Below are 55,269 nucleotides of genomic sequence, written 5' to 3' on the forward strand. Positions count from 1 at the left end.
CCGCGGCGGCCACTGGGCCGCCCACGACGCCCCCGACCTGCTGCTGGACGACATCCGCGAGTTCTTCCGCGGCCTGCGCGGCCGGGCCATGCCGTGAGAAGATCGTTCTGTAGGGGACTCCCGTGAGGTTCGACGCCGGTGAGGCGGGACGGGTTTCCCGGGAAAAGGGTGAAGTCACCCACAAATCCGCAGGTCAAAAATACCTTGCTTGATTCGGCGAGATCACCGTACGCTCGTCGCGAGCAATCAACCGGCCGTCCGGTGTGGATCTTGAATCCGCCGGGTCCGGCCCGAGGAGCCAGAGAGGTGGTGTGCAGTCCGGTGAGCAACACGTTGATGAAATCCGCGTCGTCCTGGGCCGCCGCCGTCTCCGGCGCCTCGATGCCCCGTGCTTCGAAGCCCTGTGTCTCGGTGCGCGGCGGCGCGATGTCCGGCGTCTCCATGCCCGGCGCCTATCTCCAGGCGCCCGGCTGGCGACTGCGCGGACGACAGCGCGCCATGCTGCGCGATCTGCGCGGACTGCGCTTTGAGCAGCTGATCCAGGACGACCAGGGGCGGAGTGTCTTCGAACACCTTATCGAGGACACGAACGCTCCGGCTCCGGCCACGGCCCACGTGGGCGTCACCAAGGGTGGCGTGTCGGGTCCGTACCCCTGGAGGCGACCGGTCTAGCAAGACAACCGGCAAGCCCCCAGGCCGCGGATCCAGACCGGATCCGCGGCCTTCTCTTTTGCCCAGACAACCACCGAGACATCACGTTGAGATCCAACGAGAGGAACAAGGGTGACTGTGATGCAGGGGGCCTTCGCGATCAGCGAGGAGGACCTCACGCTTCCGTGCCGGACCGACCCGGAGCTGTTCTTCGCCGAGGCTCCCGCCGACGTCGAGCTCGCCAAGGCCCTGTGCCTGGAGTGCCCGCTCCGCCGGGAGTGCCTCGCCGGCGCTCTCGAGCGCAAGGAGCCCTGGGGCGTCTGGGGCGGCGAGCTCTTCGTCCGCGGTGTGATCGTTCCGCGCAAGCGGCCGCGCGGCCGCCCGCGCAAGCACCCGCGGCCGGACGAAGTGACCGTGTGAGGCAGTGATGCCCAGCACGCTCGACCGAATCGACCCCGGAGGCGTGGTTCCCACGCGGGGACCGCGCCTCCGGGCCGCCGGGGAGAACGAGATGACGTTGCTCAGCCAGGACCTGCCCAGAGAACGAAGACCGGCGACCGTGCCCGACGAGGTCGCCGCCCGCGTGCGCGCGCTGCGGCGCGCCCGGCGCGACGCCCGGACGAGGGCGTCCCGCGTCCGGCGCGTCCTGCTCGCCCCGACCGCACGGGGCGAGTCGTACACGCACGTCCCGCGGTCTCGCCACAGGGACTGACGGGCCGCAGAGGCCGCTCAACGGGGGCCGGCCTCTGCCCCTCGCGAACGAGTGCCCGCGCGGTCGAGGCCCCGTCCGTCCTTCTTGGATGGTTTGGCGGACGGGAGCGCCTCCCGGCGGGCGCGTGGAGCGCGTCCGATGGCCCCACTCCACCGGACGCGCGAACAGCGGAGCCCCGCGCACCCCATCAGTGCGCGGGGCTCCGCCATGTCCTCGGCGTGGCCGGGGGCGGTCAGCCGGTGACGAGCTCGCCGTCCTCGTCGTCGGCGAAGCCGGGCACCCACTTCAGCGACTCGGCGCGGGCCGGGATCTCGCATTCGAGCTGGCACAGCACGCCGGTGCCCGCCGACAGCACCCGGTGGATGATCACGTAATCGGGCGGCAGGTTCAGCTGCCGGACGACGTTCGACGGCCGCAGATCGGTGACCTGGACGGCCATGTCGCGCAGCCACTCCCGGCTGAACTTGAACGTGTCGGTGACGAACGGCTCCGTGACGGGGGCGAGGAACGCCTGCAGCGACTCGGCGTCGACCTCCACGCCCTCGCGGATGAAGTCCTCCCGGCGGAGGGCCTCCTCGATCTCGTCGATGCCGGCCATCGTGCCGATGCGCAGCAGCAGGCCGAGCCGCTTCTGGAAGCCGCCGGGGATGCGGTCGACGGCGCCGAAGTCGAGGACGCCGAGCCGCCCGTCCTCCAGCAGCCGGAAGTTGCCGGGGTGCGGGTCGCCGTGCAGCATCCCGGACCGCTTCGGCCCGGACAGCAGGAACCGGCAGTACAGCAGGGCCGCGTGGTCGCGGGTGTCCTGGTCGCCGTCACTGATGATCTTCGAGAGGAGGGTGCCGTCCATCCACTCGGTGATCAGGATGTTGCCGGACTGCGCGATGACCTCGGGGATGTAGAAGTCCGGGTCGTCGAGGTACGCCTCGCGGAACCGGGTCTGCGACTCCGCCTCGATCGTGTAGTCGAGCTCCTCGACCACCCGCTCCTTGAGCTCGGCGAGCATCGACTTGACGTCCAGCCCCGGCATCAGCACGCCGAACAGCCGGCCGAGCCGGGCGAGCTGGTTGAAGTCGCTGATCAGCGCCTTGCCGGCGCCCGGGTACTGCACCTTCACCGCGACGGCGCGGCCGTCGTGCCAGACGGCGCGGTGCACCTGCCCGATGGACGCGGCGGCGGCCGGCCGGTCGTCGAACGACTCGAAGTAGTCGCGCCAGTCCTCGCCGAGGAACTCCTCCAGCACCTTGTGGACGGTCGACGCCGGCAGCGGGGGAGCGGCCTCCTGGAGCTTGGTCAGCGTGGCCCGGTACGGGCCGGCGATCTCCGGCGGCAGCGCGGCCTCGAAGATCGACAGCATCTGGCCGAGCTTCATCGCCCCGCCCTTGAGCTCGCCGAGCACCTTGAACAGCTGCTCGGCGGTGCGCGTCTGGATCTCCATGGCGACGGCCTCGGCCGGCTTGCCGAAGGTCCGCTTCCCGACGCCGAGCGCCGTGCGTCCCGCGAAGCCGATGGGGAGGGACGCCAGCTTTGCTGACCGCGTCACCGCGCGGCGGGGAAGATCGCTCACGCCGTACATTGTCGGTGATCGGGTGTCGTTCACGCCACAACGATCCGCAAGTATCACCGGTGCCGAAACCGGCCCACCCTTGTGACCTGGCCGGATATGGTAAGTGTGCGCTTTCTCACGGCGCCGGGGGAGTGCCGGAGGCAACGCGCCGAGCACGGTTCGGTAGCGTGCGGTGCCATGTCCGCAGACTCCGCCGACCTCCTGCAGGTCGAACGCCGTCCCGACGGGGTCGCCGTCCTCACGCTGAACGACCCCGGCCGCCGCAACGCGATGTCGGACGAGATGACCGCCGCGTGGAAGGACGCGATCGCCGGCCTGCGCGCCGACGCCGGGCTGCGCTGCGTTGTGGTCACCGGCGCCGGCAGCGCGTTCAGCTCCGGCGGCGTCCTGTCCTGGCTGGCCGACACCAGCGAGGTCGCCGTCCCGCCGCTGCGCGACCGGATGCTGGGGTTCTACCGGACGTGGCTGGCGATCCGCGGCCTGGAGGTGCCGACGATCGCCGCCGTCAACGGGCACGCCGTCGGCGCCGGGCTGTGCCTCGCCCTCGCCTGCGACCTGCGCTACGCGGCGGACGACGCCAAGCTGCTCGCCCCGTTCACCGCCCTCGGGCTGCACCCCGGCATGGCCGCGACCTGGCTGTTCCCCGAGGTCGCGGGGCTGCCGCTGGCCCGCGAGATGCTGCTGGCCGGACGCGTCCTCAGCGGCGCCGAAGCGGCGGCGAACGGGCTGGTCAACCGGGCCTTCCCGCGCACGGACCTGCTGGACGAGGCGCTCGCCGTCGCCGCGCGGGTCGCCGCGCAGGCGCCGATCGCGACCCGGCTCACCAAGGTGGCGCTCTCCGGCGGCGGGCACGCCGACCTGGAGGCGGCGCTGCGCTGGGAGTCGCTCGCCCAGCCCGTCACGATGTCGTCCCGCGACATGCTCGAAGGACTGGCGGCGCAGCGGGAGAAGCGCAGCCCGGAATTCAGCGGCGAGTAAAGCCGCGCCCAACCCCGTCGGGCATTTACTTTCACCTCCCCGGGCATGGTCAAAACGTAGGGGCTGACCTGCGGCAACGTCAAACACCCCCTTTGGCGGAGGCAAATTTTCGAGTACGGTTCAGGCGTGCCCCCTAACGTTGAGGTCCGCCGCAGCGCCAGACGCAGGCGAACCGTGTCCGCCTACCGCGACGGGGACAAGGTGGTGGTGATGGTTCCGTCCAGGCTCAGCAAGGCCGAAGAGGAACAGTGGATCGCGACCATCCTGGAACGGCTCGCGGAGCGGGAACGCCGCCGGCGGCCCTCCGACGCCGACCTCCAGTCGCGCGCCCGCGAGTTGTCCCGCCGCTACCTGGACGGACGGGCCGACCCGGTCAGCGTCCGCTGGGTCGCCAACCAGCGCGCCCGGTGGGGCTCCTGCACCCCGGACGACGGCACGATCCGGCTCTCCACGCGGCTGCGCGGCATGCCCGGCTGGGTGGTCGACTACGTCCTCGTCCACGAGCTGGCGCACCTGCTCATCCCCGGGCACGGCGCCGACTTCTGGGAACTGGTGGGCAACTACCCGAAGGCCGACCGCGCCCGCGGCTACCTGGAGGGCGTCGCCGCCGCCGCGCACCTGCCGCTCGAAGCGGACGCCCCCGAGGACGACGTCACCGGCATCCACCACGGCGACGGCCTGCACCCCGGCGACCAGTTCCCGCACGAGGCCGCCGGGTGACCGACGCCCCCGACCGGACGCCCGGAACGGCCGGCCGCTTCGCCGCGGTGCTCGCCCTCCCCGCCCGGCACGAGGACGTCCCGCCCGGCATCGACCCCGGCGAGTTCCGCCTCGCCCTGCTCGAGGACACCTACGAGGTCGTCGCGGGCCTCGAACTGGTGACGCCGGCGCTCGTCCTCGACCCGCCCGACCAGCCGGACGCCGAGGCGGTCACCTGGCCCGGCACCCCGATCGTCCGGGAGGCGACGCTCACCGGCGCGTTCGCGGCCCTGCACGCGCTCGGCGCCGGCTCCGCCGCGCTCGTCGCGCCGGACGCCCCCGACCTGCCGCCGCTGCTGCTCGGCAAGCTGTTCCGCGCCCTCGGCGACGCCCCCTCCGCCGCCTGCCGGGCCCAGGACGGCGGCCTGGTCGCCCTCGCCGCCCGCCTCCCGCTGCCGGCCTGGCTCGCCGCCGCCCTGCGCGAGGTCGACCTCGACACCCCGGACGCCCTCGACCGGCTGCGCGCCGCCGCGCCGCGCCCCGGCCTCGTCCCCCAGGGCCCCGGCTGGCACCGCCTCCGCACCCCCGACGACCTGCGCCTGCTCGATCCCGGCCTGGAAGGCTGGGAGAACACCCGCGCCCTCTTGGAGGGCCACCCCCTCACGCGCTGACGAGGCGAGTCAGCCGCTCGCGGCCACCGCCCGTGCCACGAGGCGGTGGACGGCGTCGTCGGCCGAGGCGGGGAGATCGTCCACGGGGAACCAGGCGAGATCGTCCGACTCGTCCGAGACCGCGTGCCGGGCCCCTTCGGGGGCGATCGCCACGTACTGGACGTCGAGGTGCAGGCTTCCCCGCGGGTGGCAGCGGACGGCGTGCCGGTCAAGCTGGACGGGTTCGGGCAGCAGCCGAAGGCCCGCGATGCCCGACTCCTCCGTGGCCTCCCGCAGCGCCGCGCCGGAGAGGGTCGCGTCGCCGGGCTCGCAGTGCCCGCCGAGCTGGAGCCACGCCTTCACCTTCGCGTGCAGCGTCAGCAGCACCCGCGTGCGGGACGCGTCGAGCACGGCGGTGCTGGCCGTGAGGTGCCCCGCCGCGCACTCCCGCCACATCCCGGCGGCCGGATGCTCCGCCAGATGCCGCAGGAAATCCCGCCGCAGCCGCTCCTGCCCGGCGTCGGGCGCCCGCCACGACGACAACACCGCCACCGCGTCGTCATGCAGGACGCCCGGCGCCGCCGAACGCACGCTCACAGAACGCCCCCCGCGCCGCTCACGTGCGGCCGACACGCGGGTAGCGGGAGTTCGCGGGATGGAGGCGGCGGCGTTCCTGGTCGAGGGGACGCTGCCAGCACAGGCTCGCGCGCGCCACGCGGCGCCGGATCGCGTTCGCGGACGATCCGGGCTCGTAGCGGCAGCCGTGCACCCGGGACGGGCGCGCCCGGCTCATGCGCGCGGCCCGCCGTCGTCCGGGCCGGGCTCATCGCCCGGGCCCTTATCGTCGGGCTTCTCGTCCTCCGCCTTGGTCAGGTCGGACCAGTCCAGGTCGGACAGCCCCTCGATCTCGTCGCGCCCGTGGACGAACCCGTCCGGGTCCTCGAGGTCGTCGGCCGTCGGGAGCAGGTCGGGGTGGTCCCAGACGGCGTCCCGGCCCTGTGTGCCGCGCGCCTCGGTGAGCGTCCGCCACAGGACGGCGGCCTCGCGGAGGCGGCGGGGGCGCAGCTCCAGGCCGACCAGCGTCGCGAACGTGCGCTCCGCCGGGCCGCCGGTGGCGCGGCGCCGCCGCACCGCCTCGGCCAGCTTCACCGAGCCGGGCAGCCGGCCCTCGGCGGCCTCGTTCACGACCGTGTCGACCCAGCCCTCGACCAGCGCGAGCGCCGTCTCCAGGCGGGCCAGCGCCGCCTTCTGGCGCGGCGTCTCCTCGGGCTGGAGCTGGATCTCGCCGCCGAGCGCCTCCTGCAGCGCCTCCGGGTTGCTCAGATCGAGCCCCTGGACGGCCTGCTCGATGCCCGACAGGTCGACGGTGATGCCGCGCGCGTACTCCTCGACCGCGCCCAGCAGGTGCGCGCGCAGCCACGGGACGTGCGTGAACAGCCGCTGGTGGGCGGCCTCGCGCAGCGCCAGGTAGAGGCGGACCTCGTCGGCGGAGACCTCCAGGCCCGCACCGAACGCCTCGACGCCCGCGGGCACCAGCGCGCCGACGCCGTCCGGGGCGAGCGGGAGGCCCACGTCGGCCGAGCCGGTGACCTCGCGGGCCAGCCCGCCGAGCGCCTGCCCGGCCTGGCCGCCGACCATCGCCCCGGCCATCTGCTTGACCATGCCGATCAGCGGGCCGGCCATCGCCTGCATGTCGGCGGGGATCTCGCCGCCGCCGAGCGCCCCGCCCATCGACTCGACCATCCGGGTCGCGATCGGGTCGCACACCTTCGCCCACACCGGCAGCGTCTGCTCGATCCACTCGGACCGGCTCCACGCCTGCGGCGTCCGGATGCCGGCGGGCAGCGTGGTCTTCTCGTCCAGCCACAGGTCGGCCAGGCGAAGCGCCTCCTCGACCTGGCGCCGCTCGGCGTCGACGACCGACGGGTCGCCCTGCTCCACCACGGTGTGCCGCGCGATGTTCTTGGCCAGGTCCCAGTTGAGGGGGCCGCCGCCCCCGCCGCCCGCACCCTGCGCGCCGATCATGTCGGCGAACCGGTGCAGCATGTCGGCGAACTGCGCCATATCGCCGCCCATGCCCTTGAATGGATCCTGGGGCCGGTCGTCGTCGTCTCCGTCGCCGGGACGATTGAAGCCGAAGGGAGTGTTGCTCATCGGATCGCCCCTGGGATGCATGATGGGCTCATATCCGCAACGTTAGCCGGTCCTGGCAAGGTCGCGTACTCAAGGAAGGGGGCAGCCCCGTGGCAACGGGCAAGGTTCGCCCTCGGCGTAGCAAGGGCCCGGTCGTCGCCGTCACCGGCGCCGCCTCCGGCGCGGGACGGCTGCTGGCCGCCCGGCTCGCCGAACGGGAAGAGATCCGCAAGGTCGTCGCCATCGACGGGCAGCGGGGAGACGTGCCCGGGGTCGTCTGGCGGGTCACCGACATCCGGGATCCGCTCCTGTCGGGCCGCCTCTCCGACGTCGACGTCATCGTCAACCTGGACATCGAGCGGTCCCCGGACGCCGACCCCCGCGAGCGCCGCACCCACAACGTCCGCGGCGCCCAGACGGTCGTCACCGCCGCCGCGGCCGCCCGCGTCCGCCGGGTGGTCCTCGTCACGTCCGCGATGGTGTACGGGGCGGAGCCGGACAACGAGGTCCCGCTGCACGAGGACGCGCCGCTGCTCGCCGAGGCCAGCACCAGCATCGCCGGCGACTACCTGGAGATGGAGGAGCTGGCCGCGACCGCGCCCGTCACCCACCCGGGCCTGGACGTCACCGTCGTGCGCCCCGCCGCGGTCGTCGGCCCGGGAGTCGACACCGTCGTCACCCGCCACTTCGAGGCGCCCCGGCTGCTGACGGTCAAGGGCAGCACGCCCGGCTGGCAGTTCTGCCACGTCGAGGACCTCGCGTCCGCGCTGGAGGTCGTCGTCGCCGAGGACGTGCGCGGCCCCGTCGCCGTCGGCTGCGAGGGCTGGCTCGGCCCCGACGAGGTCACCGAGATCACCGGCAAGCGCACCTTCGAGCTGCCCGCCGCGCTCACCTTCGGCATGGCGCAGCGGCTGCACCGGCTCGGCATGACGCCGGCGCCCGCCACCGACCTGCACTACGTCGCCTACCCGTGGGTCGTCGACTGCGCTCGGCTGCGCGCCGCCGGCTGGAAGCCGCTGTACGACAACGCCGCCGCGCTCCGCGTCGTGATGGAGGAGACCGCGGGACGGCACGCCGTCGTCGGCCGCCGCGTCGGCGGCAAGGAGGCCACGGTGGCCACCGCCGCGGGCGCGACCGTCGCCGCGATCGGCGCCGCCGCCGCGATCCGCCGCGCCCGCAAGCGCCGCCGGTAGACGGCGCGGCCGGCGGCCGCGGTCAGACCGGGCACCGGCCGCCCGCGGTCGGGTCGACGGCGGACGGCGGTGCCGCGCTGCGGCCGGAGTCAGCTCGACGGCGGCGAGCCGCTCGGCGACGGCGACCCGGACGGGCTCGGTGACGGGCTCGGCGACGTCTTCGGCGCCGCCTGGCCCGCGGCGGCGAGCGCCGCCTGCGCGTCCTTGATCCGCTTCCAGGCGTCGCCCATGCCCGGGTAGTCGCCCTTCTTCTGCGCGTTCTCGTAGTCCGTCACGGCCTTGTTCAGGTCGCCGATCGCCTTCTGCGCGTCCGCGCTCAGCTCGGTGCCCGGCGTTTCGGACGGCGCGGGCGCCGAGCTCGTCCCGCCGAGAACCTGTTTCAGCGCCTCGTCGAACGTGTCGGCGGCGGCGATGCTCTCCCCGTACCGCACGAGGATCTTGCCGAGGATCGGATAGGGCTGCTGCTCGGCCCCGCCGGACGCCTTCGTGTACATCGGCTCGACGTACAGCAGGCCACCGCCGAACGGGATCGTCAGCAGGTTGCCGGCGACCGTCTTCGTGCCGCCCTGTCTCAGCGCGAACAGGTCGCCCTTCACCTTCGCGTCCGTCTCGAACGAGTTCTGCACCTGGCCGGGGCCCGCCGGCTGCGCGTTGCGCGGCATCTGCAGGATCTGGATCTGCCCGTAGTCGCGCCCTGGCGTCGACCCCACCGACATGAACGCGGCCAGCTGCGGGTTGTTGCGCGGATTGAACACCGTCGTCAGCGAGAACGACGGGGTGTCCTGGCCGGGCATCCGCAGGCTCTGGTAGTAGGGCGGCTGCCGCTTGCCCCTGACCGTCGGGTCCTGCGGGACCTCCCAGAAGCCCTCGCCGTTGTAGAACGCCGACGGGTCCGTCACGTGGTACTTGGTGAGGATCTTCCGCTGCACCTTGAACAGGTCCTGCGGGTAGCGGAAGTGGGCCTCCAGTTCGGGCGGGATCGACGAACGCGGCTGGACGGTGTCCTTGAAGACCTTCATCCACGTCTTCGTCACCGGGTCGTTCTCGTCCCACTGGTACAGGTGGACGCTGCCGTCGTAGGCGTCCACCGTGGCCTTCACGGAGTTCCGCATGTAGTTGATGTGGTCGTTCGCCTGCCGTGCCACCGCCGACCGGGTGTCGGTGATGGTGTCGCGGGTGGCCTCCCCGAGGCTCATCTCCTCCGAGTACGGGTAGCTGCTGGACGTCGTATAGCCGTCCACGATCCAGAGGATGCGGCCGTTCACCACGGTCGGGTACGGGTCGCCGTCCAGCGTCAGCCACGGCGCGGCCTTCTGCACCATGTCCCGCGGCGACCGGTCGTAGAGGATCTTGGCGTTCTTGTTGATGGCGCCCGACAGCAGGAGGTTCTTGTCCTGGAACTTGGCGGAGTACAGCAGCTTGCGGAAGAACGAGTCGATGCGGACCCCGCCCTGCCCGTCGTAGGTGCTGCTCTGCTGCCCCGACTCGCTGTTGTCGGGGTAGTTGAGCTCCTGCTGGCCGCGCCCGCCGGCCACCGAGTACGCCGGCGAGCGCTCACCGAAGTAGATCTCCGGCCGCGCCACCTTGATCTGCTGGTCCGGCGACGCCGGCATGTCGCGGTTGATGAAGTCGGGCTCCCGGGAGTCGAACCGGTCGCCGTAGGCCGACACGAACCCGTAGCCGTGCGTGTAGACCATGTGGTCCTTGATCCAGCTGCGCTGCCCCGCCGGCGCTCCGGACAGCTCCCGGAGCGCGACCACCGTGTCGACGGTCTTGCCGTCCACCGTGTAGCGGTCGACGTCGAGCGTGTCGGGGAACTGGTAGAACGGCCGGATGCGCTGAAGCTGCTGGAACGTCTCGCCCACCACGTTCGGGTCGAGGACGCGCATGCCGCCGTCGGTCAGCTTGTCGGCGTCGTCCTGGAGCTGCTTCTTGTCCGCCACCGGCTGCGACCCGTACGGGACGACCTTCGCGCCGTCCACCCCGTACGCCGCGCGGGTGAACTGGATGTTGCGCTGGATGAACTGGCGCTCCTTGGCCAGCTCGTCCGGCTTCACCTGGAACTGCTGGATGAGCAGCGGGTACACCCCGCCCAGCAGGATCGCCGACAGCACCAGCAGCGTGAACCCGACGCCGGGCAGCATCATGCCGCGCCGCAGCAGGTTGCTGAAGAACATGACGGCGCACAGCAGCGCGATGACGGCGAGGATCGTCTTCGCGGGCAGCAGCGCGTTGACGTCGGTGTAGGACGCGCCGGTCGTCACCCCGCGTTCCGAATGCACCAGGCCGTACCGGTCGAGCCAGTACGCGACCGCCTTCAGCAGGATGAACAGCCCGAACAGCACGGACAGGTGCGCCCGTGCGGACGGGCTCGCCTTGTCGCCCGGCCCCTGCAGCCGCAGCCCCCCGTACAGGTAGTGCACCATCACCGCGGCCAGGATCGAGAGGATCACCGTCGCGAAGACCACACCGATGACGAGCCGCAGGAAGGGGTACGTGAAGACATAGAACGACACGTCCTTGTGGAACTGCGGGTCCTCGACGTTGAACGGCGTCCGGTTCAGGAACGCCAGCCACACCGGCCACTGGCCCGCCACCGACGAACCCGTCAGCACCCCCAGCAGGCCCAGCAGCACCCCGGAGATCAGCCGGCGGCGCGGGTCGATCACCGCCCGGTACCGCTCCAGGCCCTGCTGCTCCACCGACAGCGGCCGGTACGCCGGACGCAGCCGGGAGGCGATCATCACGTTCGCGCCCACGACCAGCGCCATCAGCAGGCCCGCGCCGAAGAACAGGACGATCTTCGCCTGGAGCTGCGTCGTGTACACCGACGAGAACCCGATGGAGCGGTACCACAACAGGTTCGTGTAGGTCGTGGTGAAGACCATGAAGACGATCAGCAGCACGGCCAGCGTCACCAGGACCGGTAGCAGCAGCCGCGTCCGTCCGGTGCCGAGCCGGCGCCCGAAACCGGGAGTCCGGAAGGTCAAGTGGCCCCTCCGATCGAGATCTCGCCCACCGGCCGCCCGCCGGTGCTGTAGATGCAACTTACCGACTGACGCGGGGGTTCCCGCATTTCCGGGTCCCGATTGGGGGAAAGATGGGCCCGTGAGTCTTCTGGAAGAAGTCGTGCTCGACCTCGAACGTCATTCGGCCGAGAAGGGCTGGGACAGCGGGCCCAGCCTGTACGCCCTCGTCCGCAGCGCCGAACTGCGCCGCGCCGAGCCGGGGATCGCCGACCAGCTGCCCGCGGACGCCGACGCCCTCGTCCCCGTCGAGCAGGAACGCCTCCCGGACGGGGCCAGCATCGAGGAGGCGCTCGCCGGGATCGCCTGGCCCGACACCGTCGACGGCTGCGTCCTCGTGATCGAACGGGTCGTCCTCCCCTCCGACGTCGAGGCGGACATCCCCGACGACCAGGCCGCCGCGGCCGAGTTCGTCGGCAGCCACCCCGCCCGCGAGGAAGTCCGCATGGTCGTCGGCGTCCTGCGCGACGGCACCCGGCACGCCGCCCTCCGCATGCGCAGCCACGACACCGAGGACGAGGTCCTCCGCGGCCCCGACCTCGTGCCCGGCCTTCCCGACGCCCTCGTCGCCACCCTGGAACCCGACGAACCCGGCGCGCCCCGGAACGGATGACCGGGCCGTCCCGGGCAGCGGCGTCCCGGGGAGGAGCGGGGACCGCCCGGAGGGGTAGCCTGCGGAACGTGAGCCAAAGCGCTGCGGGCGAGGACGTCATCCGGCTGATCGGCGTCCGCGAGACGCCCCTGTCCATCGACGAGGTCTACAACGCCGTCGGCGCCCCCGGCGCCGGCGGCATCGCCGTCTTCGCCGGCACCGTCCGCGACAACGACCACGCCCGCGACGTCACCGGCCTGTCCTACAGCGCCCACCCCACCGTCGAACGGGAACTCCGCGCCGTCATGGAGAAGGTCGCCGCCGACCACCCCGTCCTCGGCCTCGCCGCCGTCCACCGCGTCGGCGACCTCCGGATCGGCGACATCGCCGTCGTCGTCGCCGCGTCCTGCCCCCACCGCGCCGAGGCGTTCGCCGCCTGCCGCCGCCTCATCGACGACCTCAAGGCCCGCGTCCCCATCTGGAAGCACCAGACCTTCGCCGACGGCGACGACGAATGGGTCGGAGCCTGCTGAGCGTGGGTCGGGGAGCCCCGGGCCCCCCGACCGCATAGAGTTTCCGGCATGTCTCGTCGTGCCACCACGCTCACCGTCGCGAGCGTGCTCGTCCTCGTGCTCGCCGTCATCGGCTCCTTCATGCGCGTCCCCTACGTCGCGCTGATGCCCGGCCCCACGAGCAACACCCTCGGCACGAACGACAAGGGCCAGCCCCTCATCCGGATCGACGGCCGCAAGACCTACCCCGACCAGGGGCACCTCAACTTCACCACCGTCACCTACCGCGGCGGGCCCGGCGGCCGCATCGACCTCTTCACCGCCCTGCGCGGCTGGCTCGACGGCGACACCGCCATCGTCCCCGAAGAGACGATCTTCCCCAAGGACGAGTCGCCGAAAGAGGTCGACCAGGAGAACACCCGGGCGATGCAGGACTCCCAGCAGAACGCCGAAGCCGCCGCCCTCCACGAACTCGGCATCCCCCTCACCACCCGCGTCGTCGTCGACGGCGTCCAGAAGGGACGGCCCGCCGACGGCGCCCTCAAGCCCGGCGACGAGATCACCGGACTCGACGGCGCCAAGGTCACCAGCGTCTCCCAGATCACCGGCGCCATGGCCAAGCTCAAGATCGGCGACAGCGTCATCCTGGCCTACAAGCGCGACGGGAAGGACGGCAAGGCCACCCTCAAGACCGTCGCCGACCCCGCCGGCGAACGCGCCGTCGTCGGCATCGTCCTCTCCGACCAGTACAAGTTCCCCTTCAAGATCGACATCAGCATCGGCGACATCGGCGGCCCCTCCGCCGGCCTCATGTTCTCCCTCGCCATCTACGACAAACTCACCCCCGGCCCCCTCACCCAGGGCAAATTCATCGCCGGCACCGGCACCATCACCCCCGAAGGCGAAGTCGGCCCCATCGGCGGCATCCAGCAGAAGATGATCGCCGCCCGCAAGGCCGGCGCCACCGCCTTCCTCACCCCCAAGGACAACTGCTCCGACGCCGTCGCCGCCCGCCCCGACGGCCTCCGCCTCATCCGCGCCGACACCCTCCACGGCAGCATCCAGGCCCTCAACGCCCTCACCACCGGCAAAGGCGACATCCCCGCCTGCACCCGATGACGCCACCGTACGAACCACCCCCCGCCATGCCATAGACTTAAGACATCACCGCGGGGTGGAGCAGTTCGGTAGCTCGCTGGGCTCATAACCCAGAGGTCGCAGGTTCAAATCCTGCCCCCGCTACTGGTCCTGGGGTCCGTGTGGTCGCCCGCCTTTGGCGGGCTTCCCTGCGGGCCCCGTCGCCTTTGCCTGGGGGGCGACCCCCCGGAGCCCCCCGGTTCCGCCGCCTCCCCCACCCGCCCGCCCCCGGGGCTTCGCCCCTGACCCCCGGCTCAGGGGCCTTCGGGCTTGGTGGGTGGTGTTCTCCTCCAGGAGTTGTCCGGGGTGTCCGGTGGTGCTCGTGCCGGTCAACTCATGCGCAGCGCCGACGGGATCGCCTAGAAGGACGGCTCGTTCACGGTGGAGTGGTCATGAGCCGACGCGGGAGCGACGAGACCCTGAGCCAACCGCTCGTCGAGGTAGGCCAGGGCGGCTTCACTCAGCGCGATACCGGAGACATCGCCGGCCCCCGCCGTGGTCGAGACATTGGACTGGTCTTCCTGTGAACCGTGCATGACACTCCCGTTCGTCGCAGTGGTCCTCCGCGACCGCAGTCATCTGCGCCGACTTATGCGAGTACAGACGCGGTCGTTGAATGCACGCCAGCAGAGTAACATTCTTCCATCGAAGGAAACAGGTAGGTACGGCATCGAAGGTGATCACCAAGGTGGTCTTGTGACACGGATGCCCTTGTGTTTCGCTAGAGGCGGCGACCCATTATCAAGATCGACGGAACTGCCATGCCTACCGCGAAGCGCAAACATTACTCGTTCCTTTGTCCGGTGTGCGTCAATGGGCTGGTGGGGGGGACCGCGTGATCAGGGGCGGCTCCGGTGCCGGTGCTCGGTAGCAGTGTCCGCGCGGTCCCGGCCGCGGAGACGGCCCGCCGAGCGTGGCCGGTGGCGCGCGGACTCGGCGTCACCCGCTGTGCCGAGACGACCCGGCTCGACCGCGTCGGCATCCCCGTACACTCCGCGACCAGGCCGGGCGCCGCCGTCGTCATCGTCACCGCGGGCAAGGGCGGGACCGCCGAGGAGTCGCGCGCCGGCGCCTTGATGGAGGCCATCGAGCAGGCGGTCGCGGAGAGATCGGCACCGTTCGCGGCCGAACGGGGGGATCTCCGGTGGGCGTCGCCGCGCGCTATCGCGAGCGCCGGCGGCCCGACGCTCGGCAGCCTGTGCCCGGTGTTGGGGCGGGGACTCGACGTGGACCGCAAGATGGCCTGGGTCCGAGCCGAAGAGTTGAATTCTGGGGAAGAGCTGCCGGTCCCCGCAGAACTCGTCTTTCATCCGTGTCCTGAGGAACTGCGTGTTGGAATCTGGGGTTCCACCACGACCGGTCTGGCATCCGGAAATGACTTCGACGAAGCGATGCTGCACGGGCTGTGCGAGGTCTTGGAGCGCGATGCGCTCTCGTTCGAGACACTGAGTTCCTCGTCGATTCTGGTGAAGGCCGAGCAGTTGCCGGCGGAACCGGCGGCGCTGGCCGGGAAGATCCGCGCAGCCGGCCTGCGGGTCTGGCTCCGCTGGATTCCGAGCGCCCTCGGCGCCTGTTTCTCCTGCCTGATCGTCGACGACGACCTGGCGTCCCCGCTGGCTTGCAGCGGGGGATACGGATTCCATCCGGTGGCGGCGATCGCCGCCGTCCGCGCGCTCAGCGAGGCCGCTCAATCGCGCCTGACCTACATCCAGGGCGCCCGCGACGACCTGGATGAGGCGACCGCCTTCATCGATTCCCTCGGCGCGGAGAGGGAAGCGCGCTATCGCGCCGAACTCGTCGCCGGCTTCGCCCGGGCCGCACCTGCCGTGTCTTTTTGCGACATTCCCACGTCCGAACCCGCCGGTCCCCGCGACATGCTCGGCAACCTGCTCGACCGCTGCCGACGCCACGGGTTCGAGCGTGTGGGGGCGTACCGCTATCCGCCGCTGGCGGAACCGTTCGCGGTGGTGCGCGTCTGCGTTCCGTTCGCAGAGCATTTCACGCAGACGACCCGCCGGGTCGGTCCCCGCCTCGCCGAGGAGGCTGAAAGGGCGGCACGCTCGTGAACTTCGGCACGTACGTATTCCTCGGCTCCACCGGACACGGCATGTCCCGCGACCTGTTCGGCGGCCCCGGCCTGACGGTCCTTCCACCGGCACGGCGCGGCGACATCGCCGCTCTGCTGGACGGGCCCGCGAGGCCGCCTGGAGAGATCGTCATCGTGGACGGCCGGTTCGGGGACGTCCTGGCCGTGGGACACCGGGAGATCATTGCCGCCCTCCGCGCCGGCTGGACGGTGTGGGGACTGTCGTCCATGGGAGCGATCCGCGCGGCGGAACTGCGCGATCATGGAATGCGAGGTTTCGGTAGGGTCTACCGGTCTTTTGCCGAACGGATGATCCCCGACGATGAAGTCGCCGTGCTGCACGGCCCGGCCCCCGAGTACCGGCCGCTCAGCGAAGCCCTCATCGATCTTCGACCGTTCCTCGGTCACCTGGCCGGCGTGGGGGTTCTTCAGCCCGCGCACGCGCGTGAGATCGCGGACGTTCTGGCGGCCGCCTGGTTCGCCGAACGGACCGTCAACGCCCTGGCCGTCCTATGCGGTGAGATCGCCGGGCCGGAGACCGTTCCACTTCTCAGGGCGGAGCTCCGGTCGCTGCCGAAGTACCGGCTGAAGAGCGCTGACCTTCGCGCCTTCTTCGCGACGCGCGGACGGTGGCTCGCTCGGTGAGACGAGCCGGGCAGGGCGATTCCAGCGGGTGGGGACGCCAAGGCCGCCGGATCGCCCTGTCCGGGCATCGAATGATGCCTACGGTTGCGCGCGGTGCTCAGTCCTCCGACATCCTCCGGCGGATCTCGCCCATCTTGGAGCGGAGTTCGGCCTCGCGGAAGAGCCCCCGGTCCATGAGGGTGTGCGCGACCGTCAACGCCGACCGCGTCTGGACGGGGAAGCGCGCATACGCGGTCTCCCCGAGTTCGTCCTCCAGGAGACGCCGCTCCAGGTTGTCGAGGGTGCCGCTCTGGGAAAGGCACTCGCACGTCACCTGCATCCTGGACTCCCAGACTTCGGGCTCGTGCTCGATGCACCGCAGCGAAGCGTCCGTGCGCTCCCCGATGTCGTCGAGCGTCTCCATGAGGACGCCGTACTCCTGCGCCGGTGAAGCGGTCACTTGTGGACTCCCCCGGCCGGGACGGGCACCCGCACGTCCGCGCTGGGCAGCGCGACACCGATCATGGTGTCGCGGGTGACGATCTCAGCGAGCTGCTGCTCGCTCCAGCCCTCGGTCCCCTCCGGCCGCATCGGCATGACCATGAAGCGGGACTTCTGGTTGGAGTCGTGCACCCGCACCTCGACGTCCTTCGGCAGGTGTAGGCCGAACTCCGCGAGCACCTCGCGGGGCCGGTTCACCATGCGGCGACGGTATGCGGGCGTCCTGTACCAGTCCGGCGACATGCCGAGGACCGGCCGCGGGTAGCAGGAGCACAGCGTGCACACGATCACGTTGTGCACCTGCGGCGTGTTCTCCAGGACGTAGAAGTAGGTGTAGTCGCTGGGCGTCCCCGTTCCGGTCGGATCCAGCCAGTCGATGCCCACCTCCTTGCACGCCTCGGTTCCGTTGCTGAGGAGCCTCTCTTTGAAGGCCGTGTCGGACCACGCCTTCGCGACCAGTTTGGAGCCGCCGTGCGGACCGACGCCGTCGGCCCATTCCGCGAACCGGCGGTGGTCCTCGGCCGAGAAGAGGCCCTTCTCGATGGCCAGTTCGCGGACCGCTAGTTCGAGGATCTCGAACTCACTGACCTTCGCGGACACCGGGAACGTGTTGTGCCCGTCGTGGCCGTCGTGCATTCCAGTCATTTCTTCCCCTCTACTGCGCCGGGGTCAGCCAGCGTTCCGAGAATTCGGACTCGAGCGTGTCGACGGGCTGGCCGGTGTAGCCGGGCCAGAGTTCGGTCTGCTTGAACCGGACGACGTAGAAGGGCTCCTTGCGGCCCGTCTCCATGCGGTCCCACGCCTCGTCCTCCGGGATCACCCACTCCGGGCGATGCTCGACGACGACGCCGGTGCGTCCGCGCGTGTACTTCTGCGTGCGGGTGTGGAACATCGTGGTCTGATCGCGGACGGTGACCTTGTCGCCGACCGAGAACCGCGGGTTCGCCATCAGTCCTTCGCCTCCATCCGGGTCCGGATCTCGTCGATCTTCTGACCCAGTTCGTCGGTGGTGATGAGGCCCTTCTGGACGAGGGTCTTGGCGGCGACGGTGATCCACCGGGCGTAGTAGGGAAGCCCGAAGTACTGCGTGGCGCCGAGATCGTTCTCGGCGCGCCGCCGCATCTCGGAGTTCCAGGCGCCGCGCCAGCCGAGGCACTCGCAGGTGATGTAGGTGTTCATCTCCCACTCCTCTTCCCCTTTTTCGAGGAATGGGGCCGGAGCGTCAGGCTGCCCGCCGACATCATGCAGTACCGACCGGAGCGCCGCGTACAGCTCGTTCGATATCGTGTAGGGCGAGTCGAGCACATTGCGTTCTTCGGGTGACAGATGCCTGACTCGCTCCATCAGGGTTGAATACTGCATCCTCGCACTCTCCTTATCAGCGGGAGAACATCGGACGCCTGAGACATGTCCAGCTAACTACCGTGCAACCAGCGACCTGTCACAAATTCCGGCAAAGAACACTTGACCTGGCGCCGCCTCTTGATCGTGATCGAACTCCTTGTCCAAAGGGTATGCGTCACCTGCCAGCGCCAGGTCGGAGGCTTGCCCGCCGGGGGATAGCCTTCCGAATCATTTCAGCTCTTGGATTTGCGGAGGCCGGTAATTGCGGGTGCGAGAAGGGCGGGGGCGGGAAGACCGGGAGAGGCCGGTATACGAGGGAGGCGGGGTGTCCGCGCGGGCGAAGGAACGGCCCCCGCCGCCGAGGCCCCGCTGCACGGTCACCCTGTGCAGGGGCTGCTGCTGCGGCACCGACCGCCGCAATCCCGACGTCGACCACGCGGCGCTGGAACGACGGCTCCGCCTCCAGTTGGCGCAAGACGTCCGTGTCCGCTACACCGACTGCCTCGGGCCCTGCTCGCAGGCGAACGTCGTCGTGATCAACCCCTCCGCCCTGGGACGGGCCGCCGGCGGCCGGACGACGTGGATCGGTCGAGTGCTCGACGAGGACGCTGTGGGCGACATCACCGAATGGGCGAACGCGGGCGGGCCCGGTATGGCCGATCCACCCGCGACGATCGGCCTCTACGTGTTCGCGCCGCCGAAGCACGGCCGCTGAGGCCGCGAGTACCCCTCCGAGCCGCAGGCGGAATTCGGTAAAGCCTCGGCAGTGGTTATAGGCGTCCGGAGGGCGGCGCACGCACGTGGTATGCGGTGGATAGGTCCCAGGGGAGCGGCGAGCTGTGGACGAATACGAGAACAGGCTGCACCGCATCGTCGACATCGAGGGCGGCATCGTGCGCGGCTATCTGGTCGAAGGGTGCGTTTTCGGCGGGTTCAACGAACACATCGCCTGCTTCCAGATCATTGAGTGGAGGGAGGCCGCGTCGCCTGTCAAGATCGCTTAATTCGTGCTTGACAGGATCAGAGTTGATCAGTGACTCCACCTTGTACGTGTGTTACCTTTCGCTCTAGAGCAGTCGGCCGCCTCCGCAATGAAGCAGATCGGAATGCCTGAGATGTGTGGCGGCCTGGCCCGATAGGAGGAAATCTATGGCCGGTCTGACAGCACCCGGGGCCTCCAGCCGCCCTGTCCCGGTCCCCGTTCGTCTGCCACTGCGGGAGATCGTTCCGTGGGCGGTCTTCGCCGCGGTGCTCGGGCTCGTGATCCTCTACTTCGTCGGGGCCGAGCAAGGAGCCATGTCGCTGTTCGGGGGCTCCGCGATACACGAGTTCATGCACGACGGCCGGCATCTGCTTGGTTCCCCCTGCCACTGACGCTCGGTGTGAGGAGCAGGGCATGATCAGGAGCGGGGCATGATCAGGGCACTTCTGGTCCGCGGCATGCTGGCCGGCTTGGCCGCGGGCCTCGCCGCCACCATGTTCGCCTGGTCGGCGGGGGAGCCGCAGATCCGCGACGCCATCGGCTTCGAGGAAGGGCACGGGGCGGGCGGCGGCCACGAGCATACGGCCGTCGCGGGGCAGCACAGCCACGAGACGGCCGAAGCGGTGGTCTCCCGCGGTGTGCAGGAGACGCTCGGACTGTCAGTCGCGCTCGCGCTCTTCGGCATCGCGATCGGCGGTATCTACGCGCTGGTCTTCGCCGGCTTCTACGGGCGCCTGGGTTCGCTCTCCGCCCGTCCGACCGCCGCCCTGCTGGCAGCGGCGGGGTTCGTCATCGTGAGCCTCATCCCTCTCCTGAAGTACCCCGCCAACCCTCCGGCGGTCGGCAGCGCGGACACCGTCGGCACTCGGACGGGTCTCTACCTGGCCATGATCGGAATCAGCGTCGTCGCGGCGATCGCCGCGGCGGGGACGGGGCGCCGGCTGGTCCACCGTCTGGGCGGCTGGAACGCCGCCCTGGTCGGCGGGGCGGTGTTCGTCGTTCTGGTGGGCATCGCCTACGCGGCGCTGCCCGGCGTCGACGAGGTGCCCGCAGGCTTCCCCGCCGAGCTGCTTTGGAAGTTCAGGCTCGCCTCGCTCGGCACGCAAGCGATTACCTGGACGGTGCTCGGGCTCGTCTTCGGCGCGCTCGCGACCCGCGAAATGAACGAGGAATCTGTCCGCCCCGGCAAGACGCCGACTGCGATCGGCACATGACCGGCACATTGATATATCGCCTTCTCTGAGGCGTGTCGCAGTGGAGCCGCCGAAAAGTCGGCCTCGTTTATTTTCGCGACACGCCAAGGGATGACTCCACAGCGCATGCCCGGCGGCCTGCGAGAATGCACGAGTGTCCCAAGTGCGAGACCATGGACCGCTGCCGCCCCTGCTCGTCCTCCTCACAGTGATGACCGGATTCGTCGACTCGGTCAGTTTTCTGGAACTCGGCAATGTCTTCGTCGCAAATATGACCGGCAACATCATCTTTCTCGGTCTCGGGCTCGGCGGCAGCGGCGGGGTGCCGGGCGATATCCTGCCGACCGCGCTGTCGACCGGGCTCTTCTGCGTCGGCGCCGCCGTCGGCGGGCATCTGGCATTCAACGGCATCACGCACCGCGGCAGGCTGCTGGGAGCGGCCACCGCCACACAGGCGTGCGCCGTCGTCGCCGCCGCGCTGATCGTGTCGAGCCTCGGCCATGTCCCCGGGTCCGGCCGCGAGGCGACGATCGCCGTCCTCGCCGTGTCCATGGGCTGGCAGTACGCGATGGTGCGCCGGCTGGAGGTGCCCGACTTCCGGACCATCGTGGTCACCACCACGCTGACCGCTCTGGTCGCCGACCGTGGTGAGGCGAAGGAACGGGTCGTCCGAAAGGCCCTGTCCATCGCCGCCCTGCTGCTGGGGGCCGCGATCGGCAGCGTGCTCATCCGGAAGGTCGCGGTTTCGGCCCCGCTGTGGTGCGCGGCCGTGGTACTCGTCGTGGTTGCCGCCGTGTCCTTTGTCACCGCAAGCCGGGAGGACGCCGAGAAGTGGGGCTGACCCTGCGCATGCCGAGAACCGTCCGTGTAGTCCAGGGGGCATGCTGGCCCTGGTTGGAGACTCCGCCCGGAACCGTGGCGCCGGAATCCCACCGTTCTGTCCTACCCTTTCCCGCCGTGACCACATGCTTCGTGCAGCGAGCCGTCAATGGGACGGGCGTGGCACCTGACGGAGTACCTCGCAGGTGACCCTCCGGCTGGTGCTGATCTCCCACGCGTCCACGGCGGCGACGCACGGGGCGCGTTTTCCCGATGACGAACCGCTCAACGACCGCGGGCTCGCTGCGGCGTCCGCCTGCCTCGGGGCACTGCGGCGCGTCGGCGCGGCCTATCGCGGTCTCGAACGACGCTGCCTGCAGACCGCCCAGGCCTTAGGGCTGGACGCGGAGCCGGAGCCGCTTCTGGCCGACATGGACGCCGGCATCTGGCGGGGGCGCCGGCTGGCCGACCTCGAAACCGAGAACCCGGCCGATCTGTACACGTGGATGACCGACCCTGTCGCCGCACCCCATGGCGGTGAACCGCTCGCCGGTGTCCTTGCGCGCATGGCGTCGTGGCTAGACCGGCTCCCCGGTGCCGCCTCCCCTGTCGTCGCCGTCACTCACCCCGCGCTGGTGCGAGCAGCCGTTCTGCACGCTCTGGGCGCTCCACCAAGTGCGTTCTGGCGCATGGACGTCCCGCCGCTGTCCCAGACCCGCTTGTCGTATAACGGCGGCCAGTGGCGCCTGCGCGAGTCCGGCCACCCGCTCGGCCCGGCGGATCAGGGGCCCCGTGAGGTCAGAGGACGGGGTTGAGGGCGGCGGCCAGGTCCGCGGTGAGGACGATCGGCGGTCGGCCGGCGCGGCGCCGGCCATGGGGCACGGTAGCGACCTTGGGCGCCCCGAACCCGGTCCGCCCAAGAGACGTCAGTCGAGGTGGGGGGACAACGTCAGGGCCAGGTGGAGGGTCAGGCGGTCCTGGCCGTCGGTGAGGGTCAGGGACGTCAGTTCCTCGATGCGGCGCAGGCGGTGGTAGAGGGTCTGGCGGTGGATGTTCAGGGTCTTCGCCGTCTTCTGGACGTTGCCCGCCAGGTCCAGGTAGGCGCGGGCCGTCTCGGCGAGGTCCGGGTGCTGGAGCAGGCGGGCGGTCCCCGGGGTCTGGGTCGTCTGGGTCAGGGCCTCGCCGCCGGCGGTGCGCAGGAGGCGGAGGACGCCCAGGGACGTCCAGTCGCGGGTTTCGCCGGGGGCCGCGGCGCGGGCCGCGACGCGGGCGCGGAGCCAGCCTTCGTGGACGTCCTCCAGGGTCGGGCAGGGGGAGAAGACGCCTGCCCGGACGGGCGCGTGGCGTTCCTCCAGAAGGCGCCGGGCCCTGTCGAGGGTGGTCGTGGTGGGGGTCGAGGCCGGGACGACCAGGACGTGGTCGCGCTGCCAGACCGTCGTCAGCACCGAGTGGGGGAGCTGCCAGGGGTTGAGCGGCTCCGGGGACGGTGTGCGCAGGACGGCCACGGTGAAGGGCGCTTCGGGGGCCGCGGCGTCCGTCAGGTCGTCCGCCGCCTGGGTGCGCGTGTCGGGGTGGGTGGCGAGGAGGTCGGCGACCTTCCAGCTCAGGTCGTCGCGCTCCCTGGCCTGGCGGGCCATGAGGAGCGCGGCCCGTTCGCACAGCGGCATGGCCTTGGCCGCCTGGGGGGTCGTGATGCGCTCCTGGTCGTCCAGGAGCCATAGGTAGCCGTAGGTCACGTTGTTCCAGCGGACGGGCAGGCAGAGGCGGCCGAGCTGGCCGAGGGACGCGTCGGCCGGGATGCGGACCGGGCTCGTGGCGCGGGCGATGCCGTGGCGTTCGAAACGGGCGCGGACGTCCTCGGTGGCGCGGCGGTGCAGGATCGACGCCGTGCGGACGGGGTCGATCGTGTCGCCGTGGGCGGCGTAGGCGACGAGGTGGAAGTCGCGGTCCTCCAGCGTGGCGGGGGCCCGGAGGAGGTCGGCGGCCTGATCCACGATGTCCTGGAGGTCGGGAGCCATGAGCCTTCCTTCATACGTTTGTATGAAGTCTAGCCGGAAAGAAAGTGACATCTGCCTATAGGGGGACGGGCACGGCGCTTCTACCGTTCGAGGTGTTCCTCGACGTTGGAGGCTCCCATGCTCAGTCCTCTCCTGCTTGCCGCGGCGCGCAGCGAACGCATGCGCGGGCTCGTCACCTCGATGCCCCTCACCAGGGGGGTCGTCGACCGGTTCGTCGCTGGGGACGATCTCGGGGCGGCGCTCGGCGCGGTGCGGGAGCTGGGCCGCGACGGCCTCGACGTCACCCTCGACCACCTGGGGGAGCACACCCGGGAGCCCGCCCAGGCCGCGGCGACCCGCGACGCCTATCTGCGCATGTTCGAGGCGCTGGACGCGGGCGGGCTCGCCGGTGGCGCCGACGCCTCGGTGAAGCTGTCCGCGCTCGGGCAGGCGCTGCCGGGAGAGCTCGCGCTCGACCACGCGAGGGACATCTGCGCCGCCGCCGGGCGGGCCGGAATGACCGTCACGCTCGACATGGAGGACCACACGACCGTCGACTCCACGCTGGAGACCCTCGGCAAGCTGCGGGCCGACTTCCCGTGGGTCGGCGTCGCCGTCCAGGCGATGCTGCGGCGCAGCGAGAGCGACCTGCGGGACCTGGCCGGGCACGGGTCGCGGGTCCGGCTCGTCAAGGGGGCCTACGCCGAGCCCGCCTCGGTCGCCTTCCAGGGGCGGCGCGAGGTCGACCGCGCCTACGTGCGGGGGCTGCGGCTGCTGATGCGGGGCGACGGATATCCGATGGTCGCGAGCCACGACCCGCGGATCATCGAGATCGCGTCGGCCCTCGCCGCCGGACGGCCCCCGGCGTCCTACGAGTTCCAGATGCTCTACGGGATCCGGGCCGCCGAGCAGCGGCGGCTCGCCGAGGCGCACCGGATGCGCGTCTACGTCCCGTACGGAGCCGACTGGTACGGCTACTTCATGAGGCGCCTGGCCGAGCGTCCCGCCAACCTCGTCTTCTTTCTCCGTTCGTTCGTCTCCCGCTAAGGAGGGTTCCTTTCCATGGACGCCGTGACCAACGTTCCGACGCCGGTGAACGAGCCGGTGCGCGGGTACGCGCCGGGCAGCGCCGAGCGGGCCCGGCTGGAGGCGAGACTCGCCGAGCTGACCGCCGAGGCGCCGATCGACCTGCCCATGACGATCGGCGGCGAGCGGCGGCTCGGCGGCGGCGCGAAGGTCGCCGTCGTTCAGCCGCACCGGCACGCGTCCGTCCTCGGGACGTTCGGGACCGCGACGGCGGACGACGCGCGGGACGCCGTCGACGCCGCACTGAAGGCCGCGCCGGCGTGGCGGGCGCTGTCCTTCGACGACCGGGCCGCGGTCTTCCTGCGCGCCGCCGACCTGCTGGCCGGGCCGTGGCGCGAGACGCTGCTGGCCGCGACGATGCTCGGGCAGTCCAAGACCGTCCAGCAGGCGGAGATCGACAGCCCGTGCGAGCTGGTCGACTTCTGGCGCTTCAACGTCCACTTCGCGCGGCGGATCCTCGCCGAGCAGCCCATCAGCGGCGACGGGGTGTGGAACCGGTCCGACCACCGGCCGCTGGAGGGGTTCGTCTACGCGATCACCCCGTTCAACTTCACCGCCATCGCCGCGAACCTGCCGACCGCGCCCGCGCTGATGGGGAACGTGGTGGTGTGGAAGCCTTCGCCCACGCAGACGTACTCGGCGGTGCTGCTGATGCGGCTGCTGGAGGAGGCCGGGCTGCCCGACGGCGTCATCAACCTGGTGACCGGCGACGGGATCGCGGTCTCGGAGGTGGCGCTCCGGCACCCCGAGCTGGCCGGGATCCACTTCACCGGATCCACCGCGACGTTCCGGCACCTGTGGAAGACGGTCGGGAACAACATCGAGAAGTTCCGGAGCTACCCGCGGATCGTCGGGGAGACCGGCGGCAAGGACTTCGTCGTCGCCCACCCGTCCGCCGACCCGGCCGTGCTCAAGACCGCGCTCGTGCGGGGCGCGTTCGAATACCAGGGGCAGAAGTGCTCCGCGGCCTCGCGTGCGTACATCCCGCGGTCCATCTGGGACGGCGGGTTCAAGGAGGAGCTGGCCGCCGAGGTCGACGGGCTCACCATGGGGGACGTCGCCGACCTGTCCAACTTCATGGGCGCCGTCATCGACGAGCGCGCGTTCGCCAAGAGCCGCGACGCGATCGACCGGGCCCGCGCCGACGCCGGAGTCGAGATCGTCGCCGGCGGGACGTACGACGACTCCGTCGGATACTTCGTCCGGCCCACCGTGCTCGCCTCCGCCGACCCCGGGAACGACATCTTCCGGACCGAGTACTTCGGGCCGATCCTCGGCGTCCACGTCTACGAGGACGACCGGTACGACGAGATGCTCGCCCAGATGGAGTCGGTCGCGGAGTACGCGCTGACCGGCGCCGTCATCGCGAACGACCGGGCCGCCGCGGCGCACACCGCGGAGGTGCTCCGGTACGCGGCCGGCAACTTCTACATCAACGACAAGCCCACCGGCGCCGTCGTCGGGCAGCAGCCGTTCGGCGGCGCCCGCGCGTCCGGCACCAACGACAAGGCCGGCTCCGTGTTCAACCTGCTGCGCTGGACGTCGCCGCGCTCCATCAAGGAGACGTTCGTGCCGCCGACCGACTACCGGTACCCCCACATGGGTTAGGCGCCGACCCCCGTCGCGGGGAGCGAGACCCAGCCGCGCGTGAAGGGGGACGCGATCCGTTCGGACTCCTCCAGGTCCACCCCGATGCGGGGATGGGCCCGGAGGAGTTCCTCCAGGGCGACGCGCGCCTGCAGCTTGGCCAGGTGCGAGCCGATGCAGAAGTGGACGCCGCTGGAGAAGCCCAGATGGCGCGGGATCTCGCGGGTGATGTCGAGGTCGCCCGCGGACGGGCCGAACTCGCGCTCGTCCCGGTTCGCCGACCCGAACAGCATCATCACCTTCTCGCCCGCGGGGATCTCCGTCCCGTGGACGGTGACGGGACGGGTCGTCGTCCGGGCCAGCGCCTGCACCGAACTCTCCAGCCGGAGGAACTCCAGCAGCGCGTTCGGGATCAGCGACGGATCGGCGGCGAGGCGCTCGCGCTGCGCGTGGTCGCCGTCGAGGAGCGCGACGCCGTGCGAGACCAGGTTGCCGGTCGTGTCGTTGCCGCCCGCGACCATCACGAAGCAGAACCCGAGGACGTCCCAGTCGGTGAGGCGCTCCCCGTCCGCCTCGGCCCTCGTCAGCGCGCTGATCAGGTCGTCGGACGGGTCGGCGCGGCGCGCCGCGATCACGTCGGTGAAGTAGCCGAACATCTCCGCGACGGCGGAGACCGCGTCGTCCTTCAGCGCCTTCAGGTCGAAGCCGTCGTCCTGGAGGGTCGTCAGCGCGGACACCCACGGGTCGAACTTCGCCCTGTCCGCCTCCGGGACGCCCAGCAGACGCGCCAGCGCGAACGTCGGCAGCGGAGAGGAGAAGTCCCGGTGCAGGTCGGGCGTCTCGCCGTCCGCCGCCTTCCGCTCCATCAGCGCGATCCTCGAACGGACGAACTCGCGCAGGAGCCCCTCCAGCGCGGCGATCCGGCGCGGCGTGAAGCCGTGGCCGACCAGACGGCGCAGGACGGTGTGGCGCGGCGGATCCAGCATCACGATCGTCGGCGCCAAGCCCAGGGTGCCGATCTCGTCCGGATAGAACGTCAAGCCCTGCGCCGACGAGAACGTCCCCGCGTCCCGCGTCGCCGCCCAGATGTCGTCGAACCGGGACAGCGCCCAGAACGGCGGATCGACGTGGCGGTGGACCGGGTCGTCGTCGCGGAGGCGGCCGTAGGCGGGATAGGGGTCGGCCTGGAAGGCGGGATCGAACGGATCGTAGACGTCCGCCATGGCGGGGGCCTCCGGTATTAACAGGCGCCGTTATTAACGCCTCCTGTTAGTATCACCGGCGTGCCGAAAGACGCAAGAGCCACCCGCGAAGCGCTCATCCGCGCCGGCGCCCACCTCTTCGCCGCCCACGGCATCGACGCCGCCCGCACCCGCGACATCGTCACCCGCGCCGGACAGGGCAACGACTCCGCCATCACCTACCACTTCGGCTCCCGCGCCGGCCTCCTCAACGCCATCCTCCGCGCCGGCATCACCCGCATGGAACCCGCCCGCGCCGCCACCCTCCCCACCCTCCGCCCCCACGACCTCCCCGCCATCGTCGCCGCCATCGTCCACCCCACCGCCGACGAACTCCGCACCCCCCAAGGACGCGACTTCCTCCGCATCACCGCCCAACTCGCCGGACGCGCCGGAATCCGCGACCACCACCACCCCGCCCTCCTCGACGACACCGCACTCCAACGGCAACTCCACCTCCTCCAAAACGCCTGCACCGCCACACTCCCCGAACCCCTCGCCCTCGAACGCATCTCCCTCTTCATCGCCTTCCTCACCGCCGCCCTCGCCGACCGCACCACACGCCCCCGAACCCCCGCCGCCATCGACCACCACACCTTCACCACCGACCTCACCGCCATGCTCACCGCCGCCCTCCAAGCCCCCGCCCGAACCGGTTTGCCTAACCACCCCCAGCCCCCTACAGTTGACCCATCACCGCGGGGTGGAGCAGTTCGGTAGCTCGCTGGGCTCATAACCCAGAGGTCGCAGGTTCAAATCCTGCCCCCGCTACTGGTCCTGGGGTCCGTATGGTCGCCCGCCTTTGGCGGGCTTCCCTGCGGGCCCCTTCGCCTTTGCCCGGGGGGCGACCCCCGGAGCCCCCGGTTCCTCCGCCTCCCCCACCCGCCCGCCCCCGGGGCTTCGCCCCTGGCCCCCGTTCGTGGCTTCGCCCCTCATTTTCGTCTCGGGGTTTCGGTTATTGGGGCCCATCGGTGGTTGGTGGTTTTTTTCTTGGGGCTTCGCCCCTCGGCGCCGCTGGGCTTCGCCCTCGCTGCCTTCCTGGTCCTGGGGCTCTTTCGGCTCCTGGAAGACGGGGCGGACGGTCAGGACTTGCGGTTGTTCAGTCTTGTCGGGGTGTCTTCCAGCGTTGCGCGGTCCCAGTCGGCTCGGGTCGCGGCTGCCTCGTAGGTGGATTGGAAGAAGTCGGTGAGGGTGCGGTCGGGGGCGGGGGCTGTGGCGACTGCCTCGTAGGGGAGTAGGAACTCGCCCATTTCGCTGTTGTAGGTGGCTTCCGGTGGAGTGACCGGATGGTCCTGGAAACCGGGGGGCTCCGGGTAGGCGTAGGAGTAGAAGGCTCCCTCCTCGCCTCCGCCGGGCCAGAAGCCGGCGCTCGACAGTTCGCCGGAATAGCCCTCCACCATCACCCAGTCGGGGCAGTTCGGGGCGCCGCCGGGGTGCTCGGGGGCGGGGCGGCCGGAGAACCTCGTGCACGCCAGGTCCATCGCGCCCCAGAAGAAGTGCACCGGGCTCACCTTGCCGACGAAATGGGAACGGAACTCGCCCAGGACCCGGTTCGCCTGCAGGAGCTGGCGCCAGAACAGGTGTGCGGCGTCCGGGTCGTAGGACTTGTGGTCCTGGTCCTCGGCGAACGGGATCGCCGGGTCCACCTCGTTCGGGCTCGCCTGGATGGGGGCCACGATCCCCAGCTCGTCCAGTGCCGTCATGGTCTGGGCGTAGAAGTCGGCCACCGGCTTCGGCGCCAGCGCCACCGTGCGGGACCCGCCGTCGCTGCTTCTGACGCGCAGGACGTGGTCGACGAAGTCGAACTCGATGTCGAAGGCGCCGTCGCGGTACGGGACCGCCGAGGTCGTCAGGCCGCGGGCGCTGACGTACAGGGTGACCTGCCACCAGTGGTTGAGCAGCGGCGCGTGCGCCAAGCGCACCTTGCCGACGATCTGCGTCCACATGTGCAGAGTCGTGCGCGTCTCCGCCCAGTCCGCCAGCCGCAGTCGCGGCCACCCGTTGGCTCCCCGGTCCGCCATCGCCCCTCCACACGTCGAACGGTCACCACGCGTGATACCCGCAGGTGGAGCGTCAACCACGGCGGATGCTCCGGTGTTTGTCGGCGCGCCGACGGCGCGAATTGCGGAAGGGCCGGCCATGGGTAAGCCGGTCAAGGCGACGCTCGGAATCGGCGAGTAGGCGGATGGCTTTCTGGACGTCTTCGCGGTCGGCGTCGGCGGGGGCCCCGCCAGGTCTCTTCTTAAGGGAATAGTGTGCCGAATTCGAGCAGACATGCTTCCACTCCCGCCTCGTCTTGGGAGGGGTTGTATTCCGTCCGGAAACCGGCTCCCTTATTCGCTGTGACCAATGACCGGGCAGCCGGAGCTCGGTGTCATCGGAGAATGCGCGGCGGCTTCTGTGAACGGACTCAAGGTGCCGGGCGCGCGTCCAACTCCCGGGCGGTACCGGAGTGCGCATAGCCTGGCGTCATGCGCAACTGGGTCGCCGGCGTGCTGGACGCCTGCTGTGTGCTCGTGTTCGTGGCGATCGGGCGGGCCTCGCACGAGGAGGCCGCGAGCGTGGCGGGGTTCGCCGGCACGGCCTGGCCGTTCCTGGCGGGGGCCGGCGCCGGATGGGTCGCCGGGCGCGTCTGGCGGCGGCCGGAGGCCGTGGTGCCGTCCGGCGTCGCGGTCTGGGCCGCGGCCGTCGGCGGCGGGATGCTGCTGCGGGTCCTGACGGGGCAGGGCACCGCCGCGGCGTTCGTGATCGTGGCCCTCGTGTTCCTCGGGGCGACGCTGCTCGGCTGGCGCGGCGCCGCGGCCCTCGCCCGGTCGCGGAGGCCCGCGGAGGACCGGACCACATGACCGCCCGGTCTCCTTACTGATCGAACCGGTTGACGTGAAGCCCCCGTCCTGGTGAAGTTACCCGCGAGTCACGTGGGTGACCGTGATCAGTCTGAAGGGGACACGATGGCATCTGCGCTGCGCGACTGGCTGGAGACGCCGGACACCGGACGCGGCGTGCACCTCGCGGCCGACGACGGCGGCTGGGAGTTCCGCGACTACGGTGAGCTGGCGTCCGCCGCGCGACGCACCGCCGGGGCGCTGATCGAGGAGGGCGTCCGGCCGGGCGACGTCGTGTGCCTCATCCTGCCCACGGACTTCACCTGCATCGAGACGTACTACGGGGTGTGGGCGGCGGGCGCCACCGTGTGCCTGATCACGCCCCCGCTGTTCCAGGACGGCGACGACTACGTCGCCCACGTCGCCGCCATCCTGCGGCAGGCCGCGCCGGCCCTCGTCGTCGCGTCCAAGGACCTGACCGAGTACGCCGGCCGCGCCATGGACGAGGCCGGGATGAGCGGCGAGCCGTGGCAGCCCCGCCAGGGCGAGGAGGCCCCGGTGCAGCCGGCCGGCGAGCTCGCCCTGCTCCAGTTCACCTCCGGGTCCAGCGGCGCGCCGCGCGGGGTCATGGTCACCTGGGACAACCTCGAGGCCAACTGCGACCTCATCGCCCGGATGGCCGGATACGAGGACGGCGACGTGGTGGCCTCCTGGCTGCCGCTCTACCACGACATGGGCCTCATCGGCACCTTCATCACGCCGATCGCGCGCCAGGGGATGCTGCGGCTGATGCGGCCCGACCACTTCATCCGCGACCCCGCGCGGTGGCTCCGGTGCTTCGCCGAGGCGCAGCACACGGCGGCGCCGCCGTTCGCGTACGCGTACTGCGCGCGGCGCGTCAAGCCGGAGCAGCTGGAGGGGCTCGACCTGTCCGGCTGGAAGATGGCGCTGATCGGCGCCGAGCCCATCGACCCGCACGCGCTGGAGGTGTTCGCGCAGCTCGTCGAGCCGTACGGGTTCTCCCGCACGATGTTCAAGCCCGCCTACGGCATGGCCGAGACGACGCTGCTGGTCACCATGGACAACGCGCCGCGCGACCCGCTGGCCGTCCGGCCCGACCCCGATACGCTGTCGTTCGGGCAGCCCGTGCGGATCCTGGAGCAGCACACCCTCGGGGCGCGGTCGCTCGGCGCCAAGGCCGGCTGGATCGTCGGCTGCGGCACGCCCGAGGACGACGTCTCCGTGGAGATCGTGGACGACGACGGCAACCGGCTGGCGGAGGGGCTGCTCGGCGAGATCGTCGTGGGCGGCGCCTCGGCGTGCCCCGGGTACTACGCCGGGGCCGAGGCGAAGTCGACGCGGTTCATGGACGGCAAGGTCTACACCGGTGACGCCGGGTTCTTCCACGAGGGGCAGCTCTTCGTCCTCGGGCGGATGGGCGACAGCATCAAGGTCCGCGGCCGGTCCGTCTACGTCGAGGACCTCGAATCCAAGATCGCCGAGGTGAGCGGGCTCGGGAAGGGCCGCATCGCGGTGGTCGGCGTGCCGGGCGCCGGGCAGAAGGGCCTCGCGCTGTTCGCCGAGACGCAGGCCGAGGACTGGATCCCGGCGGTCCGCGAGATGCTGCGGCGGCGCGTCGGCGAGGACGTCGAGCTGACCATCGTCGTCGGCACCGGCCTCATCCAGCGGACGTCCAGCGGCAAGCCCCGCCGCCGCTACATGTGGGAGCGGCTTCAGGCCGACCGGCTGGACGGTGCCCGGATCGTCCCCTGATTGCTAAGCCGCCGACATCAGGACACCATGGCGTTGACGCTGCGAAGGGTCGACGATGCCGGATGTTGCCAGAACGCTGTTCCGCCTGGGGGCCCGCCTGGGCTCCACCGCCCAGAACGCTCTGGAGGTCGCCCGGTTCGGGGGATTCGACACCGATGAGGACGCGTCCCCCTGCGAGGTCGTGACCGAGCAGCGCGTGTACCGGCTGCGGCACTACTTCCCGGACGCGGCGGGCGGGCCGGTGATGCTGCTCGTCCCGCCGCTGATGATCACCGCGGAGGTGTACGACATCTCCTCCCGGGTCAGCGCCGTGCGCGTCCTGCACGACCTCGGCGTCGACCCCTGGGTGGTCGACTTCGGCGCGCCCGAGCGGGAGCCCGGCGGGCTCGAGCGGACCATCACCGACCACGTGCTGGCCGTCAGCGACGCCGTCGACCGGATCAGGCGGGACACCGGGCGGGACGTCCACCTGGCCGGCTACTCGCAGGGCGGCATGTTCGTCTACCAGGCCGCCGCGTACCGGCGCAGCGAGGGCGTCGAGTCGATCGTGACGTTCGGCAGCCCGGCCGACATCAGCCAGGGCCTGCCGTTCGGGCTGCCGAGCTGGCTCGCGGCGGAGGGCGTCGAGCGGATACCGGACCAGGTCCTCGGCGGGTTCGCGGTGCCCGGCTGGCTGACGCGGCTGGGGTTCCAGGCGCTGAGCCCCGTGAAGTCGGTCCGGTCGAGGATCGACTTCATCCTCCAGCTGCACGACCGCGAGCGGCTCGCGCCGCGCGAACGGCAGCGGCGGTTCCTGGAGCGGGAGGGCTGGGTGTCGTGGCCCGGCCCCGCGCTCGCCGAGTTCCTCCGCCAGTTCATCCAGCACAACCGGATGCTGACGGGCGGGTTCGTGATCGGCGACCGGCTCGTCACGCTCGCCGACATCACCTGCCCCGTGCTCACCTTCGTCGGCGAGGTCGACGAGATCGCGCCGCCGCCGATGGTGCGCGGCATCCGGCGGGCCGCGCCGCGCGCCCAGGTGTACGAGGCGTCCCTGCGGGCCGGGCACTTCGGGCTCGTCGTCGGGAGCCTCGCGATCGCGCGGACGTGGCCGGCCGTCGCGTCCTGGGCGCTGTGGCGGGAGGGCAAGGACGAGCTTCCGGAGATCGTCGTGCCGGTGGCGGGCGACGAGGAGGCCGAGGCCGCCGGGCTGCCCGGCGGGCCGGCGGGGTACGGGCTCCAGCTGGCGATGGGCATCGGGACGAGCGCCGCGCGGTCGGCGATCCGGACCGCCGCGCAGGTCGTGCGCGGGACCCGGCAGCTGAGCGGCGAGGCCGCGCAGAACCTGCCGAGGCTGGCGCGGCTGGAGCGCATCCAGTCCGACACGCGCATGTCGATGGGGCTGCTGCTGGACGAGCAGGCGCGCGCCAGGCCGGGCGAGGTCTTCTTCCTCTACCAGGGGCGCGCGCACACGCACGACGCGGCCAAGCGGCGCGTCGACGCCGTCGTGCGCGGGCTGATCCACATCGGGGTGCGGCGCGGCGACGCCGTCGGCGTGCTGATGGCGACGCGGCCGGCCGCGCTGGCGCTCGTCGCGGCGCTGAGCCGGCTCGGCGCCGTGGCGGTGCTGCTGCGCCCCGACGGCGATCCGGCGGCGGAGGCGCGGCTGAGCGGGGTGACGCGGGTCATCGCCGATCCCGAGCACGCGGCGCTCGCCGGGGGGCTGGAGGGCGTCCAGGGGTACCTGCTCGGCGGCGCCGGGCGCGGCGACCGCGGGGCGCTGGTGGACATGGAGGCCATCGACCCGGCGCGGGTCGAGCTGCCGGGCTGGTACCGGCCGAACCCGGGGCGCGCCGGGGACCTGGCGTTCGTCGTGTTCCGGGGCGACGGGGAGCAGTTGCGGGCCAGCCGGATCACGAACCGGCGCTGGGCCCTGTCCGCGTTCGGGACGGCGTCGTCGGCCGCCCTGTCCTCGTCCGACACGGTCTACAGCATCACGCCGCTCCAGCATCCGTCCGCGCTGCTGATGAGCCTCGGCGGCGCGGTCGCGGGCGGCGCGCGGCTCGCGTTGGCGAGCGCTCCCGCCGCCGCTGCCGGGGAGTGTGGGGGGTCGTCCCCCCACGGGGGCATCGACCCGGAGACGTTCTGGGACGAGGCGCGCCGCTACGGCGTGACCGTCGCGTCCTACACCTGGATGTCGCTGCGCGACCTCGTGAACGCGCCGCCGAACCCGGCCGAGCGGCACCACGCCGTCCGGCTGTTCATCGGGTCGGGGATGCCGCGCGGCCTGTGGCGGCGGGTCGAGGACCGGTTCGCGCCCGCCCGCGTCCTGGAGTTCTACGCCTCGACGGAGGGCGAGGCGGTGCTGGTCAACCTGAGCGGCAAGAAGCCGGGCTCGCTGGGGCGGACGCTGCCGGGCAGCGCCGCGGTGCGGCTCGCGCGCTACGACCTGGAGAACGGGCGGCTCGACCTCGGGCCCGACGGGTTCGCGGTCCGCTGCGAGCCCGGGGAGATCGGCATGCTGCTCGCCCGGGTGCGGCTCTCGGCGATCGGCGCCGCGAGCCGCCCGTTGCGCGGCGTGTTCCGGCCCGAGGACGCCTGGACCATCACCGGCGACCTCTTCCGTCGGGACGCGGACGGCGACTACTGGCTGGTCGGGCGGGAGACCGAGCTGATCCGCACCGCCGAGGGCATCGTCCCTCCCGGCCCGATCCGGGACGCGCTCGGCGACCTGCCGTACGTCGACAGCGTCGCCGTCTACGGGATCCCGGTGGGCGGCACCGAACTGGCCGCCGCGGCGGTCACCCTGCGGGACGCCGGCGAGCTCAAGGCGATCGACCTGTCGGAGGCGCTGCTGCGCGTCGAGCCGGGGCTGCGGCCCGCGCTCGTCCGGGTGGTCGACGAGATGCCGGTCACGGCCGGGCGGCGGCTGTGGACGGCGCCGCTGCGGGACGAGGGCGTCCCCGCCGCCGACGACGGGCTGACCTACTACCGGGACAGGTCGGGCGCGTACCGGCCGCTGACCGAGACGGCGCGGCGGCGGCTGCTCCGCGTCGCGGCGGGCCGCCAAGCGCGCTGACGCGCAAGTCACCGGCGATAAGTCTGGACTTACGGGCGTCCGCTACGTTAGAACAAAGCAACAGAATCCGGTCTTTTGTTGCACGCCTCCGGAGGGGTCCATGACGAGCGTCCTCGCACCGCCGCCGCAGGGCAGCGGCCTGAAGCCGGTCCCCGGCGTGCCCGGCGTCCCGTACATCGGCAGCACCCTCGCGGTGATGCGCGACCCGATCGGGATGGCCCGCAAGCGGTACGACCAGTACGGCCCCGTCGCCTGGGGATGGCTGCTCGGGCAGCGCACCTGCACCGTCCAGGGACCGGAGGCCGCCGAGGTCGTCCTGGTCAACCGGGACAAGGCGTTCGCGAACGGGCCCGCGTGGAGCTACTTCATCGGCCCGTTCTTCACCCGCGGCATCATGCTGCTCGACTTCGAGGAGCACCTGCACCACCGGCGCATCATGCAGCAGGCGTTCACCCGCCCGCGGCTGCGCGCCTACATGGACGCGATGGCGCCCGGCATCGTCAAGGGCATCGAGGCGTGGGAGCCCGGCCCCGACTTCAAGGTCTACGACCACATCAAGCGGCTCACGCTCGACCTCGCCGTGGACGTGTTCATGGGCGTCGAGCTGGACGACGCCGAGCGCGCGCGGGTCAACGGCGCGTTCATCGACGCCGTCCGCGCGGGGACGGCCTACGTGCGGTTCCCCGTCCCCGGGCTGCGCTGGCACCGCGGCCTCCAGGCCCGCAAGGTGCTGGAGGAGTTCTTCTACCGGCACCTGCCCGCCAAGCGCCGCGACGCCGGTGCTCTCCGAGGGGGGACGACCCCCCACGCCCCCCGGGGTGCCTCCGGCGGTAGCGACCTGTTCGCCGCGCTGTGCGAGGCCGAGACCGACGACGGGCAGCGGTTCACCGACGAGGACGTCGTCAACCACATGATCTTCGCGCTGATGGCGGCGCACGACACCACCACCATCACGCTGACCACGATGGCGTACTACCTGGCCAAGTACCCCGAGTGGCAGGAGCGGCTGCGCGAGGAGTCGCTGGCGCTCGGCAAGCCGCAGCCCGCCTACGACGACCTCGACTCGTTCACCGGCATCGACATGGTGATGAAGGAGTCGCTGCGGATGCTGCCGCCCGTCCCGGCGCTGCCCCGCAAGGTCGTCAAGGACACCTCCATCCTCGGCTTCCACATCCCCGCCGGGACGCTGGTCGTGGTGCCGATGCTCAGCAACCACCACATGCCGCAGTGGTGGCCGGACCCGGACACCTTCGACCCCGGCCGCTTCACCCCGGAACGCCGCGAGGACAAGATCCACAAGTACGCGTGGGCCCCGTTCGGCGGCGGCGCGCACAAGTGCATCGGGCTCTACTTCGCGGGCATGCAGGTCAAGACGATCCTGCACCAGGTGCTCCAGCGCTACCGCTGGAGCGTGCCCGCCCGGTACGAGTGGCCGCTGGACACCACGTCCCTTCCCTCGCCGAAGGACGGGCTCCCCGTCCGGCTCGACCGCCTGGAACCGTAATGAGAAGCGAACCGCGGGGCGCGCGGGGTCGTCCCCCCGCCTGAGGAGCAGCCATGAGCAAGGTCATCGCCATCACGGGCGCCGCGCGGGGGATCGGCCTCGCCACGGCCCGCGCCCTCAAGGCCGCAGGCGCGACCGTCGTCATCGGCGACATCGACGAGGCCGCCGTCAAGGAGGCCGCCGAGGCGCTGGGCGTCACCGGCCTGCTCGTGGACGTCACGTCCCGCGAGTCGTTCACCGCGTTCCTCGACCGGGCCGAGGACGCCGCCGGGCCGCTCGACGTCCTGGTCAACAACGCCGGGATCATGCCGATCGGGCCGGTCACGGACGAGAGCGACGCCGACGCCCGCCGCTGCGTCGACATCAACCTGCACGGCGTGATGCTCGGCACCAAGCTCGCCCTCGGGAGGATGCTGCCGCGCGGGAGGGGCCACATCGTCAACGTGGCCTCGGTCGCCGGCGTCATGTTCACCCCCGGCCTCGCCCTCTACAACGCCACCAAGGCCGCCGTCCTCGCGTTCACCGAGGCCACCCGGCTGGAGGTGCGGGACCGGGGCGTGCACGTCGGCGCCGTGCTGCCGACCTTCACCAACACCGAGCTGGTCGCCGGGACGGCGAGCCCCAAGGGGCAGCGGAACTGCGAGCCGGAGGACATCGCCGCGGCCGTCGTCGCGCTGATCGCCAGGCCGCGCCCGCAGGTCGTCGTCCCGAAGAAGCTCGGCACGCAGGTCAAGGTGAGCGCGCTGCTGCCCGAGCGGCTCCGCTGGGCGATGTCCCGCCGGCTCGGCCTGGACAAGATCTTCCTGGAGTACGACCCGGACGCCCGCAAGGAGTACGACGCCCGGATCCGCTCCCAGGGGTGACTCAGGCCCGCCGCGCCCGCCGCGCCTTCCGCGCCTCCCGGAAGGCGCGGCGGGCCTGCGGGAGGTAGCGCACCGCCTCCGGGAGCAGCGGCCACACGCGGTCGCCCGCCCGGACGGCCGCCGCGAACCGCCGGTAGCGGCGCTCGTCGGCGGCGCTCCACGGCAGGTCCAGCAGCTCGCGCATGCGCGGGTGCAGGCCGCCGACCGTGATGAACCGGGCGACGGCGTTCAGCGGCGGCGACACCGCGCGCCACACCGGCGCCGGCACCTTCGGCGGCGCGGGCAGGCCCTTGGTGACGTAGCCGACGCCGTACCGGGCGGTCTTGTGCGGGACGATCTCCTCGTCCAGCATCCGCTTCCAGTACGCCTGGAACGCCTCCCAGTCGTCCGGCATGGCGCGGTCGCTGACCCCGTACATCCGGAACCAGGTCTTCGACTCCTCGTAGATGCGGCGCTTCTCCGCCTCGCCGAGGGGCCTGACGAACGTCTCGATCGTGTACAGCAGGGTGTCGAGGAACGTCGCGTGCGCCCAGTAGTAGGTCTCGGGGTCGAGCGCGTGGTAGCGGGCGCCGTCCGGCATCGTCCCCTTGATGTCGCGGTGGTAGTCGCGGACCTTGCGGCCCGTCTCCGCGGACCGCTCCGCGCCGTACACGGTGTCCAGGATCGGCCCGGCGGACCGCTTCAGCCGCGCGAACGTCTCGGAGAAGAACACCGAGTGGTCGAGGACGCCCTGGCCGAGCGCGGGGAGCATGTTCTGCAGGACGGCGGCCCGGGGCCCGGTGAGGAGCATCCGGGTGTCGCCGAAGTAGCGCCAGGTCAGGGAGTCCGGCCCGAGCGGGGCCGGGGGCTGCGTCTCGGCCAGGTCCGTCATGTGCACCGCCGCTAGTGTGTGAGACAGAAGTACAGATTGACGATTATTGTAGCTCTGTCGCGTCCGGTGTCACGAGCCGGACGCCCGATCCGGCTAGGGTGCGGCTATGGCGATGGATGTGCGGAGCGCCGACGGGCTGGCGGCGTGGCTGGCGACGCCGGAGACGGGTGCCGACGACCTCGACACCCGCATCCTGGACGCCGCCCTCGCGGAGTTCGAGACCTACGGGCTGCGCCGGGTCAGCGTCGAGGACGTCGCGAAGCGGGCCGGGGTCGCGCGCACCACGATCTACCGGCGGTTCACCAACAAGGAGCAGCTGCTCCAGGCGGTGATCCTGCGCGAGTGCCGCCGGTTCCTCACCGCCATCGCCGAGGCCACCGCGGACCTCGGGTCCGCCGAGGAGGCCGTGGTGGAGGGGTTCGTGGTCGGGCTGCGCAGCGCCCGCACGCACCCGCTGATGACGCGCGTCCTGGAGAGCGAGCCGGAGGCGTTCCTCCCGCAGCTCAGCATGAACGGCGGCGCGGTCATGCTCGCCGCCCGCGACATCCTCGCCGACCGGCTGCGCCGCGCCCGCCCCGCCGACGCGGAGGACCACGACACCGTCGCCGAGGTGCTGCTGCGGCTCGCGGTGTCCCTGCTGCTGGTGCCCGGCGGCGGGCTGGCGCTGGACGACGAGGACGCGATCCGCGCCTTCGCCCGCGACTACCTCACCCGCATGCTCCGTCCCTGACTTGCTCCGTCCCTGACTTACGCGATGCGCCGCGCTCCCGTACGCTCTGGTTGTCGAATTTCGTTCTAGAACCGGGAGCGCGGCATGGAGGCGGTCGTCCAGACGTCCCACGGCAAGGTGCGCGGCAGGACACGGGACGGCGTCACCGCCTTCCTCGGCATCCCCTACGCCGCGCCCCCGTTCGGGCCCGACCGCTTCCGGGCGCCGCGCCCGCCCGAGCCGTGGGACGGCGTCCGCGACGCCTTCGACTACGGGCCGACCGCGCCCAAACCCGGCTACCCCCGGCCGTTCGACACGCTCCTGCCCGACCCGGACGTCCCGGGAGACGACTGCCTCAACCTCAACGTCTGGACGCCCTGCTTCTCGGGGGGCACAGGGGGGCCGTCCCCCCGGAACGACACGACGCGTGAGCCGGGCGGCTCCGGGCTCCCCGTCATGGTGTGGATCCACGGCGGCGCGTTCCGGAACGGGTCCGGCGCCGTGCCCGTCTACAACGGCCGCAACTTCGCCCGCGACGGCGTCGTCTGCGTCTCGATCAACTACCGGCTCGGCGTCGAGGGCTTCGCCCACCTGCCCGGCGCCCCGCTCAACCGGGGCCTGCTCGACCAGATCGCCGCGCTGGAATGGGTCCGCGACAACATCGCGGGCTTCGGCGGCGACCCCGACCGGGTCACCATCTTCGGCGAGTCCGCGGGCGGGATGAGCGTCACCACCCTGCTCTCCCTCGACCTCGGCCTGTTCCGGCGCGTGATCGCGCAGAGCGGCGCCGGCTCCATCGCGCAGGACCCGGACGACGCCCTGCTCGTCACCAGGGAGATGGCCGCGCGGCTCGGCGTCGAGCCGACCGCCGAGGCGTTCGCCGCGCTCGCGCCCGCCGAGATCCTGCCCGCGCAGGCGTCCGTCGCCGCCGAGGTCTCGATGGTGCCCGACCCCGGCCGCTGGGGCGCCACCACGGCCGCGGGCGCGATGTCGCTCACCCCCGTCCTGGACGGCGAACTGCTCACGCGCCGCCCCGAGGACGCCATCGCCGCGGGCGCCGGACGCGACGTCGACCTGCTCATCGGCTACACCTCCGAGGAGTTCCGGCTCTTCCTGATGCCGACCGGCATCGCGGCGCAGGTCACCGACGAGATCGTGGGCCTCATCACCACCGGCATGGGCGTCCCGTCCGGGATGCCCGCCGCGTACCGCGACCGGTACCCGGACATGACGGCCGGCGAGGTGATGGCCACGATCATCACCGACCACCTGTTCCGCGTCCCGGCGAACCGCGCCGCCGCCGGGCACGCCGCGTCCGGCGGGCGCACCTGGATGTACGAGTTCGCGTGGCGGTCCCCGAACCACGGCCTCGGCGCCTGCCACGCCCTGGAGCTGGGCTTCGTGTTCGACAACCTGACCGCCGAGCCCGACGGGCTGGCCGGCCCGAACCCGCCGCAGGCGCTCGCCGACCGCATGCACCGCCACTGGGTCGACTTCGCCGCCACCGGAGACCCCGGCTGGGAGCGCTTCGACCCGTCCGGCCGCGCGGTGCGGACGTTCGACGAGCCGTCCGACGGCATCGTCCACGACCCGCGCGGCGACGTCCGCAAGCTCTGGGACTAGAGCCGCGCGGCGACGTGCTCGGCGATGGCCAGGGAGGACGTCGCCGCCGGGGACGGCGCGTTGCGGACGGTCACGACCGGGCCGACGCGCCCGATGCGGAAGTCGTCGACGAGCGAGCCGTCGGGGTCCACCGCCTGCGCACGGACCCCGGCGGGCGCCGCGACGACGTCGCGCGCCGCCAGCTCGGGGACGAAGCCGCGCGCCTCCGCGACGAACGCGCGCTTCACCGCCGACCCGTACAGCTCCTTCGCGCCCGTCCGCCAGTGCCGCCGCGCCAGCCGCCGGAACCCGGGCCAGCGGAGCGTCTCCCACAGGTCGGCCGGGCGGACGTCGCGCCGCCGGTAGCCCTCCCTCGCCAGCGCCAGGACGGCGTTGGGGCCGACGTCCACGCCGCCGTCCACGCGGCGCGTGAAGTGCACGCCGAGGAACGGGTAGCGGGGGTCGGGCACCGGGTAGATGAGGCCGCGGACCAGGTCCGTCCGGGACGGGACGAGCCGGTAGTACTCGCCGCGGAACGGGATGATCGCCGGGGCGGGTTCGTCGCCGGCGAGCCGCGCGACCCGGTCGGACTGGAGCCCGGCGCACACCACGAGCCTGTCGAAGACCAGTTCCTCGTGCGGGGACGCGACCGTGACGCGGTCGCCGGCCCGCCCCAGCCGGACGACCTCGAAGCCGAGCCTGACCTCGCCGCCGCCCGCGGCGACGTCCTCGGCGAACGCGCGGGCGACCGCCGGGAAGTCGGCGATCGCGGTGGTGGGGGAGTGCAGGGCGGCCACCCCGGCGGCGTGCGGCTCGATCTCCCGGAGCCCGTCGCCGGTCAGGCGCCGCAGACCGGGCACCCCGTTGGCCGTCGCGCGCCGCTCGATCTCGTCCAGCGCGGCCAGTTCCGACGCGTCGCGCGCGACGACGACCTTGCCGCACTCCACGTAGGGGAGGTTCCGGTCGGCGCAATACTCCTTGAGCAGGCCGATCCCGCGCCTGCACAGCGTCGCCTTCAGCGAGCCCGGCGCGTAGTACAGGCCCGCGTGGGCGACGCCGCTGTTGTGGCCCGTCTGATGGGCCGCGACACGGTCCTCCTTGTCGAGGACCGTCACCGTCACGCCCGGGCGCGTCTCGGCCAGCCGGCGCGCGATCGCGAGCCCGAGGATTCCCGCTCCGACGACGCCGACCCGTGTCTCCGCCATCCCCGCACCCTAGCGGGGTCGGCGGCTAGCTCCCGAGGCGCTTGCGCCCCTGCGCGCGCACCCGCTTGCGCTGGGACGGGTCGAGCATCATGTACCCGACGAGCGGTGCGCCGAGGACGCCGAGGATGATCAGCGCGCTCAGCCACCACGGGAAGACGAACAGCGTCAGGAAGCCGACGACGACGCCGCCGATCACTACCTTGGTCTGGGTCGACATCTGCGTACCTCCGTTTACGGGCCGCCCGTCTGGCGCCGCCCATATAGGACAACGGCCGTTGCGTGACCGCTGTTCCAAGATATGTCGCGAGTCGGGCGGATGGCCATGATGATCTGGCCCCGGACCGGGTATTCCCGCCGCGGGGAGGTCGGATGCGCGGGAGATCGGATGCGCGGGGAGGTCAGATGCGCAGGGAGAGCTGCCCGCCGCCCAGCGTGCGCAGGACGTCCGCGTGCAGCTTGCCGTTCGTGCAGACCACGCTGCCGCCGTCCGGGCCCGGCACCCCGGACAGGTCGGTGAACATGCCGCCGGCCTCCTCCACGATCACCTGGAGGGCCGCGAGGTCCCACAGCGACACCTCCGGCTCGGTGGAGATGTCGATCGCGCCCTCGGCGACCATCATGTGCGACCAGAAGTCGCCGAACGCCCGCGTCCGCCACACCGAGCGCGTCAGCTCCAGGAAGTGGGCGAGGCGGCCCTGCTCCTCCCAGCCGCTCAGGCTGGAGAACGACAGCGACGCGTCCGATATCTCGCCGACCGCCGACACGGTCATCCGGCTGGCGCGGGTGAGGCTCCGGCCCGTCCAGGCGCCGCCGCCCCGAGCCGCCCACCAGCGCCGGTTCAGCGCGGGCGCCGACACCACGCCGACGACGATCTCGTCGTTCTCCATCAGCGCGATCAGCGTCGCCCACACCGGGACGCCGCGCACGAAGTTCTTCGTCGCGTCGATCGGGTCGATGATCCAGCAGCGGTTCCCGTAGCCGGTCTTGCCGTACTCCTCGCCGAGCACCGCGTCCCGCGGGCGCGCCCGCTTCAGCGTGCCGCGGATCTGCTCCTCCACGCTGCGGTCGGCGTCGCTGACCGGCGTCAGGTCCGGCTTGGTCTCCACGCTGAGATCGAGGGCGCGGAAACGCCTGGTCGTGATGTCGTCGGCCCCGTCCGCCAGCACGTGCGCGAGACGCAGGTCATCGGAATAGCCCGCCACGGCGTGCAACGGTACCCTGATCACCGCTTGTCCAGACACACTCACCCGTGCCGTTCCGGCCTTTTCGGTCGTCCGGACGGGGCGCGCCGGGCAAGGTCGCCGGTTTCCCCGGACGGGTGATGGCAGCATGGGGGCCATGGCGCACGACCTACCCGCGTGGGTGACCGAGCTGACCGATCCGCGCCGGGCCGAGACGCTCGACGAACTCGCCGACCGTCTCGTCCCCCTGGCCGAGCACGCCATCGACGTGTCCCGTCGATTGCAGGCGCAGCTCAACGAGCTCAACGACCCGTTCAAGCGCGAGGCCCTCTACGGGCGCGTGGAGCGGCTGAAGAGCCGGGCGGGCGAGGCCCTGGACGAGATCACGGCGGAGATCGCCGCGTCCGGGGAGGAGCGCATGGAGCGGGTCTGGGCGGACTGGGCCGGCCGCGCGGCGCCCGGCGACCGCGGCGCGCGGGAGCGCGAGCTGCGCCGCCTGCTGGACCGCGACGTCGTCCCCGTGCTGTCCAAGCAGCAGCAGGACGTGGCCGGACGCGTCGCCGAGCGCACGTCCGGCGCGCTGGAGGAGGCGACGCAGACGCTCCTCACGCGGGTGGAGGAGCTGGCCAAGGCGGTCACCGACCTGATCCACGACGTGCTGCCCCTCGCCCGCGAGGGGCTGGCGCTCGCCAGCCGCATCTCCGCGCTGTCGGGCCATGCGCGCAAGGCGGGCCGGGGGCCGATCCCGGACGAGCTGAAGAGCGCGGGCGCCGAGACGTCCCGGGCGTTCGACGAGGCCGTGGCGCGGCTGGAGCTGGAGTGGGCCGCGCTCGGCGCGCGGTCGGCCAGCGTGCGGGCGGCGCTGCGGGGCGCGGAGGAGAGCGCGTTCAGCCACGTCACCGAGGAGATGACCCGGTGCGTGGAGGAGCTGGCGCCCCGGCACGTCAAGGCGCTGAACGAGGCGGAGGCCAAGGCCCGCGTCCTCTTCGAGGAGTCGCGCGGCTGACCGCCGGGCGGTGGCCGGCCGTCAGGCCGTGACGTCCAGTGTGCGCAGGAACGTCTCGTAGCGGGGGACGCCCGCGTCCCAGTGCTGCCGGTCGGCGGCCAGCAGGACCTGGTAGAGGACGCCGCCCGACTCGAACACCCGCACCCGCGCGCGGCCCGGAGTGCCGTTCTTGGTGAAGGTGAACTGGAGTTCGGCCGCCCGCCCGCCGTTGTAGGGGACGCTCCGGTCGAAGTTCTCCTGCTCGAAGCCGGGGTAGGCGCCGGTGTCGTTCTTCATGCCGGCGATCGCGGACGCGAGGCCGTCCGCCGGGGTCCCCAGCGCGGCGGATCCGAGGCGCTGGAACGCCAGGCCCATCGTGACGCCCTTCTCCGGGGAGGTGAACATGACGTCGTCGCCCTCGGCGTCCGCCTTCCAGCCCTGCGGGACGGCGGCGGTGAACGACGACCCCCGGTACGTGGTGTACCCGGCAGGCGCGGGGGACGGCCCGCCCGGCGACGTGGCCGGCGACGACGGCGACGGCGACACGGTGCCCGTGGTCGTCGCGGTGCCCGGCTTGCCGTCGCGGCCCTGCTCGTCGCCGCCGCTGGTGAACAGCACGACCGCGACGACGGCGGCGGCCAGCGCGGCCGTGAAGATCCCGGCGGGCACGATCAGCGGCCAGGGCACCCGCCTCGGCCGCGGGGGCGGGGGCATCCCCGCCGCCGGGCCCGGCGCGGGCGGCTGCAGCGTCACGTCGTGCGGCGGCCGGACCGGCGTGAACGCGGGCGCGGGGGCGTTCCGCGCGGCCTCGCCGAGCAGCCGGCGGGCCTCCTCGGCCCCCAGCCGCCGGTCGGGGTCCTTGCGCAGCAGCCCGTGCAGGACGGGGGCCAGCGGGCCGGCGAGGCGGATCGGGTCCGGGTCGTCCGACAGGACGGCGGCCATCACGCCCCACACGTCCGGCCGCCCGAACGGCGGACGGCCCTCGACCGCCGCGTACAGCGTCCCGCCGAGCGACCACAGGTCGGACGCCGGCGTCGCCTTCTGGTGCCGCGCCTGCTCCGGCGCCAGGTACGCGGGCGACCCGACGATCGCGCCCGCCTGGGTGAGCGTCTCGTCGCCCGCCACCGTCGCGATCCCGAAGTCGGTGAGGACGGCCCGGCCCGGCGGCAGCAGCACGTTGCCCGGCTTGACGTCGCGGTGCACCACCCCGGCCGCGTGCGCGGCGCCCAGCGCGTCCAGCAGGTCGAGCCCGATCGCGGCGACCCGCGCCGGCGGCAGCGGCCCCTCCCGCGCGATGACCCGGTCGAGGCCCTCCGCCCGGACGAGCTGCATCACGATCCACGGCCGGCCGTCCTCCTCGACGACGTCGTAGACCGTCACGATGCCCGGATGGTCGAGCCGCGCCGCCGACCGCGCCTCCCGGAACGTCCGCGCGTACAGCCGCTCGACCTGCGCGTCGTCCAGGCCCTGCGGCAGCGACACCTCCTTGACCGCGACCTCGCGGTCGAGCGTCCGGTCGCGGGCGCGCCACACCGCGCCCATCCCTCCGCGGCCGAGCAACTCCAGGAGCTCGTACCGCGCCGCGATCGTCTGGGGCATGGAAGCGACCCTACCGACGCGCGCGGGGGCCGTCGCGCGCTATTCGGCGTCCGTCTCGCGGCTGGACAGCAGGCGGCGGAGCGAGTCCAGGCGCGCCCGGGACGCGTGCCCCTCCGCCACCCACGCGTCGAGGCCGCAGTCGTCCTGGAAGTGGTCGCACTGCGGCGGGCAGCGCTCGGCGGCGCCCTCGGCCAGGTCGTCGAACGCGTTGATCACGTTCACCGGGTCGACGTGCGCCAGGCCGAAGCTGCGGACGCCCGGGGTGTCGATGATCCAGCCGTCGCCGCCGGGGAGCTCCAGGGCGATTGCGGACGAGGAGGTGTGCCGGCCGCGGCCGGTCACCGCGTTGACATGGCTGACGGCGCGTTCGGCGTCCGGGACGAGGGCGTTCACCAGGGTCGACTTGCCGACGCCGGAGTGGCCCACGAGGACGCTGGTGCGCCCGGCGAGATGGCCGCGCAGCCCGTCCAGGTCGCCGCCGCGTTCGGTCACGACGTAGGGGACGCCGAGCGGCGCGTACTCGGCGACGAGGCCGGCGGCGTCGGCGAGGTCGGCCTTGGTGAGGCAGAGCAGCGGGTCCATCCCGGCGTCGTAGGCGGCGACGAGCTGCCGGTCGATCATGCGGGGGCGCGGCTCGGGGTCGGCCAGCGCGGTCACGATCACCAGCTGGTCGGCGTTCGCGACGACGATCCGCTCGAACGGGTCGGTGTCGTCGGCGGTGCGGCGCAGCGACGACGTGCGCGGCTCCACCCGGACGATGCGGGCGAGGGTGTCGGGCGCGCCGGACACGTCCCCGACGAGCGCCACCCGGTCGCCCACGACCACGCCCTTGCGGCCCAGCTCGCGGGCGCGCATCGCGGTCACGCCGCGCTCGTCGCCGGTGCCGGCGTCGACCAGGCAGCGGTAGCGGCCGCGGTCGACGGCGGTCACGAAGCCGGACGAGGCGTCCTCGTGCGCGGGACGGCGGCGGGTGCGCGGCCGCGACCCGCGGCGCCCGGGCCGCACCCGGACGTCGTCCTCGTCGTAGTCGTTCGTTCGTCGGGCCAGTGGTCCGTCCCTGCCGTCAGGCGGGCGCCAGCATCGACGCCCACAGCCGAGTGAAGTCCGGAAGAGTCTTGCCCACGGTGCCCGGATTCTCCACTTCGATGCCGGGAACGGCCAGGCCGAGCACCGCCGCCGCCATCACCATCCGGTGGTCGTCGTAGGTGCGGAAGACGCCGCCGCGCAGCGGGCGCGGGCGGATCTCCAGGCCGTCGGGCAGCTCCTCGGCGTCGCCGCCCAGCCCGTTGATCTCGGCGGCCAGCGCGGCGAGCCGGTCGGTCTCGTGGCCGCGCAGGTGCGCGATGCCGGTCAGCCTGGACGGGGAGTCGGCCAGGGCGGCCAGCGCCGCGAGCACGGGCGTCAGCTCGCCGACCTCGTGCAGGTCGGCGTCCAGCCCGCGGAACCCGCCGGGGCCGCGGACGGTCAGCCCGTCCGGCCCGAGCGACACCTCCGCGCCCATCGCGCCGAGCAGCCCGCGCAGCGCGTCGCCCGGCTGCGTGGTCTCGGCCGGCCAGCCCGGCACGGTGACGCGACCGCCGGTGACCAGCGCCGCGCCGAGGAACTGCGCCGCGTTCGACAGGTCGGGCTCGATGACCCGCTCGCCGCCCCCGATCGGGCCGGGCGCGACGTGCCAGAGGTTCTCCTGCGCCTCGACCCGCACGCCCGCCTCGCGCAGCATGTGGACGGTCATCGCCAGATGCGGCGCCGACGGCACCGGCGGCCCCTCGTGCCTGATCGCCACGCCCTTCTCGAAACGGGGCGCGGCCAGCAGCAGCCCGGAGACGAACTGGGACGATCCGGACGCGTCGATCGTGACGTGCCCGCCGGTCAGCGAACCCGTCCCGCGCACGGTGAACGGGAGCGCGTCCCGGCCGCCGTCGTCGATGCCGGCGCCGAGCGCGCGGAGGGCGGTGATGATCGGGCCCATCGGCCGCTCCCGGGCGCGCGGGTCGCCGTCGACGAAGACCTCGCCGGACGCCAGCGCCGCGACGGGCGGCAGGAACCGCATCACGGTCCCCGCGAGGCCCACGTCCACCCGCGCCGGGCCGCGCAGCTCGCCGGGCAGCACCTGCCAGTCGCCGCCGTCCTCGCCGATCCCGGTGCCGAGCGCGCGGAGGGCGTCGGCCATCAGTTCCGTGTCGCGGCTGTGCAGCGGCCGGGTGACGCACACCGGCGCGTCGGCGAGCGCCGCGAGGATCAGCGCCCGGTTGGTCATCGACTTGGAGCCGGGCAGCGGCACCGTGGCGTCCACCGGGGCGTGCGCCACCGGGGCGGACCAATGCGGAGAGGGCATGGCCCAAGGTTATCGGGCCGCCCGCGTCACCGGCGGCGCGTCACCGGCGGTGCTTCACAGCGGAATGGTGAGCAGTGTTCCGCCGTCGTCCAGCCGCACGACGAAGCGGTCGATCTGCGCCCGGCCGAGGCCCGTGCCGCCCTGCATGATCAGGGGCTTCGGCTGGCCGGGCACGCCGTACCCCTGGTCGGGGACGCGCCAGCCCGCCACGACGCTGCGCTCGCCGTCCAGCGAGACCGCCTCCAGGTGGCACCGCAGCGGCCCCTTGACGCCGCGCAGCTCCAGGCTGACCTGCGTGCCCCAGCCCTTGTCGACCAGGCCGACCGTCCCGGACGCGCCCGTGCTCGCGTCCGCCGCCTGGAACTTCTGCCCCGTGACGGACTGCGCCGCGGGCGGCGGCGCCGGCCGGGCGCCGTCGTCGTCCAGCGCCGCGCCCACCGCGACGCCCGCGCCCAGCGCGACCGCCGCGGCGGCGGTGCCGACCGCGTACGCGCCGCGGCGGAACCGCCGGTCGGCCCGCCGCCTGCGGCGCATCATGTCGATCACGGGGGCCGGTGGTGCGGACGGTTCGTCCTCACCCGCCTCCGGAGCCGGGTCCGCCGCCCCGGGCGCCAGGTCGAGGAGGACCCCCGCCGTCCCGGACAGCTCCCCGAGCTCGGCCTGGCAGCGGCCGCATCCGTGCAGATGCGCCTCGAACGCCCGCCGATCGCCGTCTTCGAGAAGGCCCAGCGCGTAGGCGCCGACGTCGGTGTGCTCGATCTGGGAACTCATGAGGTCACCCCCCTCTCCGCCAAGGCGACGCGCAGGGCGCGCAGGGCGTAGTACACGCGTGACTTGACCGTCCCCACCGGGATGCCGAGGTACTCGGCGGCCTGGTTCACCGTGCGGTCGCGCAGCACCGTCTCCGTCAGCGCCTGCCGATGCGCGGGGGAGAGTGACTCCAGCGCCTCCGTCACGACGACCTTGCGCAGCAGGCCGTCCATCTCGTCCGCCATCGGGAGGTTCTCCAGGGGGCCGTCGCCGACCTCCGGCGGTCTGACCTCGCGCTGCCGCCGGTTGTCGATCACGATACGCCGGGAGACCGTGGCCAGCCACGGCATCAGCGAGGACGTCCGGTCGTCCAGCCGGTCCGCGCTGCGCCACGCCCTGATCATGGTCTCCTGCACCACGTCCTCGGCCCACTGGCGGTCACCGCCGGTGAGCCGGAGGACGAACGCGAGGAGGGGCCGATGGTACTCGCGGTACAGCTCGGCGACGATCTCCTCGTCACCGTCGGCCGAAGGCGGCCGTGCCGTGCCGGGGCGGCGGAGCAGGCTCCGCAGCCCGCCGGGCTGGCGACCGGGCGATCCGGGAAGTGCCATGGCCGGGGCGTCTCCGTTGAGGTGATGTGGGGCTGGAGGACGGGCGCCGGGCGTAGCCCGTCGACTGAATGGTGGTGGGTGGGGGCTGGAGGACGGGCGCCGGGCGTAGCCCGTCGACTGAATGGTGGTGGGTGGGGGCTGGAGGACGGTGGTCACCTGGCAGTACGGGACCGGCCTGCCCCTCGGTTCAACGGACTTCAGACTCTTTTAAGGTTCTCTTCGGAAAACCGGCGCCCGACCGGGTTCAGCGCTTGACCGCCTCCAGGACCTTGCCCGCCTGGACGGCCGTGCCCGTCTTGACCGTCTTGCCGGCCTTCATCGCCTTCGCGGCCTGGGTCGACGTGCCCGCCTTCACGCTCTTGCCCGCCGCCTTGCCGGCCTTCGCGGCCTTCCCGGCCCGGTGGGCCGCCGCCGCCCGGATGTCCGGGGCGCCGCCGCGGGAGAACCGGCTGCCGGCCTTGGCGCCGCCCCGGATGCTCGCGAGCACACCCGTCGCCTTGCCGGCCTTGAACGTCCCGGCGGCGCCGAGCCTCGTCAGCGCGCCGCCCGCCTTGCCCGCCTTGCCCGCCTTGGCCGCCTTGCCGGCCTTGCTCGCCTTGCTCGCCTTGCGGGCCGTCAGCAGGCCGCCCGTCTTGGCGGCCTTCTTCATCCCGGCCGCCTTCATCCCGGCGGTCTTCGCGGACTGCCGGGCGGCCATGCGGCCGCCCTCCGCGCGGGCGATCCGCACCTGGCGCGCTGCCTCGCGGCGGGCCTCGCGCAGGGTCGCGGCGGCCTCCCGCCGCATGGCCTTGGCCTCGGCGCCGCTCCTGACCTGCGCGTCGTGCACCGCGCGCCGCAGCTCCGCCGCACGCGGCGGGCGGCGCGGCTCGGTCGCCGACATGAGCAGCGCGCCGAACAGCGCGGCGTTCTTCAGCAGGTGGGAGCGCTCGTCGGCGCGGCGCTCGGGGTCGTCCTCGGTCCAGTAGCGGTGCTCGGTCGCCAGCGCGGGGATCAGCTGCGCCGCGAGCAGCAGCGTCGTCAGCCGCCGGAGCCTCCCGGTCAGCAGCAGCGCGCCCGTGCCCAGGCTGAGCGCGCCCTCGATGCGGACGAGGGTCTCGGGGTCCTTCGGCATCCACTCGATCCGGTCGGCGACCGGCTTGACGGCCGGGCCGACCCGCTCGGCGCGCTCGCGCGGATCGCGGATGGCGTCCAGGCCGGTCATGATGTAGGGCGCCGCCACGAGGGGGCGGGCCAGGGTCGTGAAGGGTCGCATGACCCGCTACATGCCCAACGTGCCGCGCCTCAAGCGCGCGCCGCCGCGCCGTCGGCCGTCCGCGTCAGACGCGCATGGTCTCATGGGAGCATGTGCGGACGCTATGCCACGACCCGGGCGCGCCAGGAGCTGCTGGACGAGTTCCAGGTGCAGCTCGACGCCGTCGAAGGGGACATCCAGCCCGACTACAACGTCGCGCCGACGAAGCAGGTGCCGGTCGTCCTGAACCGGCGCCCGAAGGACGCCCCCGAGGAGGAGCCCGCGGTCCGCCAGCTGCGGACGGTGCGCTGGGGCCTCGTCCCGTCCTGGGCCAAGGACCTGTCGATCGGCTCCCGCATGATCAACGCCCGGTTCGAGACCGTGCACGAGAAGCCGTCGTACCGCCGCGCCTTCGCGCGCCGCCGCTGCCTGCTGCCCGCCGACGGCTACTTCGAGTGGTACACGCTCCAGGACCAGGGCGCCTCGCCCGACCCGGCGGAGGGCGAGAAGAAGGGCAAGAAGAAGCCGCAGAAGCAGCCCTACTTCATCCACCCGAACGACGGCGCGATCATGGCGATGGCCGGGCTGTACGAACTGTGGAAGTCGCCCGAGGACGAGTGGGTGTGGACGTGCACCGTCATCACCACCGACGCGCCCGACGACCTCGGCCGGATCCACGACCGGATGCCGATGGTCGTCGAGCCGGACCGGTGGGACGCCTGGCTCGACCCTTCGCTCACCGACACCGAGCGGGTCCGCGGCCTCCTGGTGCCCGCCATGGCCGGGACAATGGACGCCTACCCGGTGTCAAAGGCCGTCAACAGCGTGCGAAACAACGGGCCGGAACTCATAGAACCGGCCAATTCTGGGGATAGTCCCGGCAACCATTCCGGCAGTTTGTTCTGACCGGCTGTTACGACCGGCGCGGCCTCGGCGGGGGAGGGCCGCCCCTGCGGGAGGAGTGCGCTCGACCGTGGACACCGCCGCCGCCCGTTCCCGCCTTGAGGCCATGCTCGCGGATCTGGACCGGTCCATCGCCATTCTCCGCGGCGAGACCCCCGAGCGCGACGATTCCCGCGCCGACGCCGGGGCCGGGCTCGCCGCGCACGACCGCGTCGAGGCCGCCCTCGCGTCCCTGGAACGGCACCGCGGCGGCGTGGCCGCCGCCCTGGAGCGGATCGCCGCCGGCGGGTACGGCCTGTGCGTCGACTGCGGCGAGCCCGTCCCCGAGGGCCGCCTGGAGGCCCGCCCCGACGCCGCCCGCTGCCTCCCCTGCCAGACCGGGCACGACCGCCGGCGCTGACGGCCCGCCGGCCGGCCGGTTCGCTACCGGGCTCTGCGGGCGCTGGCGAGCAGGTGGATGCCCAGCGACTCGTCCGTCTGGGGGGCGTTCAGCTCGGTCCGGACGAGGCGGGGCAGCGCGCGCGGCGACTCGGCCAGGACGTGCTCGACCGTGGACGGCGACAGCACCGTGCGCGGCCTGATCCACTCGACGTCGAGGCCGGCGTCCGCGAGCAGCTCGCGGAGCTGGTGGGACGAGAACGAGCGCGTGATCGTCCCGTCCGGCCAGGGGACGAGGACGACCTCGGCGCTCGGGACGTCCGACAGGTGCGCCCAGTAGTTCCGCTCGGCGAGCAGCGCCAGGCCGAGGGTGAGGGAGTCGACGCAGAGCAGGACGCGGCCGCCGGGCCGCAGCACGCGGGCGATCTCGGCGACGGTGGTCTCGGTGGCGAGGTGCCGGGACAGCACCCGGTTCTCGGCGATCACGGCGTCCATGGTGGCGTCGGCCAGGTAGGTGAGCGCGCCGGAGTCGCCGATCAGCGGGATGGTGTCCCCTGCCGGCCGGGGTGCCTGCGGGGGGTCGTCCTGGGGTGCGCGGCCGGTGCGGCCGGGGTCGCGGACCTCCAGCACCGCGTGGCCGGCGCCGGCGGCCACGGCGGCGCTGCGGCCGTGCCCGCCCGAGACGTCCAGCACGCGGGACGGCCTGCGCGGCAGCCAGCGCGCGAGCTGGGCGTCCGCGACGGCCCGGTAGAACGTCCAGTAGCGCGCGAGGGAGTCCCCGGCCGCTTCTCCGGAGGTGTCGCGCAGGCTGGCGATGGTGGGCTCGGACGGTCGCGCCGAAGGCACGGAGTGCACCTATTGCTCCTGTTCTCGCCGTGTATGTGACTACCTTCCCCGTCCGGAGCCGGTCATCACCCTGAGTGACCCGGACCGGGGATTCGGCCAGGGGTTCCGATGGGGAATCGGTGGGGCCGTTCCGGTGTTGCACCGTCTCACAGAGAGCAATACGGAGGTGCGATCCGATGACCACAGCCGTCGCCGAACAGCAGCGGAACGCCGGCACGGCGGTGTCCCGCGGCGACGCGCGGGCACCCGTCCGCGTCGGCAGGCCGCGCGGACCGATATCGTCTGTGGGATACGACGCCGACGGCCAAGCCACGGCCACGGGCGCCACAGCCGAGGGGGTGGGTCAGGTACCGGGCACCACGGAGACCGTGGAGCAGCGCCAGGAGCGGTTCCAGCGCGACGTGCTCCCGTTCTTGGACCAGCTTTACTCCGCCGCGCTGCGCATGACGCGCAACCCGGCCGACGCCGAGGACCTCGTCCAGGAGACCTTCGCCAAGGCGTTCGCGTCCTTCCACCAGTTCAAGGAGGGCACGAACCTCAAGGCCTGGCTCTATCGCATCCTGACCAACACGTTCATCAACTCCTACCGCAAGAAGCAGCGCCAACCCCAGCAGGCCGCCACCGACGACATCGAGGACTGGCAGATCGCGCGCGCCGAGTCGCACACCTCCAGCGGGCTGAAGTCCGCGGAGGCCGAGGCGCTGGAGCACCTGCCCGACAGCGACGTGAAGCGGGCGCTGCAGGATCTGCCCGAGGAGTTCCGGATCGCCGTCTACCTCGCGGACGTCGAGGGCTTCGCCTACAAGGAGATCGCCGAGATCATGGGCACGCCCATCGGCACGGTGATGTCCCGCCTGCACCGCGGCCGGCGCCAGCTCCGCGGCATGCTGGAGGACTACGCCGAGGACCGCGGGCTCACCCGGGCCGGCAGGGGGTCATCATGAGCTGCGGCAACCACCACGAGACGCCCTGCGACGAGGTACTGGCGCGGGTCTACACCTATCTCGACGGTGAGCTCGACCAGGGCGGCTGCGGCGAGGTGCGCCAGCACCTCGACGAGTGCGGGCCGTGCCTGCGCGAGTACGGGCTCGAAGAGGCCGTCAAGAAACTGGTGAACAAGTCCTGCGGGTGCGAGCAGGCCCCGACGGACCTGCGCGCCAAGGTGCTCGGCCGCATCGAGGAGATCTGCGGCGAGATCAAGTCGTCCGGCGGCGCGGACAAGGCCGAGAGCGTCTGAGCGCCTGAGCGTCTGACCGCGGCTTCGGTATCGTGCCGGGGGTGCTAGCACTCGTCACCGGCGCGGCCGGGTTCATCGGTTCCCATCTCGTCGACCGGCTGCTCGCGGACGGCCACGAGGTCATCGGCGTGGACGACCTGTCGTCCGGCGCGAACGTCCGTCCCGGCGTGGAGATGTGGGAGATGGACGTCGCCGACCCCGCGCTCGTGGAGAAGGCCGCGGCGCGCCGCCCCGAGGTCGTCTGCCATCTCGCCGCGCAGGTCAGCGTCCGCGCCAGCGTGTCCGACCCGCTGGCCGACGCCCGGACGAACGTGGTGGGCACCGCCAACGTGCTGGAGGCGGTCCGCGCGGCGGGCGGACGCAAGGTGGTGTTCACGTCCAGCTGCGCGGTGTACGGGGTGCCGGACGCACTGCCCGTCCCGGCGGACGCCGAGCTGCGTCCCGCGTCGCCGTACGCCGCCTCGAAGGTCTCCGGCGAGGTCTACGCCGGGATGTACCGGCGACTGCACGGCATCGACTTCACGACGCTGACGCTGGCCAACGTCTACGGGCCGAGGCAGACGCCCGAGGGGGAGGCCGGCGTCGTCTCCATCTTCACGGACGCGCTGCTGTCCGGCCGTCCGACGAAGGTGTACGGCGACGGCACGCAGACCCGCGACTACGTCTACGTCCTGGACGTGGTGGACGCGTTCGCCCGTGCGGCGGGGGACGCGGGCGGCGGGCGCCGCTTCAACGTGGGCACCGGGCTCCAGACGTCCGACCGCGACCTGCACACCCTCGTCGCCGAGGCGGCGGGCGCGCCCGACGACCCGGAGTTCGCCCCGCCCAGGCTGGGCGACCTGCCCGCGATGTCCGTCGACCCGCGGGCGACGCGGGAGGCGCTCGGCTGGGAGCCGAGGACGCGGCTGCCCGGCGGCATCGCCGAGACCGTCGCCTGGGCCCGCGGGCGGAACGCGCCGCGCGGCTGATCGCGCGCGATGACCGCGGATCCACGGCCGATCACGGTGCGGGCGGCCCGCGGCCCGGCTGAATTCGGCGGCATACCCCAAAACACGGGCTTGTCGTATTGTGGCCATTTCCTTGGGGTGAGTCTTTTTCATCCGAGAGGTACGGTACGAGCTACCGCCATGGCGGGCCGGGGAGTTCTCCGCCGCGCCAAAAGGACCCGATGGCCGGTGCATTGGCGGATGCACGTGCATTCTGGTGTGCACCCGCATTGTGCGATTACGTTGAGTGCTTTCCATCCGACAATTGATCACCTATGGTGACGACCACTTCACGCTTTGCTCAGATTTTCCCTCACGCGTGTGTGACCTGGGCAGTTCGCGTTAGGCTTGTGCCGAAATCAGCGACGGGAGCACGTGCGCGCCGATGCAATTCGGGGTATGTGCTCGCCCGGGAGGCCGGGCCCGCGCCCGGCCCCGAACACGGCCGGTCGCGAGGCCGGGAGGCCCGGTTCGGCGGGGGGAGGCAGAGAGCCATGCGCAAGCGTGTGT

Annotated in this window: 59 protein-coding genes and 2 tRNA genes (1 of these 61 running past the window's edge); 37 read left to right on the top strand and 24 right to left on the bottom strand. The window is 72.2% G+C overall.

What is annotated here, in order from left to right:
- From SM611_RS17695 to SM611_RS17710, 4 genes are all read left to right on the top strand, one after another.
- Positions 1-97 carry the 3' portion of an epoxide hydrolase family protein gene (locus tag SM611_RS17695; protein WP_371950672.1) on the top strand. It extends 1,067 nt beyond the left edge of the window, so the window shows 97 of its 1,164 coding nt (coding positions 1,068-1,164); the start codon falls outside the window, past its left edge; its stop codon occupies positions 95-97.
- Positions 98-321: 224 nt separating this feature from the next.
- Entirely contained in the window at positions 322-672 is a 351-nt protein-coding gene (locus SM611_RS17700) for a hypothetical protein (RefSeq protein ID WP_371950673.1), read from the top strand.
- Positions 673-792: 120 nt separating this feature from the next.
- A complete protein-coding gene (locus SM611_RS17705; protein WP_371951029.1) occupies positions 793-1,071 on the top strand; it encodes a WhiB family transcriptional regulator in 279 nt (92 codons plus the stop codon).
- 91 nt (positions 1,072-1,162) lie between these two features.
- Entirely contained in the window at positions 1,163-1,363 is a 201-nt protein-coding gene (locus tag SM611_RS17710; protein WP_371950675.1) for a hypothetical protein, read from the top strand.
- 232 nt (positions 1,364-1,595) lie between these two features.
- Here SM611_RS17710 and SM611_RS17715 read toward each other — a convergent pair whose 3' ends face one another.
- On the bottom strand, positions 1,596-2,927 hold the full coding sequence (locus tag SM611_RS17715) for an ABC1 kinase family protein (RefSeq protein ID WP_371950676.1): 1,332 nt from the start codon (positions 2,925-2,927) through the stop codon (positions 1,596-1,598).
- Between the two features lie 177 nt (positions 2,928-3,104).
- Between SM611_RS17715 and SM611_RS17720 the strand changes: the two genes are divergently transcribed.
- From SM611_RS17720 to SM611_RS17730, 3 genes are all read left to right on the top strand, one after another.
- Entirely contained in the window at positions 3,105-3,905 is an 801-nt protein-coding gene (locus tag SM611_RS17720; RefSeq protein ID WP_371950677.1) for an enoyl-CoA hydratase/isomerase family protein, read from the top strand.
- 174 nt (positions 3,906-4,079) lie between these two features.
- Complete coding sequence (locus SM611_RS17725; RefSeq protein ID WP_371951031.1) at positions 4,080-4,625, top strand: M48 metallopeptidase family protein; 546 nt, start codon at positions 4,080-4,082, stop codon at positions 4,623-4,625.
- Positions 4,622-5,275, top strand: coding sequence for a hypothetical protein (locus SM611_RS17730; protein WP_371950678.1), 654 nt, complete (start codon positions 4,622-4,624; stop codon positions 5,273-5,275). The genes SM611_RS17725 and SM611_RS17730 overlap by 4 nt, the downstream gene beginning before the upstream one ends.
- A 9-nt stretch (positions 5,276-5,284) precedes the next feature.
- On the opposite strand, the gene SM611_RS17735 is transcribed toward SM611_RS17730, so the two are convergent.
- From SM611_RS17735 to SM611_RS17745, 3 genes are read right to left on the bottom strand one after another with little or no spacing between them, the layout of a single operon-like run.
- Positions 5,285-5,851, bottom strand: a complete 567-nt coding sequence (locus SM611_RS17735) for an NUDIX hydrolase (protein ID WP_371950679.1) — start codon at positions 5,849-5,851, stop codon at positions 5,285-5,287.
- 19 nt (positions 5,852-5,870) lie between these two features.
- Positions 5,871-6,047, bottom strand: coding sequence for a hypothetical protein (locus SM611_RS17740; RefSeq protein ID WP_371950680.1), 177 nt, complete (start codon positions 6,045-6,047; stop codon positions 5,871-5,873).
- Positions 6,044-7,408 (bottom strand): zinc-dependent metalloprotease, encoded by a 1,365-nt coding sequence (locus SM611_RS17745; RefSeq protein WP_371950681.1) that lies wholly within the window; start codon positions 7,406-7,408, stop codon positions 6,044-6,046. Before SM611_RS17745 ends, SM611_RS17740 begins: the two co-directional genes overlap by 4 nt.
- Before the next feature lie 89 nt (positions 7,409-7,497).
- Between SM611_RS17745 and SM611_RS17750 the strand changes: the two genes are divergently transcribed.
- Entirely contained in the window at positions 7,498-8,580 is a 1,083-nt protein-coding gene (locus SM611_RS17750) for an NAD-dependent epimerase/dehydratase family protein (protein WP_371950682.1), read from the top strand.
- 89 nt (positions 8,581-8,669) lie between these two features.
- On the opposite strand, the gene SM611_RS17755 is transcribed toward SM611_RS17750, so the two are convergent.
- Entirely contained in the window at positions 8,670-11,570 is a 2,901-nt protein-coding gene (locus SM611_RS17755) for a UPF0182 family membrane protein (protein WP_371950683.1), read from the bottom strand.
- A gap of 118 nt (positions 11,571-11,688) precedes the next feature.
- On the opposite strand from SM611_RS17755, the gene SM611_RS17760 reads away from it, so the two are divergent.
- From SM611_RS17760 to SM611_RS17775, 4 genes are all read left to right on the top strand, one after another.
- Positions 11,689-12,219 carry a PPA1309 family protein gene (locus tag SM611_RS17760; protein ID WP_371950685.1) on the top strand — a complete coding sequence of 177 codons (531 nt, stop codon included), beginning with the start codon at positions 11,689-11,691 and terminating at the stop codon, positions 12,217-12,219.
- A 68-nt stretch (positions 12,220-12,287) separates the two neighbouring features.
- Positions 12,288-12,731 (top strand): molybdenum cofactor biosynthesis protein MoaE, encoded by a 444-nt coding sequence (locus SM611_RS17765; RefSeq protein WP_371950687.1) that lies wholly within the window; start codon positions 12,288-12,290, stop codon positions 12,729-12,731.
- A 48-nt stretch (positions 12,732-12,779) separates the two neighbouring features.
- Positions 12,780-13,829, top strand: a complete 1,050-nt coding sequence (locus SM611_RS17770) for a YlbL family protein (protein ID WP_371950688.1) — start codon at positions 12,780-12,782, stop codon at positions 13,827-13,829.
- Between the two features lie 49 nt (positions 13,830-13,878).
- Positions 13,879-13,952: transfer RNA gene (locus tag SM611_RS17775), tRNA-Met, on the top strand.
- 254 nt (positions 13,953-14,206) lie between these two features.
- Here the strand turns inward: SM611_RS17775 and SM611_RS17780 are convergent.
- A complete protein-coding gene (locus tag SM611_RS17780; RefSeq protein ID WP_371950690.1) occupies positions 14,207-14,383 on the bottom strand; it encodes a hypothetical protein in 177 nt (58 codons plus the stop codon).
- Positions 14,384-14,767: 384 nt separating this feature from the next.
- Between SM611_RS17780 and SM611_RS17785 the strand changes: the two genes are divergently transcribed.
- Positions 14,768-15,913: a YcaO-like family protein gene (locus SM611_RS17785; protein ID WP_371950692.1), complete on the top strand. Its 1,146-nt coding sequence runs from the start codon at positions 14,768-14,770 to the stop codon at positions 15,911-15,913.
- Positions 15,910-16,578, top strand: a complete 669-nt coding sequence (locus SM611_RS17790) for a TfuA-like protein (RefSeq protein ID WP_371950694.1) — start codon at positions 15,910-15,912, stop codon at positions 16,576-16,578. The genes SM611_RS17785 and SM611_RS17790 overlap by 4 nt, the downstream gene beginning before the upstream one ends.
- 97 nt (positions 16,579-16,675) lie before the next feature.
- Here the strand turns inward: SM611_RS17790 and SM611_RS17795 are convergent, their stop codons facing one another.
- From SM611_RS17795 to SM611_RS17810, 4 genes are read right to left on the bottom strand one after another with little or no spacing between them, the layout of a single operon-like run.
- Complete coding sequence (locus SM611_RS17795) at positions 16,676-17,017, bottom strand: ScnB (RefSeq protein ID WP_371950696.1); 342 nt, start codon at positions 17,015-17,017, stop codon at positions 16,676-16,678.
- Complete coding sequence (gene scnC, locus SM611_RS17800) at positions 17,014-17,703, bottom strand: thiocyanate hydrolase subunit gamma (protein ID WP_371950698.1); 690 nt, start codon at positions 17,701-17,703, stop codon at positions 17,014-17,016. Before scnC ends, SM611_RS17795 begins: the two co-directional genes overlap by 4 nt.
- Before the next feature lie 10 nt (positions 17,704-17,713).
- On the bottom strand, positions 17,714-18,007 hold the full coding sequence (locus SM611_RS17805) for an SH3-like domain-containing protein (protein ID WP_371950700.1): 294 nt from the start codon (positions 18,005-18,007) through the stop codon (positions 17,714-17,716).
- The gene (locus SM611_RS17810) at positions 18,007-18,420 is read right to left on the bottom strand and encodes a hypothetical protein (protein ID WP_371950702.1); all 414 of its coding nucleotides are present in this window, start codon (positions 18,418-18,420) and stop codon (positions 18,007-18,009) included. Before SM611_RS17810 ends, SM611_RS17805 begins: the two co-directional genes overlap by 1 nt.
- A 307-nt stretch (positions 18,421-18,727) precedes the next feature.
- On the opposite strand from SM611_RS17810, the gene SM611_RS17815 reads away from it, so the two are divergent.
- The 6 genes from SM611_RS17815 (at position 18,728) to SM611_RS17840 (ending at position 22,211) form a co-directional block, all read left to right on the top strand.
- Positions 18,728-19,117, top strand: a complete 390-nt coding sequence (locus SM611_RS17815; protein ID WP_371950704.1) for a (2Fe-2S) ferredoxin domain-containing protein — start codon at positions 18,728-18,730, stop codon at positions 19,115-19,117.
- Positions 19,118-19,241: 124 nt separating this feature from the next.
- On the top strand, positions 19,242-19,406 hold the full coding sequence (locus tag SM611_RS17820; protein WP_371950706.1) for a hypothetical protein: 165 nt from the start codon (positions 19,242-19,244) through the stop codon (positions 19,404-19,406).
- 145 nt (positions 19,407-19,551) lie between these two features.
- Positions 19,552-19,776, top strand: coding sequence for a CbtB domain-containing protein (locus SM611_RS17825; RefSeq protein ID WP_371950708.1), 225 nt, complete (start codon positions 19,552-19,554; stop codon positions 19,774-19,776).
- A 39-nt stretch (positions 19,777-19,815) separates the two neighbouring features.
- Positions 19,816-20,598 (top strand): CbtA family protein, encoded by a 783-nt coding sequence (locus SM611_RS17830; RefSeq protein ID WP_371950710.1) that lies wholly within the window; start codon positions 19,816-19,818, stop codon positions 20,596-20,598.
- 142 nt (positions 20,599-20,740) lie between these two features.
- Positions 20,741-21,418, top strand: coding sequence for a YoaK family protein (locus SM611_RS17835; RefSeq protein WP_371951032.1), 678 nt, complete (start codon positions 20,741-20,743; stop codon positions 21,416-21,418).
- Between the two features lie 184 nt (positions 21,419-21,602).
- Positions 21,603-22,211 (top strand): histidine phosphatase family protein, encoded by a 609-nt coding sequence (locus SM611_RS17840; RefSeq protein WP_371950712.1) that lies wholly within the window; start codon positions 21,603-21,605, stop codon positions 22,209-22,211.
- Positions 22,212-22,322: 111 nt separating this feature from the next.
- Here the strand turns inward: SM611_RS17840 and SM611_RS17845 are convergent, their stop codons facing one another.
- A complete protein-coding gene (locus SM611_RS17845) occupies positions 22,323-23,414 on the bottom strand; it encodes a PucR family transcriptional regulator (protein ID WP_371950714.1) in 1,092 nt (363 codons plus the stop codon).
- A 117-nt stretch (positions 23,415-23,531) separates the two neighbouring features.
- Here SM611_RS17845 and SM611_RS17850 point away from each other — a divergent pair, with 117 nt between their 5' ends.
- Positions 23,532-24,440 (top strand): proline dehydrogenase family protein, encoded by a 909-nt coding sequence (locus tag SM611_RS17850; RefSeq protein WP_371950716.1) that lies wholly within the window; start codon positions 23,532-23,534, stop codon positions 24,438-24,440.
- A gap of 15 nt (positions 24,441-24,455) precedes the next feature.
- Entirely contained in the window at positions 24,456-26,087 is a 1,632-nt protein-coding gene (gene pruA / locus SM611_RS17855; RefSeq protein WP_371950718.1) for an L-glutamate gamma-semialdehyde dehydrogenase, read from the top strand.
- Here pruA and SM611_RS17860 read toward each other — a convergent pair.
- Positions 26,084-27,289 (bottom strand): cytochrome P450, encoded by a 1,206-nt coding sequence (locus SM611_RS17860; RefSeq protein WP_371950720.1) that lies wholly within the window; start codon positions 27,287-27,289, stop codon positions 26,084-26,086. The two genes, pruA and SM611_RS17860, sit on opposite strands and share 4 nt — an antisense overlap.
- A 60-nt stretch (positions 27,290-27,349) precedes the next feature.
- On the opposite strand from SM611_RS17860, the gene SM611_RS17865 reads away from it, so the two are divergent.
- Both SM611_RS17865 and SM611_RS17870 read left to right on the top strand, forming a co-directional pair.
- The gene (locus SM611_RS17865; protein WP_371950722.1) at positions 27,350-28,027 is read left to right on the top strand and encodes a TetR family transcriptional regulator; all 678 of its coding nucleotides are present in this window, start codon (positions 27,350-27,352) and stop codon (positions 28,025-28,027) included.
- Positions 28,005-28,078 (top strand) — tRNA-Met (locus SM611_RS17870). The genes SM611_RS17865 and SM611_RS17870 overlap by 23 nt, the downstream gene beginning before the upstream one ends.
- A gap of 311 nt (positions 28,079-28,389) precedes the next feature.
- Here SM611_RS17870 and SM611_RS17875 read toward each other — a convergent pair.
- A complete protein-coding gene (locus tag SM611_RS17875; RefSeq protein WP_371950724.1) occupies positions 28,390-29,328 on the bottom strand; it encodes a DUF5996 family protein in 939 nt (312 codons plus the stop codon).
- A gap of 450 nt (positions 29,329-29,778) precedes the next feature.
- On the opposite strand from SM611_RS17875, the gene SM611_RS17880 reads away from it, so the two are divergent.
- From SM611_RS17880 to SM611_RS17900, 5 genes are all read left to right on the top strand, one after another.
- Positions 29,779-30,153 carry a DUF3054 domain-containing protein gene (locus tag SM611_RS17880; protein WP_371950725.1) on the top strand — a complete coding sequence of 125 codons (375 nt, stop codon included), beginning with the start codon at positions 29,779-29,781 and terminating at the stop codon, positions 30,151-30,153.
- Between the two features lie 105 nt (positions 30,154-30,258).
- Positions 30,259-31,905, top strand: a complete 1,647-nt coding sequence (locus SM611_RS17885) for an AMP-binding protein (protein WP_371950727.1) — start codon at positions 30,259-30,261, stop codon at positions 31,903-31,905.
- Positions 31,906-31,960: 55 nt separating this feature from the next.
- Positions 31,961-34,963: an AMP-binding protein gene (locus SM611_RS17890; protein ID WP_371950729.1), complete on the top strand. Its 3,003-nt coding sequence runs from the start codon at positions 31,961-31,963 to the stop codon at positions 34,961-34,963.
- 100 nt (positions 34,964-35,063) lie between these two features.
- Positions 35,064-36,467: a cytochrome P450 gene (locus SM611_RS17895; RefSeq protein ID WP_371950730.1), complete on the top strand. Its 1,404-nt coding sequence runs from the start codon at positions 35,064-35,066 to the stop codon at positions 36,465-36,467.
- A gap of 53 nt (positions 36,468-36,520) precedes the next feature.
- Positions 36,521-37,330 (top strand): SDR family oxidoreductase, encoded by an 810-nt coding sequence (locus SM611_RS17900; RefSeq protein WP_371950731.1) that lies wholly within the window; start codon positions 36,521-36,523, stop codon positions 37,328-37,330.
- 1 nt (position 37,331) lies between these two features.
- On the opposite strand, the gene SM611_RS17905 is transcribed toward SM611_RS17900, so the two are convergent.
- Positions 37,332-38,201, bottom strand: a complete 870-nt coding sequence (locus tag SM611_RS17905; protein ID WP_371951034.1) for an oxygenase MpaB family protein — start codon at positions 38,199-38,201, stop codon at positions 37,332-37,334.
- Positions 38,202-38,307: 106 nt separating this feature from the next.
- On the opposite strand from SM611_RS17905, the gene SM611_RS17910 reads away from it, so the two are divergent.
- Together SM611_RS17910 and SM611_RS17915 are read left to right on the top strand one after the other, a co-directional pair.
- Positions 38,308-38,931, top strand: a complete 624-nt coding sequence (locus tag SM611_RS17910; RefSeq protein ID WP_371950733.1) for a TetR/AcrR family transcriptional regulator — start codon at positions 38,308-38,310, stop codon at positions 38,929-38,931.
- A gap of 84 nt (positions 38,932-39,015) precedes the next feature.
- On the top strand, positions 39,016-40,533 hold the full coding sequence (locus SM611_RS17915; RefSeq protein WP_371950735.1) for a carboxylesterase/lipase family protein: 1,518 nt from the start codon (positions 39,016-39,018) through the stop codon (positions 40,531-40,533).
- On the opposite strand, the gene lhgD is transcribed toward SM611_RS17915, so the two are convergent.
- The 3 genes from lhgD to hisN all read right to left on the bottom strand — a co-directional run bounded on the left by lhgD (position 40,530) and on the right by hisN (position 42,919).
- Positions 40,530-41,717, bottom strand: coding sequence for an L-2-hydroxyglutarate dehydrogenase (gene lhgD, locus SM611_RS17920; RefSeq protein WP_371950736.1), 1,188 nt, complete (start codon positions 41,715-41,717; stop codon positions 40,530-40,532). The two genes, SM611_RS17915 and lhgD, sit on opposite strands and share 4 nt — an antisense overlap.
- A gap of 25 nt (positions 41,718-41,742) precedes the next feature.
- Positions 41,743-41,934: a tail-anchor membrane protein gene (locus SM611_RS17925; RefSeq protein WP_132192914.1), complete on the bottom strand. Its 192-nt coding sequence runs from the start codon at positions 41,932-41,934 to the stop codon at positions 41,743-41,745.
- Between the two features lie 181 nt (positions 41,935-42,115).
- Entirely contained in the window at positions 42,116-42,919 is an 804-nt protein-coding gene (gene hisN / locus SM611_RS17930; protein WP_371950738.1) for a histidinol-phosphatase, read from the bottom strand.
- A gap of 136 nt (positions 42,920-43,055) precedes the next feature.
- Here hisN and SM611_RS17935 point away from each other — a divergent pair, with 136 nt between their 5' ends.
- Positions 43,056-43,904: a hypothetical protein gene (locus SM611_RS17935; protein WP_371950740.1), complete on the top strand. Its 849-nt coding sequence runs from the start codon at positions 43,056-43,058 to the stop codon at positions 43,902-43,904.
- Between the two features lie 21 nt (positions 43,905-43,925).
- Here SM611_RS17935 and SM611_RS17940 read toward each other — a convergent pair whose 3' ends face one another.
- The 6 genes from SM611_RS17940 to SM611_RS17965 all read right to left on the bottom strand — a co-directional run bounded on the left by SM611_RS17940 (position 43,926) and on the right by SM611_RS17965 (position 50,430).
- Positions 43,926-45,482 carry a serine/threonine-protein kinase gene (locus SM611_RS17940; protein WP_371950741.1) on the bottom strand — a complete coding sequence of 519 codons (1,557 nt, stop codon included), beginning with the start codon at positions 45,480-45,482 and terminating at the stop codon, positions 43,926-43,928.
- 39 nt (positions 45,483-45,521) lie between these two features.
- Positions 45,522-46,487 (bottom strand): ribosome small subunit-dependent GTPase A, encoded by a 966-nt coding sequence (gene rsgA / locus SM611_RS17945; protein WP_371950743.1) that lies wholly within the window; start codon positions 46,485-46,487, stop codon positions 45,522-45,524.
- Positions 46,488-46,545: 58 nt separating this feature from the next.
- Positions 46,546-47,817, bottom strand: coding sequence for a 3-phosphoshikimate 1-carboxyvinyltransferase (gene aroA, locus SM611_RS17950; RefSeq protein ID WP_371950744.1), 1,272 nt, complete (start codon positions 47,815-47,817; stop codon positions 46,546-46,548).
- Positions 47,818-47,871: 54 nt separating this feature from the next.
- Positions 47,872-48,588 carry an anti-sigma factor family protein gene (locus tag SM611_RS17955; RefSeq protein WP_371950745.1) on the bottom strand — a complete coding sequence of 239 codons (717 nt, stop codon included), beginning with the start codon at positions 48,586-48,588 and terminating at the stop codon, positions 47,872-47,874.
- Positions 48,585-49,178 (bottom strand): sigma-70 family RNA polymerase sigma factor, encoded by a 594-nt coding sequence (locus tag SM611_RS17960; protein ID WP_371950746.1) that lies wholly within the window; start codon positions 49,176-49,178, stop codon positions 48,585-48,587. Before SM611_RS17960 ends, SM611_RS17955 begins: the two co-directional genes overlap by 4 nt.
- Positions 49,179-49,422: 244 nt before the next feature.
- The gene (locus SM611_RS17965; protein ID WP_371950748.1) at positions 49,423-50,430 is read right to left on the bottom strand and encodes a DoxX family membrane protein; all 1,008 of its coding nucleotides are present in this window, start codon (positions 50,428-50,430) and stop codon (positions 49,423-49,425) included.
- A gap of 90 nt (positions 50,431-50,520) precedes the next feature.
- Between SM611_RS17965 and SM611_RS17970 the strand changes: the two genes are divergently transcribed.
- A complete protein-coding gene (locus tag SM611_RS17970) occupies positions 50,521-51,315 on the top strand; it encodes an SOS response-associated peptidase (protein ID WP_371950749.1) in 795 nt (264 codons plus the stop codon).
- Between the two features lie 67 nt (positions 51,316-51,382).
- Positions 51,383-51,712, top strand: coding sequence for a TraR/DksA family transcriptional regulator (locus SM611_RS17975; RefSeq protein ID WP_371950750.1), 330 nt, complete (start codon positions 51,383-51,385; stop codon positions 51,710-51,712).
- A gap of 23 nt (positions 51,713-51,735) precedes the next feature.
- On the opposite strand, the gene SM611_RS17980 is transcribed toward SM611_RS17975, so the two are convergent.
- Entirely contained in the window at positions 51,736-52,545 is an 810-nt protein-coding gene (locus SM611_RS17980; RefSeq protein WP_371950752.1) for a class I SAM-dependent methyltransferase, read from the bottom strand.
- A gap of 329 nt (positions 52,546-52,874) precedes the next feature.
- Here SM611_RS17980 and SM611_RS17985 point away from each other — a divergent pair, with 329 nt between their 5' ends.
- From SM611_RS17985 to SM611_RS17995, 3 genes are read left to right on the top strand one after another with little or no spacing between them, the layout of a single operon-like run.
- Entirely contained in the window at positions 52,875-53,480 is a 606-nt protein-coding gene (locus tag SM611_RS17985) for a sigma-70 family RNA polymerase sigma factor (protein ID WP_371951036.1), read from the top strand.
- A complete protein-coding gene (gene rsrA, locus SM611_RS17990; RefSeq protein WP_371950753.1) occupies positions 53,477-53,773 on the top strand; it encodes a mycothiol system anti-sigma-R factor in 297 nt (98 codons plus the stop codon). The genes SM611_RS17985 and rsrA overlap by 4 nt, the downstream gene beginning before the upstream one ends.
- Positions 53,774-53,814: 41 nt before the next feature.
- A complete protein-coding gene (locus SM611_RS17995) occupies positions 53,815-54,741 on the top strand; it encodes an NAD-dependent epimerase/dehydratase family protein (RefSeq protein ID WP_371950755.1) in 927 nt (308 codons plus the stop codon).
- The last annotated feature ends 528 nt before the right edge of the window (positions 54,742-55,269 follow it).

Origin of the sequence: Actinomadura monticuli, assembly GCF_041463655.1 — a bacterium.
Taxonomy (GTDB): domain Bacteria; phylum Actinomycetota; class Actinomycetes; order Streptosporangiales; family Streptosporangiaceae; genus Spirillospora; species Spirillospora monticuli.

Bases quoted from the DNA above. Each gene is read 5' to 3' on its own strand.
- SM611_RS17860 (WP_371950720.1), bottom strand. From the start codon at position 27,289: ATGGCGGACGTCTACGATCCGTTCGATCCCGCCTTCCAGGCCGACCCC.
- rsrA (WP_371950753.1), top strand. From the start codon at position 53,477: ATGAGCTGCGGCAACCACCACGAGACGCCCTGCGACGAGGTACTGGCG.
- SM611_RS17885 (WP_371950727.1), top strand. From the start codon at position 30,259: ATGGCATCTGCGCTGCGCGACTGGCTGGAGACGCCGGACACCGGACGC.
- SM611_RS17925 (WP_132192914.1), bottom strand. From the start codon at position 41,934: ATGTCGACCCAGACCAAGGTAGTGATCGGCGGCGTCGTCGTCGGCTTC.
- SM611_RS17960 (WP_371950746.1), bottom strand. From the start codon at position 49,178: ATGGCACTTCCCGGATCGCCCGGTCGCCAGCCCGGCGGGCTGCGGAGC.
- SM611_RS17940 (WP_371950741.1), bottom strand. From the start codon at position 45,482: ATGCCCCAGACGATCGCGGCGCGGTACGAGCTCCTGGAGTTGCTCGGC.
- scnC (WP_371950698.1), bottom strand. From the start codon at position 17,703: ATGACTGGAATGCACGACGGCCACGACGGGCACAACACGTTCCCGGTG.
- SM611_RS17850 (WP_371950716.1), top strand. From the start codon at position 23,532: ATGCTCAGTCCTCTCCTGCTTGCCGCGGCGCGCAGCGAACGCATGCGC.
- SM611_RS17970 (WP_371950749.1), top strand. From the start codon at position 50,521: ATGTGCGGACGCTATGCCACGACCCGGGCGCGCCAGGAGCTGCTGGAC.
- SM611_RS17895 (WP_371950730.1), top strand. From the start codon at position 35,064: ATGACGAGCGTCCTCGCACCGCCGCCGCAGGGCAGCGGCCTGAAGCCG.
- SM611_RS17740 (WP_371950680.1), bottom strand. From the start codon at position 6,047: ATGAGCCGGGCGCGCCCGTCCCGGGTGCACGGCTGCCGCTACGAGCCC.
- SM611_RS17905 (WP_371951034.1), bottom strand. From the start codon at position 38,201: ATGACGGACCTGGCCGAGACGCAGCCCCCGGCCCCGCTCGGGCCGGAC.
- SM611_RS17890 (WP_371950729.1), top strand. From the start codon at position 31,961: ATGCCGGATGTTGCCAGAACGCTGTTCCGCCTGGGGGCCCGCCTGGGC.
- SM611_RS17805 (WP_371950700.1), bottom strand. From the start codon at position 18,007: ATGGCGAACCCGCGGTTCTCGGTCGGCGACAAGGTCACCGTCCGCGAT.
- SM611_RS17810 (WP_371950702.1), bottom strand. From the start codon at position 18,420: ATGCAGTATTCAACCCTGATGGAGCGAGTCAGGCATCTGTCACCCGAA.
- SM611_RS17955 (WP_371950745.1), bottom strand. From the start codon at position 48,588: ATGAGTTCCCAGATCGAGCACACCGACGTCGGCGCCTACGCGCTGGGC.
- SM611_RS17900 (WP_371950731.1), top strand. From the start codon at position 36,521: ATGAGCAAGGTCATCGCCATCACGGGCGCCGCGCGGGGGATCGGCCTC.
- SM611_RS17910 (WP_371950733.1), top strand. From the start codon at position 38,308: ATGGCGATGGATGTGCGGAGCGCCGACGGGCTGGCGGCGTGGCTGGCG.
- SM611_RS17710 (WP_371950675.1), top strand. From the start codon at position 1,163: ATGACGTTGCTCAGCCAGGACCTGCCCAGAGAACGAAGACCGGCGACC.
- SM611_RS17720 (WP_371950677.1), top strand. From the start codon at position 3,105: ATGTCCGCAGACTCCGCCGACCTCCTGCAGGTCGAACGCCGTCCCGAC.
- SM611_RS17935 (WP_371950740.1), top strand. From the start codon at position 43,056: ATGGCGCACGACCTACCCGCGTGGGTGACCGAGCTGACCGATCCGCGC.
- aroA (WP_371950744.1), bottom strand. From the start codon at position 47,817: ATGCCCTCTCCGCATTGGTCCGCCCCGGTGGCGCACGCCCCGGTGGAC.
- SM611_RS17770 (WP_371950688.1), top strand. From the start codon at position 12,780: ATGTCTCGTCGTGCCACCACGCTCACCGTCGCGAGCGTGCTCGTCCTC.
- SM611_RS17745 (WP_371950681.1), bottom strand. From the start codon at position 7,408: ATGAGCAACACTCCCTTCGGCTTCAATCGTCCCGGCGACGGAGACGAC.
- lhgD (WP_371950736.1), bottom strand. From the start codon at position 41,717: ATGGCGGAGACACGGGTCGGCGTCGTCGGAGCGGGAATCCTCGGGCTC.
- SM611_RS17875 (WP_371950724.1), bottom strand. From the start codon at position 29,328: ATGGCGGACCGGGGAGCCAACGGGTGGCCGCGACTGCGGCTGGCGGAC.
- SM611_RS17915 (WP_371950735.1), top strand. From the start codon at position 39,016: ATGGAGGCGGTCGTCCAGACGTCCCACGGCAAGGTGCGCGGCAGGACA.
- SM611_RS17705 (WP_371951029.1), top strand. From the start codon at position 793: ATGCAGGGGGCCTTCGCGATCAGCGAGGAGGACCTCACGCTTCCGTGC.
- SM611_RS17825 (WP_371950708.1), top strand. From the start codon at position 19,552: ATGGCCGGTCTGACAGCACCCGGGGCCTCCAGCCGCCCTGTCCCGGTC.
- pruA (WP_371950718.1), top strand. From the start codon at position 24,456: ATGGACGCCGTGACCAACGTTCCGACGCCGGTGAACGAGCCGGTGCGC.
- SM611_RS17830 (WP_371950710.1), top strand. From the start codon at position 19,816: ATGATCAGGGCACTTCTGGTCCGCGGCATGCTGGCCGGCTTGGCCGCG.
- SM611_RS17965 (WP_371950748.1), bottom strand. From the start codon at position 50,430: ATGCGACCCTTCACGACCCTGGCCCGCCCCCTCGTGGCGGCGCCCTAC.
- SM611_RS17880 (WP_371950725.1), top strand. From the start codon at position 29,779: ATGCGCAACTGGGTCGCCGGCGTGCTGGACGCCTGCTGTGTGCTCGTG.
- SM611_RS17780 (WP_371950690.1), bottom strand. From the start codon at position 14,383: ATGCACGGTTCACAGGAAGACCAGTCCAATGTCTCGACCACGGCGGGG.
- SM611_RS17845 (WP_371950714.1), bottom strand. From the start codon at position 23,414: ATGGCTCCCGACCTCCAGGACATCGTGGATCAGGCCGCCGACCTCCTC.